This is a genomic window from Faecalimonas sp. (assembly GCA_029264305.1).
Taxonomy (GTDB): domain Bacteria; phylum Bacillota; class Clostridia; order Lachnospirales; family Lachnospiraceae; genus Faecalimonas.
Window position 1 is genome coordinate 1 of record JARICA010000004.1, and the last position, 41,232, is coordinate 41,232.

Sequence of the window (41,232 nt, forward strand, 5' to 3'; positions counted from 1 at the left end):
GAAAATTACTCTTTTCTTGTTGAGCAATTATAATCGAAACAGAAAGCTCATCCTAAATAGATATAACAATCTCAAAGACAACAATGGGGCAGGATTTTAAAATCCCACCCCAACTATTTACTTAGAGTCAAAAAACCCCTTACGCTTTGATTGCGTAAGGGGTTCTGTTATTGAAACTAATTAAGTTCCTACACTTTCTATATACAGTGTATTATTTATTATTGATAGCAGCCTGAGCAGCAGCTAATCTTGCGATTGGCACACGGAATGGTGAGCAAGATACATAGTCTAAGCCAATTTTGTGGCAGAATTCTACAGAACTTGGATCTCCACCATGTTCTCCACAGATACCTACGTGAAGGTTTGGATTAACAGGTTTTCCTAATTTAATAGCTGTTTCCATTAATTTACCTACACCGATTTGGTCTAATTTAGCAAATGGATCGTTTTCGAAGATTTTTGCATCGTAGTAAGCATCTAAGAACTTACCAGCATCATCACGAGAGAATCCATATGTCATCTGTGTTAAATCGTTTGTACCGAAGCAGAAGAAGTCTGCCTGTTTTGCAATCTCATCAGCTGTAAGAGCAGCTCTTGGGATTTCAATCATAGTACCAACTTCGTATGCAAGTTCAACACCTGCAGCAGCGATTTCAGCATCAGCTGTTTCTACTACCATATCTTTAACATATTTTAATTCTTTAGAATCACATGATAATGGAATCATGATTTCTGGTTTTACTGTCCAATCGCTATGTGCTTTCTGAACATTGATTGCTGCACGGATAACAGCTTTTGTCTGCATTTTAGCGATTTCTGGATAAGTTACAGCAAGACGAAGTCCTCTGTGACCCATCATTGGGTTGAATTCGTGAAGAGAATCAATGATTGCTTTAATCTGTTCAACTGTTTTTCCTTGAGTATCTGCAAGTTTTTTGATATCTTCTTCTGTTGTTGGTACAAACTCATGAAGTGGTGGATCTAAGAAACGGATAGTAACTGGGTTACCTTCTAATGCTTCAAATAATCCTTCAAAGTCATTTTGTTGTACTGGAAGAATTTTTTCAAGAGCAGCTTCTCTTTCTTCTACTGTATCAGAACAAATCATTTCACGGAATGCATCAATTCTGTCACCTTCAAAGAACATATGCTCTGTACGGCAAAGACCGATACCTTCTGCACCAAGTTCACGAGCTTTTTTAGCATCTGCTGGTGTATCTGCATTTGTTCTAACTTTTAATGTTCTATATTTATCAGCCCATCCCATGATTCTTCCGAATTCTCCAGCGATTGTAGCATCTACTGTTGGAATGATTCCATCATAGATGTTACCTGTTGAACCGTCAAGAGAGATAGAATCTCCTTCATGGTATTCTTTTCCAGCTAATGTAAATTTCTTATTTGCTTCATCCATTGTGATATCACCACAACCAGATACACAGCAAGTACCCATACCACGAGCAACTACAGCAGCATGAGATGTCATACCACCACGTACTGTTAAGATACCTTGAGCAGCTTTCATACCTTCAATATCTTCTGGTGATGTTTCAAGACGTACAAGAACAACTTTTTCTCCTCTTGCAGCCCATTCTTTAGCGTCATCAGCTGTAAATACAACTTTACCGCAAGCAGCCCCAGGAGATGCTCCAAGTGCTTTTGCCATTGGTGTAGCAGCTTTTAATGCTTCAGCGTCAAACTGTGGGTGAAGTAATGTATCTAAGTTACGAGGATCGATCATAGCAACAGCTTCTTCTTCTGTTCTCATTCCTTCATCAACTAAATCACAAGCAATTTTTAAAGCAGCCTGTGCTGTTCTCTTACCATTACGTGTCTGTAACATATAAAGTTTACCGTGTTCTACTGTAAATTCCATATCTTGCATATCTCTGTAATGTTTTTCAAGAGTCTGGCATACTTCTTTGAACTGTACAAATGCTTCAGGGAATTTTTGTTCCATTTCTGAAATGTGCATAGGTGTACGAACACCAGCAACAACGTCTTCACCTTGAGCGTTTGTAAGGAATTCTCCGAATAAACCGTTATTTCCTGTAGCTGGGTCACGAGTAAATGCAACACCTGTACCACAGTCATCTCCCATATTACCAAATGCCATCATCTGTACGTTAACAGCTGTTCCCCATGAATATGGGATATCGTTGTCACGACGGTAAACATTAGCACGTGGGTTGTCCCAAGAACGGAATACAGCTTTTACAGCTCCCATTAACTGTTCTTTTGGATCTGAAGGGAAATCTTCACCAATTTTTTCTTTATATTCAGCTTTGAACTGTTCTGCAAGTTCATGAAGATCTTCTGCTGTAAGGTCAACATCCTGTGTTACCCCTCTATCTTCTTTCATCTTGTCGATTAATTCTTCAAAGTATTTTTTACCTACTTCCATAACTACGTCAGAATACATTTGGATAAATCTTCTGTAGCAATCCCAAGCCCAACGAGCATTGTTAGAAGCTTTAGCTAAAGTTTCTACAACTTCTTCGTTTAAACCAAGATTTAAGATTGTATCCATCATACCTGGCATAGAAGCTCTTGCTCCCGAACGTACAGATACAAGAAGTGGATTTTCTTTATCTCCGAATTTCTTTCCTGTAATTTCTTCCATTTTAACGATTGCTTCCATGATTTGATCCATGATTTCATCGTTGATTTTTCTTCCGTCCTCATAATATTGAGTACAAGCATCTGTTGTAATTGTGAAACCTTGTGGTACTGGAAGACCTAATTTTGTCATTTCAGCAAGGTTAGCACCTTTACCGCCAAGAGTGTTTCTCATGGTTGCGTCACCTTCAGTGAACATATAAACCCATTTTGCCATGTCTTTACGACCTCCTACATAATATTTTTTAATAAAAAGGATCTCTTCTTATTATTAGCATACTGCAATACGATAATCTATCGCACATATATTTTATACGGTTTGTCAAGGTTCGTCAAGGTCTTTTCGACAGAAAACTATTTATTTCCCATTTCTATATTTATCTAACGAAACCACCTGACCACCATTTATTCTCGACTCTTCTGCTGCCAAAGCACAATAGTGACTCTCTACTGATTCTTCTAACGAAGTGGTCCGTTTTGTAGGTCCTGTTTCATTCAGCAGCATATCTAAAAATTCTTCAACCATTCGATTATCCCCACCACCATGCCCAGAGAAATCTGAAGCAATTTTAGATATATCAATAACTTCCGTATTTTTTTGCCCAAATACTGTGATTTTAATTGTATTTTCCGTCATATCTGAAATAATTTCACCTTTTGTTCCCATGAATTTCGCATATCGACTTCCCGTAGCAGTAAATCCACACATTGTATGACTAATTGTTGTTCCATCTGTCATTTTCATATTCACAACCTGATGGTCTACTACATTGTTATCACAATGATATACACACCTTCCATATGGACCTGTTTTGATTGCTTCTAAAATTGTTTCTACACTTGGATGTAACGTCAACACATCTAATGGCCACTCCTTATAACCCGTTTTTGCGCCAATTCGATGATGTTCTAAGTAAATTTTTTCAGCATCATATGGGCAGGTTTCTTTTACTTTACACCCATCCATGCAACGAAGTGTTGCTCCTTTTGGTGCACATTCTTCCTTAAACAAATATGTATCCCCAAATGATGAAATCGACTCACAAGTTTTCCCTGTAAGCCAAAGAAGTAAATCCATGTCATGACAACATTTTTGCAAAATCATCGGACTTGTCGTCTCTGAATTTCTCCAATTTCCACGTACAAAACTATGTGCTTGATGCCAATATCCTACATTTTCAATAGACATTACCGAAACAACTTCTCCGATCACTCCACTATCCAAAATATCTTTCAATTTGGAATAGATTGGCGTATATCGAAGAACATGACATACAATAACCTTTCTGTTACATTCTTTTGCCACCTCTAAAATTTCTCTACATTCCTCTAATCTTGGTGAAATCGGTTTCTCTAGCAATAAATGATAACCTTTTCTTAATGCAGGAATTGCTTGCATAACATGTTGCTTATCCTGCGTTGTAATAAACATAATATCTGCTAATTTTTCTTGCTCAATTAACTCTTCCGCACTAGAAAAACACATCTTTGTCGGTATACTGTATTCTTTTGCTACCTCATTCACCTTTTGATTATCGATATCCGCAATTGCTACAATCTCCATTTTATCCGGAAACAACTTTGCTGTCGGTGCATATGTATCTTTTCCTCTACTACCAAGCCCTGCTAAAGCTACTTTTAATTTTTTATTCATCTTTCTTCCCCCTGTCTATTTTATAAATTTTATTATATATACTCCTTCTCAGATCGGCTTGTTATTTTATTTTAAAAACTTGTCATTTTATCTTTATTTGTTTTCTTCACTCTGTTAAAATAATAAAAAATCAAAAACATAGGAGACTATACAATGACCTATATCAGCACAAAATTAAAAAAAGAATTTTTAGTTGAATCTATTATAACTGTCCACTATTTTGAATATATGAACGATTTTATTTTTTCTGGAGAGTCTCATAATTTTTGGGAATTTTTATATGTAGACAAAGGAACCGTTTCTGTACAAGCTAATGATAGACAATACACTCTATCTGCAGGTGATATTATTTTTCATAAACCAAATGAATTTCACGCCATTCAATCTATCAGTAAGAAAGCTCCTAATCTCATCGCCATTTCCTTTGATTGCCATTCTCCTTCCATAAGATTTTTCTATAATTTTCAATGTACACTTACTTTAGAAGAGCGAATTCTCATTTCTAAAATAATTACAGAGGCAAAAAATACATTTTCTTCTCCATTGCACATTCCTTCGATAGAGCAAGTACAATTATGCGAAAATGCACCTTTTGGAGCACAACAATTAATTTCACTTTATTTAGAATTGCTTTTAATCACACTAAAACGAAACCATCTTGAAAATCCTGTTATGTCATCTCGCATAAATTCTTCTATTAAAGATAATCTTCCAGAAGAAATTTCATCTTTTATGAAAAGACATATTTGTGATAACTTAACCATTTCTTCTATTTGTAAAACATTTTCTATAAGTCGCTCTGTCCTACACACAATATTTACTGCTAAGCACAGCTGCAGTCCTATGGCATATTTTCAAAAATTAAAAATAGATTATGCAAAAGAACTTCTTCGTAGCCAAAAAATGAACTGTACCGAAGTCGCACATCATCTTTCTTTCAGCTCCCTTCAATATTTTTCAAAGCAATTCAAAAAAGCTGTTGGAATGTCTCCTTCAGAATACATTTCTTCCGTAAAAGGCATTTCTCATCTATAATACACTGATTGGGGACGTAGCACTTTACTATTTCACTATGTCCCCAATCAGGTAATACCCTGTCCCTTTTTACAGAACTTCTTCTTTTATTCAATTATTCACTAATAATAGTTCTTTTCACAAACAAATATAATTCTTCACTTTTTGCATTGGAGATTCTCATTTTATTAATTAATCTTTCCTTATACTCTTCACGCAACTCTTTTTCCTCAATAATTTCCTCAATTTTGGATAAATTCTTTTCTATTTTCATTTGTTCTAAAATATTCATAGCAATTTTCTGTTTCTGTAAATTCAATTCTTCTATCACATCATCTACAACTACATATTGCTTTTTATTATGAAAATTTACAACATCCTCCCATTCTTCAAATTTTCTTTGAAATATATCCAAAGCATTTTTGTGAAGTAAATCTGTTTTTAATAATCTATATTCTCTAATGCTACTATGTTTATATTGTAAATAACTATTTTCATTATTACCTTTCATCGGATTCAAATGAATGTAGCGAACACAATTCCAAAAATATCGTTCTGTTTCTATACATTCACTTTTAAAGCGATTTTGAAAAACATGTCCATTTCGATTATGTTTGTAATTATAATATTCTGCATATTGTGCCAGACATTTGGCCATGAATACAGCTAAAGCTGCTAATTCTGATTTGATAATTAGATGTACATGATTAGACATAATGCAATACGCGTAAATTTCCACTTTTTCCTCTTGTAAATGGTTTTTCAAAATTTTTTTTAAATAATTTTTTTCACGCGTTTGATTAAAAATTTTTTCTCGATTTATTCCTTTTGCTATTACATGATAAAATCCCGTAGAACTTTTTCTTCTTCGTTGACGTGGCATATTTCACCTTCCCTTTTTTATTATTCATTCAAAGCAAGTGTTCTGTAAAAAGGGACAGGGCATTTTCTATTTGGGGACGTAGTATTTTATAATTTTACTACGTCCCCAAATAACTAAAATTCAAACTTTTTCTCAAAGTATGTTTTTAAATCTTCAATTTTTATTCTTTCTTGTTCCATTGTATCACGGTCACGAACTGTAACCGCTCCGTCTTCTTCAGATTCAAAATCATAAGTCACACAGAAAGGTGTTCCAATTTCATCCTGACGACGGTAACGTTTTCCAATGTTTCCTCTATCATCAAATTCGCAATTGTATGTTTTTGATAATTCAGCAAATACTTTTTCTGCACCTTCATTTAATTTTTTAGAAAGTGGTAATACACCAATTTTGATTGGTGCCAACGCTGGATGGAAATGCATTACTGTACGTACATCTCCCCCTTCCAATTCTTCTTCATCATAAGCACTACAAAGAAATGCTAACACCATACGATCTGCTCCTAGAGAAGGTTCAATAACATATGGGATATATTTTTCTTTCTTTTCATCATCAAAATATGTCATATCTTGTTTTGACACTTCTTGATGCTGAGATAAATCGTAATCTGTTCTATCAGCTATTCCCCATAATTCACCCCAACCAAATGGGAATAAGAATTCTACATCTGTTGTTGCTTTACTGTAGAAACAAAGTTCTTCTGGCGAATGGTCTCTTGCACGCACTTCTTCTTCTTTCAATCCAAGTGAATATAACCAATCTAAACAAAATTGTTTCCAATATGCAAACCATTCAAGATCTGTTCCTGGTTCACAGAAAAATTCTAATTCCATTTGTTCAAATTCTCTTGTTCTAAAAGTAAAGTTACCTGGTGTAATTTCATTACGGAATGATTTACCGATCTGTCCAATTCCAAATGGAATTTTCTTTCTTGATGTACGTTGCACATTTTTAAAGTTTACAAAAATTCCTTGCGCTGTTTCAGGACGTAAATATACTGTGTTTTTTGCATCTTCTGTAACCCCTTGGAATGTTTTGAACATTAAATTGAATTGACGAATTTCTGTAAAATTATGTTTTTTACAAGTTGGACATGGAACATTATGTTCTTTAATCCAATCTTCCATCTGTTCTTTTGACCAAGCATCTACACTTTCTGTCAATTCAATTCCATTTTCTGCTGCAAAATCTTCAATTAATTTATCTGCACGAAATCTTTCCTTACATTCTTTACAATCCATTAATGGATCACTAAAACCGCCCAAATGTCCTGATGCCACCCAAGTCTGTGGATTCATCAAAATAGCACAATCAACCCCTACATTATATGGGTTTTCTTGAATGAATTTCTTCCACCACGCTCTTTTTACATTGTTTTTCAATTCTACACCCAAGTTACCGTAATCCCATGTGTTCGCCAAACCTCCATAAATCTCTGAACCTGGATATACAAATCCTCTCGATTTTGCTACTGCTACAATTTTTTCCATTGTCTTTTCCATTCGCTTTCTCTCTCCTTTACATTTATTTTCAAACTTATATATATAAGTCTCACTATCAAGCTTTATATGTAATTGATGTACTCTATAAATTGTTAATTATTATACATTCTTTCTATATGATTGTAAAGTCAACTAGATATTCTTTATCTATTTTAAACATATTTCCAATATTTCCAATGATTTAAACGTTTTATCTACATAAAACAAAAGATATTCCGACACAATTTTTTTCAGTTTTTTTAGAACTTGTTCTGACACTGTAAATGTATATAATTTTTCAATAGATGAACTAGCAATATATTGCATGGCATACAGTGTAGATGTATCGACTTTCATTGTATTATTCCTTTGTTTTACACATTTTTCACAGAGAAGTCCCCCATCCTTTATACTAAATACAAACGGAATACTTTTATTTCCACATTTTACACACTGAAATACTTGTGGTCCTTCTCCATTAATATATATTACCTTCAGTTCATATATGCAACGTATCAATTCATTTGAAATATTTTTCTTAGTCAACGCTCGAAAAGTTTGATACAATAATTTAAGCATTTCTGTTTCATCATTTTGTTCTCTTGTATAATATTCTGCAAATTCCATAAAATAAAATCCATAATATGTAGCTTCCATATCATTTTTTAATTCTTGAAAATAATTGGAAATATGAACTTGCATAATATTATACGAATTTCTTCCTTCATATAACGTAAACTCTCCAAAGCAAAAAGGACTTACAGCACCTCCAAACTGGCTATTTGGTCTTCTTGCCCCTTTTGCAAATGCTGAAATCCTTCCTTTTTCTTTGGTTAGAATTACGACTCTTTTATCGTACTCCCCTATAGGGGTTACTGACAGCACAATACCTGTCACTATCACTGGCTGCTTCACAATTGTATTCCTCTGTCTTTTTCATTCTACTCTTGCAGTATTCTAAATAATCTTCTATTTTCCCTGTTTTAGAAAATCTATCCCACGCTGTAAGTTCCATCGAATCACCTCTTCTTCTGTTCCTCTCTTTTTAGGTTCTCCGATTACTTTTGTTCTATACTAGTAAAAAACTTCCACCGTTTTCAAAATATTATTCATCTTTTGTATATCCAAAGTTTTTAATAAGAAAATCACTATCTCTCCAGTCCTTTTTTACCTTTACCCACAATTTCAAATTCACTTGCATCTCTAACATTTTTTCCATTTCATAGCGAGCATTCGTTCCTATTTTCTTTAACATACTCCCTTGTTTTCCTATAATGATTCCTTTGTGCGAATCTCTTTCACAAATAATCGTTGCTTCAATTTCCACAATTTTTCTTTTGAACTGCATCTTTTCAATCGAAACAGCAATCCCATGTGGAATTTCTTCATTCAACGCATGTAATGCTTTTTCTCTTATAATTTCTGCAACAATTTGCCTTTGTGGTTGATCTGTCACTGTATCTTCATCGTAAAATTGCGGACCATATGGGAGATATTGAAATAAAACGTTCACTAATTCATCTGTATTTTCTCCGCTTTTTGCAGAAACTGGGACAATCTCCGAAAAGTCATATAGTTTCTGATAAGCATCAATAAATGTCAAAACTTCTTCTTTCTTAACCATATCTACTTTATTAATCACAAGAATTACTGGAGTTTTCACCTTTTTTAACTGTTCTGCAATGTGTTTTTCTCCAGCTCCTATAAACGTAGATGGTTCTACAAGCCAAAGCACAACATCCACCTCATTTAATGTACGTTCTGCCACATTTACCATATATTCTCCCAACTTATTCTTGGCTTTGTGGATTCCAGGTGTATCCACAAATACAACCTGTCCTTGTTCTGTTGTCAACACAGTCTGAATTCTATTTCGTGTTGTCTGTGGTTTATTTGATGTAATTGCAATTTTCTGTCCAATCAAATAATTCATCAACGTCGATTTGCCAACATTTGGTCTACCAATTAATGTTACAAAACCTGATTTATAATCTTTTCTCATGCTTACCTCACTTTTATATATTTAAAATAAATCTTTTATTTCATCAAACAATTCTTTGTGTTCCTCAATTTTGTCTTCTCCACCGATAACACATAATTGATTTGCTTTAAGTATTGCCTCAACTATATCAGCAAGTTTTCTAATATCCTCTTGTGTTGCATCTAATATTTGTTCTCTTTCTTTTTCTATCATTTCTTTCGAGACATGATTCATATAAAGATTTAAGGAACGGTCTCCTTTCGCCACCGGATTCATCGGTTGATCCATATTACTAATTGTTCCAATAATGTATTTTGTCATATCTCTATTAGATACATCAAAATTACGAAGATATTCTGTTATTCCTTCATAAATTTCATTTGTCTTTTCTAAGTTTGGATCACGATAAGATACAAAATATCCATCTCCTAGACGATTAAAACTACTCATACATCCGTATGCGCCACCCTTTACTCTGACATTTTGCCACAAATAGTCGTAACTTAAAATGACTTTCAATATTTGAAGGGCTCCTGTATACTCTTCTCCTTGATCAATAAAGTTCCCTGCTCTTGCCACATACTGCACTTTAGAAGAAGTCTTAAATCCTTCATTTTTCTTCTCACAATGCAATATACAAGGAACACTCTCTGCACTTTCTTTATACAAGTCTACTTTTAAATCTGCAATTAGTTGTTCCATATCTGCAAGTCCATCTTCTGCTGCCGTATAACTAATTATCATATTATCAGCTCTAAAAAGCATTCTGCATAATTTTTGCAAATTCTGAATCAATTCTCCTTTTCTCTCTTCAAAATGTTCACAAATATCATTTATTGTCTTATAAAATGCAATTCCATTTGTAACATCTTTAAATTTTGCTAATGGAGATGTATATGACATTGCACGAAGTGCAGAAGTTAAATGGCCTGCCGACTGAAAACGCATCTGCAATCTTGATTTTGTCATATCCAAAATTTCTTTTAATCTTTTTTCATCATCTAATTTAGAGTTTACTAATATTTCTTTCATCATAGCAAACGCAATCGGAAGTTTATTGTACAATGCTTTTGATTTCATTTCAAAAGTAGCTTTGAATTCTTTTTCCTTCGTTTTCGTCACGTTTGGATACATTTCCAGCGAAGTACCTATTCCACCAGTATGAACATTAATTTCATTAAATAGTTCTCCGTACGCATAGTTTTTCGTATCAATAATTCCTAAAACAGATTGCAAAATTCCTACATACGGCAACATTTCTACTGGAACAGAGGATAAATCAAACAATAAATCTACATAAGCAATTCCATTCGTTTCAATGTTATGATAAACCATCAGTGTATCTTCATAATATTTTTCTTCATTATAAATTGGTGCAATTTTTCTTGAAATATCTTTTCTTTCAAGAACAGGAATGGTTTTTAGTTCTTCCTCCGTAGACGGTTCTTCCTGATATGCAATCAATTGTGCTGTTCTTTCTACAAGTCTGTCCACTTCCTCTTTAGAAAGACTTTCTTTGTATGCTTGTAATTTTTCATCTAACTCTTTTTCTAGTCTGGCTGTACGCCCTTTTTCTGCCTTTACAACTACAACTGAAGCATGTGTATTCTCTAATAAATATTTCTGTATTAGCTTCTCAAAATAATCTGTGTTTACTTGTTGTTTCAAAAATTCAAATGTTTCAATAGCATCTAAATGAATAAATGGTTTCTCATCATCATATAACCAACTATCAAATATCTGCAATCCATACATTAGTCCTTTTGGGAAATTGCCGAAATCAGCCTCACGATAACGGAATTCATGATAATTGATTCCCGCTTCAATCGCTTTTTTATCCATCCCTTTTTCCACAATAGTTCTTAATGTTTCTTCAATAACAGAAATAAACTCTTCTTTTTGCTCAAGATTTGCATTTTTTGCAACAATAGAAAAGACTGGTTGAAAAATCCCATTATCATAGGACCCCATAATATCTCTTCCAATTCCAGCATCTACAAGTGCTTTCTTAAGTGGTGCACCAGGTGCGGAAAGAAGAGCATAATCTAAAATTTCAAATGCCAAATATAAATTAGGATCTAAGCTCGTTCCTATAACCTTATTATACGATAAATACGTATTATTTTCTTCCGATTCATTACTTGAAATAGAGTAAGCAATTTCTACTTCTTTTCTCTCTGTAAATGGTTCCTGTTTTTTGATTTCAGAATCAATCTCTATTGCATTAAATTGACTTAAGTATTCCTTATCAAGCCACTCTAATTTTTCTTCCATATTCATGTTTCCGTACAAATAAATATAACTATTAGATGGATGATAATATTTTCTATGAAAATCTAAAAATTGTTCATATGTCAATTGTGGAATTACTTCCGGATCCCCTCCAGATTCATTTTTATAAGAAGTATCTGGAAATAATGAATTCAACACAACTCTATCTAAAACTCCTTCTGGAGAAGAAAAAGCCCCTTTCATTTCATTATATACAACACCATTATACTCCAACTTTGCGTCAGCATTATCTAGCTTATAACTCCAGCCTTCCTGACGAAAAATTTCATCATGCTCATAGATATTTGGATAAAACACTGCGTCCATATATACATGCATTAAGTTCTGAAAATCTTTATCATTACAACTTGCAATCGGATACACCGTCTTATCAGGATATGTCATTGCATTAAGAAACGTATTTAAAGATCCTTTTACCAATTCAACAAACGGATCTTTTGATGGAAATTTTCTAGAACCACACAAAACGGAATGTTCCAAAATATGTGGCAACCCTGTACTATCTTTGGGTGGAGTGCGAAATCCGATAGAAAACACCTTATTTTCATCATTATTTGAAAGAAGAACAACTTTTGCTCCACTTTTTTTATGTTTCAATATATATCCATCAGATTTCAACTCTTTTAAGTAATGTTCTTGTAGCAATTCGTATTCTGCTAATTCATTTAACTTCATATATCTGTACTCTCCTATTTTATTTTCATTCTATTTATATTTTTGACAATTTAATTTATTATAACATCTTTTATACAAAAAAAGAAGTTTCTCACAATAGTTTTATCTCTTATGATTACGCAAAATCACATCCTATCTAACTTATAATTAGACCTTTCATAACTAAAATGCAAATAAAAAAGTGGAAATCCAACTAGAATTTCCACTTTTTCTTCTTTATTAAATTTCTCTTGTATATTTTTTCAACCACTCTGTTTCTTCTTCATTTAAGAATGGAGAAATTTTTTCAAATACTTGTTTATGATAATCATTTAGCATTTTCTTATCTTCTTCTGACATGATTTCTGGATTAATCGCATCTAAATCAATTGGTACAAATGTTATCGTCTCAAAATACATGAACTGACCATATTCATTTGCTTCTCCTTTACGGACAATCAATTCATTTTCTGTACGAATTCCATGAGAACCCGCAATATAAATTCCTGGTTCATCTGTAACAACCATTCCTTCTTCAAATGGTGTTGTTTCACTTGGTCTATATTGCCATCTAATTCCAGAAGGACCTTCATGAATATTTAATAAATATCCTACACCATGTCCTGTTCCATGGTTAAAATTCAAATTCATATCCCAGAAAGGTTTTCTTGCAAGAATATCTAAGTTTACTCCCATTGCTCCATACATAAATTTTGCATTTGCAAGATTTAACATACTTTTTGCAACTGTTGTAAAATGCACTTTTTCAATATCACTCACTTCACCTAACGCAAATGTTCTTGTAATATCAGTAGAACCTTCATAATAATTTCCGCCTGTATCTGTTAAGAATAAAGCTCCTTCTTTTAATTCCACATCTGTTTCTGGTGTAGAAGTGTAATGTACAATAGCAGCGTGTTCTCCATAACCACAGATTGGCTCAAAACTTGGCCATAAAAATCCTTCCTGTTCCGCACGGAATTGTTCCAATTTCTCAGATGCACTCATCTCAGTAATTGTCATTTTACCAACATTTTCCTTTACCCATTTCATAAATTTTGTCATTGCCACGCCATCTTTAATATGAGCATTTCTTATATTGGAAAGTTCCACGTCATTTTTCATTGCCTTCATTAATACGGTTGGATTCTGTTTTTCTACTGTATGAACATTTTCCCCAATATTGTAATAAAGAGCATAATTTAATCTATCTGGATCAATAAGCAATGTATCTTCAGAACCATATGCTTTCATTGCTTCATAAACATCATTATATGGATGAAGAACAACATTTACTTTATCAAAGTTTGCTCTAATTTCATCATTTAACTTTGTTTCGTCTACATATAAATCAACTTGATCCATTGTAATGATAAGGTAACTTAATAATAATGGAGAATAAGCAACATCATTTCCTCTAACATTCAATGTCCACGCAACATCATCTAAGGAAGTAATAACATGAACATTCGCTCCTACTTCTTCCATCACTTTTCTAATACGTGCTAATTTAGATTCAGTACTTTCTCCAACAAGTTTTTCGTCTAATGCAAATGCTTTTTCTGTAGACAATGCTGGACGATCTTCCCATACTTCATCAACTAAATCATAAACATAATTGATGCTTCCGCCTTTTGTTGATGCTGCTTTTGCGTATTCCTTTCCTTCATCAACCGCAACAAGACGCCCATCAAAACCTAATGTACCATTTTCTTCTAATTTATTTGCTATAAATTCAAGAACTGTAGGAACACCTGGATTCCCCATACGATAAAGTTCTACGCCCGAACCTTCTAACTGTTGTTCTGCCTGAAGAAAATATCTTCCATCTGTCCAAAGACCTGCTTCTGTTCTAGTAATTACTGCTGTACCTGCAGAACCTGTAAATCCAGTGATAAATTCTCTCGCCTTGAAATGTTCTCCAACATATTCACTCTGGTGATTATCCGCTGATGGAACAATATACATATCAATATTTTTTTCTTCCATCAACGAGCGTAATTTTGCGATTCTTTCTGTAACTTTCATGTCACACCCTCCTTATTTTAAGGACAGTTTTAACTATCCTTGCCATTTTGACTATAGATACATAATACCACATTTTTTTCCTTATCTGCAATATATTTTAGTTTATCAACACTACTCACTTTTGATGCTTTTTTTAATTACAAACAATACTGTTAACATTAGCACAATACCAAATGGTAAGGAAATCCATGCTGATTGCGTAAATCCAGCAACAATGTATGTTATAAAAGTAACTACAGCTGCAGTTATTGCATATGGCAACTGTGTAGAAACATGATTAACATGATTACTTTGTGAACCTGCTGATGCCATAATCGTAGTATCTGAAATAGGTGAACAATGATCTCCACAAACAGCACCGGCCATACATGCTGAAATAGCAATGATCATAAGCGTTGGTTTGTTTGCAAACGCTTCCACAACAATTGGAATCAAAATACCAAATGTTCCCCATGAAGTACCTGTGGCAAAAGCTAATAAGCAACCAATTAAGAAAATAATAGCAGGTAAGAAATTCATTAAACTTCCTGTTGAATTTTTCACCAAACCTTCTACATATGTAGCTGCACCTAAGCTATCTGTCATAGCTTTTAAAGTCCATGCAAATGTTAAAATCATAATTGCTGGAACCATTGCTTTGAAACCTTCTGGAATGCATGACATACAATCTGAAAAACTTAATACTCTTCGAATTGCATATAAAGCAATTGTAATAACCAAACCAAAGAAACTTCCTAGAACAAGACCTACCGAAGCATTACTATTTGAAAATGCTGTAACGAAATCTGTTCCTTCAAAAAATCCACCTGTATAAATCATACCAATTACACAGCACACAATAAGGGATAAAATAGGAATTACTAAATCAATTACTTTTCCATTGTGATTCACTACCTCTGTTGATGCATTTTCATATGGTCGGTCAGGAGTTGTATAAATATCCCCTTTTTTTGCGTTATCTTCATGAATCTTCATTGGACCATAATCTACTTTCATCGTCACAATCGCAATCATCATAACAATCGTAAGTAAAGCATAGAAGTTGTACGGAATTGCTTTAATGAAAATAGAAAAACCATCTTCTCCCTTTACAAAACCAGTAACAGCTGCAGCCCATGAAGAAATTGGTGCAATAATACAAATCGGCGCTGCTGTTGAATCAATTAAATACGCTAACTTTGCGCGAGATACATTATGTTTGTCTGTCACGGGACGCATAACACTACCTACTGTTAAGCAATTAAAATAGTCATCAATAAAAATCAATACCCCTAGAACAATTGTAGCTAATTGAACCCCAACTCTTGTTTTAATATGTTCTCCTGCCCAACGCCCAAACGCAGCCGAACCTCCGGCTCTATTCATTAGAGACACCATCGCTCCTAAAATCACAAGAAAAACTAGAATTCCAACGTTATTCTTATCCGAAAGTACACTAATCATTCCACCTTGAAAAATATGTGTAACTGTTCCCTCAAAAGAAAAACCTGAATAAAATAATGCACCTACTAAAATCCCAACAAAAAGCGAACTATACACCTCTTTTGTAATTAATGCTAAAGCTATCGCTACAACTGGTGGCACCAATGCCCAAAAGGTTGCATATAACTCTGGTTTCGGAGGCTCCTCCGCTGCAAATACTGTCATTGAACACACAAGTACACATAACAAAGTCATACTTATAATTGCTGGTACTCTTTTTCTTAATCTTTCTCTCATCATAAACCCTCTCTTCATTCTTTTTCTTTTGAATGACTGAAACAAACCGATCACTTCTTAGAATGAAAAAAACCATAGACTTCTTAAAGGAACGTCTATGGTTATGTATACAATGAGATTATACAACAATTATATATATTCTAATCTATGATAGCGCTCCACAATTCTGTGACAGTACGTTGTATCTTATACAACGTCCCAGAATAAATCCTTGGACAAAGAATTTATCCTTCGGCATCTTTCCCTTTCTTGTTTAGAAGTCTGTCCTACTATAACTAAACCGTACTCTTTAAAAATGCACCTCTATCTTTCAGTTATTCAATTGTTTTATATTCTAACATACTTTCTGTGAATTGTAAAATGTTTTTTATTTTTTCACAAATTTCATGAAAAGAAGCTGCCGCCTCACAATTTATTAAATCGTGAAACGACAGCCCCTTTTCATTAATTGTTTTTATTCTTCATTTCCATAAAGAGTAATTAATTTATTCAAGTAAGCATATCTTTCTTTTGCTGCTTTTTCTGATTGAGCAAATAATTCCTCTGCTCTTTCTGGATTCATTCTTGCTAAAGCATTATAACGAACTTCACCATCTAAGAATTCTCTATAGCTTTCAGTTGGTGCTTTACTATCAAGAGTAAATTTATTTCCTTCTGCTGCTGGGTTAAAGCGGAAGTTATGCCAATATCCTGATTTTACTGCTAATTCTTCTTCTGTTTGTGCCTTGTTCATACCTTTCTTAATACCATGGTTAATACAAGGTGCATACGCAATAATTAATGATGGTCCTGGATATGCTTCTGCTTCTGCAATTGCTTTTACTGTCTGATTAAAGTCAGCACCCATTGCAATCTGTGCTACATATACATAACCATAACTCATAGCAATACTTGCCATATCTTTCTTCTTCACTTCTTTACCTGCTGCAGCAAACTGAGCAATAGCACCTGTAGGTGTAGATTTAGAAGATTGTCCACCTGTATTAGAATAAACTTCTGTATCAAATACCATGATGTTAATATCTTGACCAGATGCTAATACATGGTCAACACCGCCAAATCCGATATCATAAGCCCAACCGTCTCCACCAAAGATCCATTGTGATTTTTTCGCTAAGAAATCTTTATTATTTAGGATATCTTTTCTTAACTCACATCCACAATCGCAGTTTTCTAAAGCAACAATTAAATTATCAGTTGCTGTTCCGTTTGTTGCACCACAATTAAATGTTTCTAACCATTCTTTACCAGCTGCAACAACTGCTTCATTATCTCCACTTTCAACTAATTTTTCTACTTTTGCTTTCAATCCATTTCTCAATGCTTTTTGTGCTAACAACATACCATAACCAAACTCAGCATTATCTTCAAATAAAGAGTTAGACCATGCAGGACCTTGTCCCTTTTCATTTACTGTATATGGTGTAGATGGTGAAGAGTTACCCCAAATTGAAGAACAACCTGTTGCATTTGCAATATACATTCTATCACCAAATAATTGTGTAACTAATTTTGCATATGGAGTTTCTCCACAACCAGCACATGCTCCTGAGAACTCAAGTAATGGTTGTTTGAATTGACTTCCTTTTACTGTCGTTTCTTTGAATTTAGCAACCACTTCTGGTTTTACAGGAATTTCTCTTCCATAATCAAAGAAGTCTTGTTTTCCTGCATTTTCTTCCATATTTTCCATTACAAGTGCTTTTGCACCCTTCTTACCTGGACATACATTTGCACATGAACCACAACCTGTACAGTCATATGCTGATACAGTCATTGTGAATTTTAACCCTGGCATACCAATCATATCGATTGTTTCAAGTCCTTCTGGTGCATTTGCTGCTTCTTCTTCTGTTAATGCTACTGGACGGATAACCGCATGAGGACATACATATGCACAACGATTACATTGGATACAGTTTTCTGATTTCCATACTGGAATATCTACTGCAATACCACGTTTTTCATAAGCTGCTGTACCTGATGGTGTAGATCCATCAACATATTCTGTAAATGCAGATACTGGAAGTGTATTTCCTTCTTGCGCATTTACTTTTGCCTGAATATTTTTAACAAAATCTACAACTTCTGCCTTTCCACCTTTTACTTCTGGTGTGAATAAACCTTCGTCTTCTGCATTTTTCCAAGATTCTGGAACTTTGATTTCTACTACCTGTTTTGCTCCTGCATCAATAGCGTCATAGTTCATCTGTACAATCTTGTCACCTTTTTTACCATAAGAAGCTTTTGCAGCTGCTTTCATTAATTCAATCGCATGGTCTTCTGGAATAATATTAGCAAGTTTAAAGAATGCTGACTGAAGAACTGTATTAATACGTCCACCAAGTCCGATTTCTTTTCCGATCTTAATACCATCAATTACATAAAGCTTAATATTATGATTTGCAATAAACGCTTTCACCTGTCCTGGTAAATGTTTTTCCAAACCTTCCATATCCCATGGACAGTTCAATAAGAATGTTCCACCGTCTACCAATTCCTGAACCATATTATATTTATTAACATAAGATGGGTTATGACAGGCAACAAAATTAGCTTGTTTAATCAAATATGTTGATTTGATTGGGCTCTTACCAAAACGAAGGTGTGACATTGTTACACCACCTGATTTTTTAGAATCATAATCAAAATATGCTTGCGCATACATATCTGTATTGTCACCAATAATCTTAATAGAGTTTTTATTGGCTCCAACTGTACCATCTGCACCAAGTCCCCAGAATTTACAGTTAATTGTTCCTTCAGGAGTTGTAACTAATGGTGCACCAACTTCTAATGATAAGTTTGTTACATCATCAACAATACCAATTGTAAATTTCTGTTTTTCATTATTGTTATATACCGCAACAATCTGAGCCGGAGTTGTGTCTTTAGATCCTAATCCATAACGTCCTGTGAATACTGGTACTGCATCAAATTTTGTTCCTTTTAATGCAGCTACAACATCTAGATATAATGGTTCTCCGAGTGCTCCAGGTTCTTTTGTTCTATCAAGAACTGTAATTTGTTTTACAGAATCTGGAATTGCTTTTACTAATGCTTCAGCACTAAATGGTCTGTAAAGGCGAACTTTAACAACACCGACTTTACGTCCTGCTGCCATTAAATAATCAATTGTTTCATCAATAGTATCGCATACAGAACCCATAGCTACAATAATATGTTCTGCATCTTCTGCACCATAGTAATTGAATAACTTATAATTTGTTCCAATCTTTTCATTCACTTTATCCATATATTCCTGTACGATTGCAGGCATTGCATCATAATATGGATTACAAGCTTCTCTAGCTTGGAAGAAAATATCTGGGTTCTGAGCTGAACCTCTTTGACATGGGTGATTTGGATTTAAAGCATGTTTTCTAAATGCATCAATCGCATCCATATCTGCCATATCTTTTAAATCTTCATAATCCCATGTTTCAATTTTTTGAATTTCATGAGAAGTTCTAAATCCATCAAAGAAATTGATAAATGGAATCTTTCCTTTGATTGCTGCTAAATGTGCAACTGGTGTTAAGTCCATAACTTCCTGCACACTTGATTCACAAAGCATTGCACAACCTGTCTGACGACAAGCATAAACATCTGAATGATCGCCAAAAATAGATAACGCATGACTTGCTAATGCACGAGCTGATACGTTAAATACACCTGGTAATTGTTCACCTGCAATTTTGTATAAATTAGGAATCATAAGCAATAATCCCTGAGATGCTGTGTATGTTGTTGTCAAAGCACCTGCTGCTAAAGAACCGTGTACAGTACCTGCAGCTCCTGCTTCTGATTGCATTTCTGTAACTTGAACTGTTTGTCCAAAAATATTTGTTCTACCTTGAGTAGCCCATTCATCTGTAGCTTCCGCCATAACGGATGAAGGTGTAATTGGGTAAATAGCAGCAACGTCAGTAAAAGCATACGAAGCGTGTGCTGCTGCATGATTACCATCCATGGTTTTCATTTTTCTTCCCATTGATTTGTCCTCCTTCAAATTTTTATATTGAATTTTTACATATATGCATATTATAATCCTATGAAAAATAAAAGTCTAGTGATTATTTGTTCCTTTTAGGAAACAATAACACAATCACTAGACTTTTTTTATTTCGAAAATCTTAATTTTGTTTTTTTCTTTTTCGCTTTCATTCGAGAAATCCCTCTCCCCTGTCCATCTCCCGATTTATAAGTAATAGCAAGAAGACCCATTGCAATTACAACAGATAAAACTGCTACAACTTGGGAAACAGGCAAATCAAAAACAAGTGTTTTTAATTTATCTACTCTTCCACTTTCTATAAAAAATCTTCCTGCACCATAACTAATAACATAAAGAAGAAAAATTTCTCCTTTATATACCTCAAATCTCTGATAAATTAGAAGTCCAATTAAAATAATCAAACAAAGTATAATTTCGTATAAAAATGATGGACTAACTCGAATCATATTCACTCCATCTATCTTTTCTACATTCTGACGCATTTTTTCAGTTACATCCATGGCTCTAACCGAATCAATCGGTAACTGCATAGAAAAAATTCCATCTGTATATTCTCCGAAGGCTTCTCGATTAAAAAAGTTCCCCAACTTTCCTAAAATTTGCCCAATAAGCAATGCTGGTACAATCGTATCCAAAACTTTCCAAACAATAAGCCCCTGTCTTTTGCAGTAAATAAAAATTGTTATCACTCCTGCAATTAACGCTCCATAAAACGCAAATCCCCCAGAACGAAAATCAAAAATCTTTATCCAATGTCCTTTAAATTGTTCTAAACCAAAAAGAACATAATATACTCTTGCTCCAATCACACCAAAAATGATAACGAATATAGAAAGTGTTAAATATTCTTCTGCTTCTTGTCCACTTCGATGGGCCAGCCACATTGTAAAGAAAATCCCAAATAAAATTGCAATTCCAAGTAAAATTCCAAAATATGTGACTTCGAACCCAAATAAATTTATCTTTTCCCCGATATTTTCCCAACAAATGTTTAAATTAGGGAAACTAATCATCTTATTCATACTCTTATCCCCACTTATTTTCTATACATTGAATCTAAATAATATAATATCTCCGTCTTTTACAACATATTCTTTTCCCTCTAGACGAACAAGTCCTTTTTCTTTTGCTGCCGTATACGTACCACATTCCATTAAGTCATCGTAACTTACAATTTCTGCACGAATAAATCCTCTTTCAAAGTCTGTATGAATTTTACCGGCAGCCTGTGGAGCCTTTGTTCCTTTTTTAATTGTCCACGCACGAACTTCAGGTTCTCCAGCTGTCAAATAGCTGATTAAACCTAGTAGACTATAACTTGCACGAATCAATTTTTCTAATCCAGATTCTTCTAATCCTAAATCTTCCAAGAACATTTTCTTTTCATCATCATCTAATTCCGCAATTTCTTGTTCTATCTGTGCACACACAACAAATACTTCACAATTTTCTTTCTTCGCATATTCTCGAACTGCGCAAACACCCTCATTATCTGCTGCATCATTTGCCAAATCATCTTCCGCTACATTTGCAGCAAAAATAACTGGTTTATATGTGAGAAGATTGTAACTTTCAAGCCATTCTAATTCCTCATCGTCTTCCACTTCGAAACTGCGAGCCATATTACCTTCTTCTAAATATGCTTTTAACCTTTCTAATAAAGCCAATTCTTTTGCAACTGTCTTGTCATTTCTTGCCACTTTTACTGCTTTTGCAATTCTTCTTTCCAAAATTTCAATATCTGAAAAGATTAATTCTAAATTAATCGTTTCAATATCACGAAGAGGTGCGATGCTACCATCTACATGGACAATATTGCTATCTTCAAAACAACGTACAACATGAACGATTGCATCTACTTCACGAATATTGGCCAAAAATTGATTCCCAAGTCCTTCACCTTTTGATGCGCCTTTTACAAGACCTGCAATATCAACAAATTCAATAGCAGCTGGAACAATTTTTTTTGTTTGGTACATTTCTCCCAAAACATCTAATCGTTTATCTGGTACAGTTACCACTCCAACATTTGGATCAATTGTACAAAATGGATAGTTTGCTGATTCTGCTCCTGCTTTTGTTAGAGAATTAAACAATGTACTTTTCCCTACGTTTGGTAATCCCACAATTCCTAATTTCATTTTACTTTATCCTCGCCTTCATTTTATTTTCTAGTTTTCTTCTTTTGCTTCTATTAAAATAACAATTCCCTCTGAAAGTGTTATCTGCACTTTTTCTTCTCGTGCTTGATTGCTAACGCACAAACTGTCATATGGACATAATCTATGATTGTGTAAAGGATATTTTGCTCCCACAATAGAGAATTTCTCTATACATCTATCTAGTGGAAATACTGAAAAATACTTTCCGTACATTTTTGATTTTTCTAATATAGCTTCTTTTTCTATAAGATAAATTCTATTATTTTCATCAATCATTTCTGCATGTATCCCCTCTTTATGAGGAATAGTCAACACTTGAATATTAGCCAGAACATGATCTATACGATTTCCAGTTGCACCTAGCAAAATAATTTCCTTACTATCTAATTCCATCGCCTGACGAACAGCAATTTCTGTATCTGAAAAATCTTTTTCCGGATTAAATTTCCTTATGAAAACATCTGTATTTTCTTGATAAAATCGTACAATATCTTCCGAAAGACTGTCAAAATCCCCTACAATATAATCTGGTTTTATATGGTTGCGATACAAAAATTCCACGCCTCTATCTACTCCAATAAGAACATCATATTCCAATTCTTTCAATTTTGTAGTTGCAAATTCTTCTTGAATCATTCCACCACTTACAATCATCGTTCGTTTATTCATATTTATTCAAAATCTCCATAAACTCTCTTGTATTTTCTTGTACGTTTCCTTTGAAAACAGCTGACCCAGCAACAATAATATTTGCGCCTGCTTTTAGTACATTTTCAATATTTGATGTATAAATTCCACCATCAACCTGAATATCTGTTTCCAAGCCATATCTGTTAAGCATTTCTCTTGTCATACGAATTTTTGTCAAAGATTCTTCGATGAATTTTTGCCCACCAAATCCAGGATGTACTGACATAATCAAAATCATATCAACTTCATTTACATATTCTTCCAATGCAGATACCGGTGTGTCTGGACAAATAGAAATTCCTACTTTCATTCCACACTCTCTAATCTTTTTAATCGTTTTATGCACATCTTCACAAGCTTCTAAATGAATAGTAATTAAATCTGCGCCAGCTTTTTGAAATGCTTCTACATAACGAATTGGCTCATTTATCATCAAATGTGCATCAATCACTTGATTCGTACAACTTTTGATTGATTGCAACACAGGCATTCCAAAGGAAATACTCGGTACAAATAATCCATCCATAACATCAAAATGGAGATATTCTGCCCCATTTTTTTCTGTTACTTGAATTTCTTCTCCCAACTTTTTAAAATCCGCCGCTAATATGGACGGTGCCAATATATATTTCATGATTAGTATCTCCTTTTCTCCTGTAATTCTTTATACATTTCCACATAATTTTCATATCTAACTTTATGGATTTTTCCTTCCTCTACAGCTTGTTTCACCATGCAGTTCGGCTCATGAATATGATCGCATCCATTAAACTTACACGTACCTTCATACTGTTCAAATTCTGGAAAGTAATATTTTAATTCTTCTTTTTCAAACGCATTTACATAAAGGGAGCTAAATCCAGGCGTATCCATAATATAAGACGTGTCATCAATTGGAATTAATTCTGAATGACGTGTAGTATGTTTTCCTCTTTCAATTTTTTCACTAATGCTTCCCGTCTCCATTTGAATTTCTGATTGAAGCAAATTAATAAGAGATGATTTTCCAACTCCTGAAGGACCAGCAACTGCAGTCATCTTCCCTTTTAGCACTTCTTTCACAAGTTTTATATTTTCTTCTTCTTTGGCACTTGTAAAAATAACTCTATAACCACAAGACTCATAAATTTTTTCTAATTCTTGAATTTCTTTTTGTTCAGCAATATCTTTTTTATTAAAACATAATACAATTGGAATCTTTTTACTTTCCATCATAACAAGAAATCTATCTAATAAATTAAAATGTGGTTTTGGTTTTGTAACAGCAAATACAACAAGCGCTTGATCAATATTTGCTACCGCTGGACGAATCAGTTCATTCTCTCTTGGCAATATTTTTACTATATTTCCAAGCTTTTCTTCTTCATTTAGTACATTTATCTCCACATTATCTCCTACAAGTGGTTTGATTTTCTCTCTACGAAATGTTCCTTTTGCTTTACATTCATAAACGCCAAATTCTACTACGTGAACGTAGTAGAATCCGGCAATTCCTTTTATAATTTTTCCCTGCATCATTTTTTCCTACTCTTAATCAGTTGACTCTGATCCTGTACCATTATCTGTCGCAGGTCCTCTACTAATGTAAACTGTGACAGTTGTCCCCTGTACAACATTTTTACCTGACCCCGGATCACAGGAAATAACTGTATCTTTTGGTAAGTCACTATTTTGATATACTTCTCTATATCCTAACTGCTGTGATTCTAGACTGTTTTTCGCATATGTCTTTGATTTTCCAATAATATCCGGAACTGTAACTTCTGTTTGTTTTTTCCCTTTACTTACACGAATTACAATTGTACTTCCTTTTGTCACCCGTGAACCAGCACGTTTACTCTGATAAAATACTTTTCCTTTTTCTGTATTATCACTGTAATCCTCTTCCACAGAAACTTCAACACCTTTTGCTTTCAATGCAGCGACCGCACTTGATTGTGTCATCCCGATAACATTTGGAATTTCTGGTTTATCTTCGCCCAAACTAACAATCAAATTAATTTCTTCATCCAATGCAACTTCCGAATTAGCTGAAGGTTCTGTTCTAATCACTTCATCTTGCTGATATTCAGCACTTGTTTCAAATTTTGAAGTATCTACTCTTACATTTGTAAATCCAGCTTCGTTCAATATTCTCAATGCTTCTCTTTGATCTTTCCCTGATACATCAGGAATAGCTTTTGTTTGTTCTTTTTTCCCAGAACTAATCACAACTTTAATTACTGATTTTTTCTTTACTTCTTTATTGGCTCCTGGCGTCTGTTTAATAATTTGGCCTTTTTCATATGTTGTCGATTCCTCTTCAGATTCCACCACTAATTTCATTTCGTATTTCTTATTTTTTAACACTTCAATTGCTTCGTCTTCTGTCATTCCTCTTAAATCTGGAACTTTTACTTTTGCATTTTTATCTGCATCATCTTCCAAATGAATAGATGGCCCAAATTTCAAAAGCCCTGTAGCTTTTCCTATAATAAACACAACAATAAATGCAATAATAACAACCGCCACAATTGTTAATATCTTCATCATTTTTGCCATTTTCGGATTTACATCATCATTCTTTTTACGACCTTTTTTGTCATAATCATCATCGTCTTCAAAGTCATCATAGTCATCAAAATCTTCATCCTCTGAAAATTCATCTTCATCATATGAAATGTCTCTTTTTGCTTTGCGAACATCATCAGCATTGAACATAACCGTCTCATCCATTACTCGCATAGGTCCAATAACAACAAAATCTCCATCTGGATCTACAAGAGAATGTTTTAAATCTTCTTTCAAAGAAGCGATATTCTGATATCTTCTATCCGCACTTTTTTGCGTACATTTTAAAATAATCTGTTCTAAACTAAATGGAATATCTTCCACATACTCTGAAGGTGGTGTGATTTCTTCCTGTAAATGTTTAATTGCGATAGAAACAGCCGTATCCCCATCAAAAGGTAGGTGACCTGTCACCATTTCGTACATAGTTATACCAAGAGAGTAAATATCGCTCTTAAAATCACTAAAACCACCTCTTGCTTGTTCTGGAGAAGTGTAATGTACAGATCCCAATGCATTTGTGCTAATTGTGTTTGATGATGTTGCCTTTGCAATACCAAAATCTGTCACTTTTACTTTTCCCTCTTTGGAAATCATGATATTTTGCGGTTTAATATCTCTATGCACAATATTATGTAAATGTGCTGCTTCAATTCCATTTGCAACCTGAATAGCAATACTGATTACTTCCTTTGGAGATAAAACACCTTTCTTTGTAATATAATCTTTTAGCGTAATACCTTCTACAAGTTCCATAACCATATAGTATAATCCGCTTTCTTCTCCAACATCATATACATTAACAATATTTGGATGCATAAGTCCTGCGGCTGCTTGTGCTTCTGATTGAAATTTTCTTACAAAAAGTTCATCCTCTCTGTATTCCTTTTTCAAAATTTTAATAGCTACAAATCGGTTTAATTTATGGTCTTTTCCTTTGTATACATCCGCCATTCCACCTGAGCCAACTTTGCTCAGCACTTCATAACGATCCCCTATAAAAATTCCATCTTTCATTATACATTCACCTCACATGCAAATGGTTCAACAAGCACAATTCCAATATTGTCCTTTCCGCCGTTCTCATTTGCTTTTTCTACTAATTTCATTGCAGTTTCAACAATGTCTCTTCCACTTTTAACAATCCTGAAAATCTCATCGTCATCCACCATATTAGTCAAACCATCTGTGCACATTAAAATGACATCGCCTTTCTGCAAATGATATTCAAAAAAGTCTGCTTCCACATCTTCCTTGGCCCCAATAGCTCTTGTGATAATATTCTTATCTGGGTGATGCTTTGCTTCTTCTTCATTTAATCCCCCTAAACGAACCATTTCTTCTACTAGAGAATGATCCTTTGACAATTGTTTAATTTCATCTCTGATTAAATACAATCTACTATCTCCGACATTGGCAAAATACAGTGTATGTTCAATAATTGTTGCAACTACTAAAGTTGTCCCCATTCCTTCCATTTCGGTATTTTCTCGAGCTTTTTCTACAATCTTATGATTAGCTTCTTGAACGGCCTCAGTGATAATTACCTCTGGACCCATCCCCGCATTGTTTCTGATATGTTCTTCTAAAACTTGCACTGCATATTTTGACGCAAAATCTCCAGCCTTATGCCCCCCCATACCATCTGCTACAACAAACAGATTTGGAATATGACCAATAGGCTTATCTGTTACATATACATAATCTTGATTTACCTCTCGTTTTCTGCCTATGTCCGTTAATGAAAATATCTTCATAAACTTCTCCTTATATTTTACTTTCCTCCGAGTAGCGTCTTCGAAGTTGTCCACAAGCCCCATCAATATCTGAGCCCATTTCTCTTCTTATAGTAACATTTATTCCACTTTTTTCAAGTTTATTTTTGAATTTTTCCGCATTCTGCCGTGTAGGTTTCTCAAAATTTCTCTCCTTAATTGGATTAACTGGAATTAGATTCAAATGACAATTTCGTGGTTTTAAAATAGAAATCAGTTCCTTTGCATCTTCTTCCCGATCATTAACCCCTTGCACAAGGCTATACTCAAATGTAATCCTTCTACCAGTTTTATCAAAATAATAATCGCACGCTTCAAGTACTTCTTTTAAATCATATTTATTTGCCACTGGCATTAATTCTCTTCTCTTTTCTTGTGTTGAACCATGAAGTGAAAGTGCTAGTGTGATTTGAAATTTTTCTTCAGCAAGTCGCTTCATATTTGGAACAATTCCACACGTAGACACGGTAATATTTCTTTGGCTAATATGTAATCCACATTCATTACTAACCAACTTAATAAATTGCACAAAATTTTCATAATTATCCAAAGGTTCACCTGTTCCCATAATAACAATATTAGAAACTCGTTCACCTGAAATTTTCTGTATTTGATAAATTTGTCCCAACATTTCCGACGGAGTTAAATTCCTAGCTAATCCGTCCAAGGTAGATGCACAAAATCTACATCCCATACGACATCCCACTTGTGACGATATACAGACAGAATTACCATGTTTATAACGCATCAACACACTTTCTACTACATGATTATCTCTCAAAGCAAAAAGAAATTTATTAGTTCCATCCATTTTAGAAATTTGTCTTTCCACCATCTTTACGGAATAAATTTCATAATCTCGCTCCAATTTTTCTCGCAATGCTTTCGATACATTTGTCATTTCATCAAAAGAATCTACCAATTTTTCATGCAACCAACTATAGATCTGTTTACTTCGAAAAGCTTTTTCACCTATACTTTCCATCTCTTTTTTTAACTCTTCTGGTGTGTAAGAGCGAATATCTTTCTTTTCCATACTAATCCTTTCTGAATTTCGCTATAAAAAATCCGTCACTGTTATGTATTCCTGGAAGAAATTGAATACACCCTTCTTTTACAGATGATTTTAATTGTTCACAAAGAGTATCTTTCACAGAAACCAAATTATATTGTTTGTATTGTTGCAAAAACCATCGTACATTTTCCATATTTTCTTCTTCATTAATCGTACAAGTACTATATATAAGAGTTCCTCCAGATTTCACATAATTTTGCACAACTGACAAAATCTCCCTCTGTAATTTTTGCAATTCATTTTGTGTTTCCTTAGTCATTTTGTATTTAATATCTGTCTTTTTCCCTAAGACTCCAAGTCCAGAACATGGTAAATCTGCTAAAACAATGTCTGCTTTTTCCTTTGACTTTTCATCATAAATCAGTGCATCTTGTTGCACAGCATAAATATTTTCCATCGCGGAACGTTTAATATTATCCTCTAATAATTCAACTTTTTTCTCAGTCAAATCTCTAGCCTCTACGCAACCTGTTCCACATAATTTATCAGCCATATGTAATGCTTTACCACCAGGAGCAGAACAAACATCAATAACATAATTATTTTCTTTTGGATCTGCAATCTCTGCAACAAGCATAGAACTAATATCTTGTACTTGAAAATACCCTTCTCTAAAACTTTCTAAATCTCCAAGATAATTATATCCTGAAATTTCTAACGCATATGGAAGATAAGGATGTTCTTTTACTTGCACATTTTCTTCAATAAGTTTTTTCATTAAATTTTCTTTGGAGATCTTATGTAAATTGCAACGAATAGTTGTCCCTTTCTCTAAAAGAAAACCTTGTAACATTTTTTCTATCGTCGGTAAATCATAAGATTTTTCCCATTCTTTTAATATCCAAATCGGCATCGAATATTTTATCGACATATATTCTATCATATTCTCTTTATCTGGATATTGAATATTACTTACATTTCTGTCAATATTACGTAACACTCCGTTCACAAATCCTTTTAATTGAAAAAATCCTTTCTTCTCAGCTAGCTTCACCGCTTCATTACAAACAGCAGAATTAGGAACATTATCCATATATTTTATCTGATAAACAGACTCCCTAATAATTGTGCGAATTACCGGCTTCATTTTATTTACTTTTACTTTTGAAAATTGATTAATGATATAATCTATTTCTATCAAATGTTCTAATGTCCCTTCGACAACTCTTGTAATAAATGCACGCTCTTTTTTATCTAAATATTGGTATTTTTCTAACGTATTTCTAAGAACAATATGGCTATATCCGCCTTCTTTTGTAATCTCAAGCAAAATTCCTAAAATGATTTCTCTTTCATTAATCTGTTTAGTCATCCCTTCTTCTTCCTCCTGCAATTAAAAGAATACGAACTAACTGCAAAATAGATGCTGCTGCACTAGCTACATAAGTCAACGCTGCCGCACGCAATACTTTTTTCGTATCAGACACTTCATTTTGATATAACATACCACTACTTCCTAAAATTCTTATGGCACGTCTAGATGCATTAAACTCTACTGGAAGCGTGACGAGTTGAAACAACACAGAAAGTGAAAAGGCTACAATTCCTAAATGAATAAACAAATCTGATGAACGGCCTGTAATAAAAAATCCTAATAAAATCAAGGGCCACGCAATTGTCGCTCCAAAATTTGCCACAGGTACCAATGCTCCTCTAAACTGCAGTGGTGCATATCCTGTTGCATGCTGAATAGCGTGTCCACACTCATGCGCCGCAACACCTACTGCTGCAACGGAGGCCGACTGATATGTGCTATCCGATAAACGAAGTACTTTATTTCTCGGATCATAATGATCTGTCAAGTGACCAGACACTCTTTCAATTCTCACATCGTATATATTTGCATTGTGCAAAATTCTCTCCGCTGCTTCTCTTCCTGTCATGCCAGAATGATTTGATATTGACTGGTATTTTGCAAATGTAGTTTTTACACGTGCCGATGCAATAAGAGTGATCACCATTCCTATGACAACCAACATGTATGTCGGATCAAAATACATTGGATAATACATGATTACTACCTCTACTTTCTAGACTATCCTAACTTTGTCTGTTCTTTTATAGCATATCCTCTTAAAAATGCCGCTGCATCCATTCTTTTCTTCCCTGGAATTTGCAACTGTGTTATTTTAAGAAGATTTTTTCCAGTTTGCACAAAAAATCCATCTTTTTCCACTTTCACGATGGTTCCTGCTTCACAGTTTTCTTCCCCTTCAAAAACTTCCGCTTCCCAAATTTTCATAATTTTGTCTTCCCAAACAGTATATGCACTTGGCCATGGATTTAATCCTCGAATTAATCTTTCAATTTTTTCTGCATCACTATTCCAATCAATATTTCCCAATTGTTTATCTAACATTCTAGCATATGCTGTAGTTGTTTCTCCTTGTTTTTCTCCTATAAGTGTTTTCTCTTCTAATGCTTTCAATGTTTCCACACAAAGTTTCGCTCCAGCTTCTGCTAATTTATCATGAAGACTCCCACCTGTTTCTTTTGATGAAATTGGAATTTCTGTTTTTAAAAGCATATCTCCTGTATCTAATCCCTCATCCATCTGCATTGTTGTTACTCCTGTAATATCTTCCCCATCAATAATAGACCATTGAATCGGCGCTGCTCCACGATACTTTGGAAGAAGTGATGCATGTACATTAATGCACCCATATGGTGTCATTTCTAAAATTTCTTTTGGTATAATCTGTCCAAAAGCAACAACAACCATAACATCTGCTTGATATTTTCTCAATTCTTCCACACTCTCAGAATCACGAATTTTCTTTGGCTGAAATACAGGTATTCCATGCTGTAATGCCACCTCCTTAACTGGGGTGAATTGCATTTCCTTTCCTCTTCCTTTTGGTTTATCTGGTTGTGTAACCACTAACACAACTTCATGTCCAGCACGAATAAGTTCTTCCAAAGTTCCAACAGAAAAATCTGGTGTTCCCATAAAAATTATTTTCATCTTATTCTTCCTCCCCATAGAAAACATCATGAAGTTCTCCTTCTACTTTGTCCACATATAACTGTCCTTCTAAATGATCTATTTCATGACAAAATGCTCGCGCTAAAAGTCCTTCTCCTTCAATTTCAAAAGGTTGCATTTCTTCATCATATGCTCTTACTTTCGCATAAAACGGTCTTGTTACCTCTCCGGCTTTCCCCGGTACACTTAGGCATCCTTCATCACCAGTCTGTTCTCCACTTGTTTCAATAATTTCCGGATTAATAAGTAAAATTGGGCCTTCACCCACATCAATTGTAACAATTCTCTTTAAAATTCCCACCTGTGGAGCTGCAAGTCCAACTCCCATTTCTTCGTACATTGTATCAAACATATCATCAATAAGTTCCAATGTTCTAGGTGTAATTGTTTTTACTTCTTTACATTTCTTTGTTAAAACTTCATCACCAATTTTTCTAATTTCTCTAATAGCCATTATTTGCTCCCTTCTAAAATACATTAACCGGATTGAAATCAAATTGAATTTTTATTTTTTGAAATCCGGAATTCATTTCTATATATTTTTCTAAAAAATCTTTCATATCTATTAGCATATCATATCTTTCTTGTTTTATATAAATTAATTTTCTGTAAACATCATTTATTTTTTCTATATAAGGGCTTACAGGACCGATAATCTGATATTCTTTTCTCTTATTCACTCTTTCTGCATACTCTTTTAAGAAAAATGCTCCTCTCTCCAATAACTGCTCATCTCTACTTGTCATGTATATGGCAAGCAATTGCTCTGCTGGTGGATATCCCATCAATTCTCGATAATTTATTTCTGCTTGGTAGAAGGCTGCATAGTTTTGTTGTGCTGCTGTCTGAATGCAATAATGTTCTGGACTATATGTTTGAATAACTACCTCACCTTTTTTCTCTGCACGTCCTGCACGTCCACCAGCTTGTGTCAACAATTGAAAGGTTCTTTCTCCTGCTCGATAATCATTTGCATAAAGTGACAAATCTGCCGCCAATATTCCTACTAAAGTTACATTCGGGAAATCATGCCCTTTTACAATCATTTGTGTTCCTATTAATATATCCGCCTCTTCATTTGCAAATGCAGATAAAATTTTTTCGTGTCCACCTTTTTCTTTTGTTGTATCCATATCCATACGCAAAACTTTTGCAGTAGGAAATTCTTTTTCTACAATTTCTTCAATTTGTTGTGTTCCTGCTTTAAACCCTCCAATATGTCGGGATTTACATTTCGGGCAACTTGTTTGCATTGTTTCTTCATATCCACAATAATGACAAACCAATTTACCATTTTTATGAGAAGATAATGCCACATCGCAGTGGGGACATTTTGCCACATACCCACAAGAACGGCAAGAAACAAAGCCTGCATAACCTCTCCGATTGATAAACAAAATAATCTGTTCCTTCTTCTCTAATCTTTCCTCTATGAGAGTTCTCAATCTATCACTAATAATCGAACGATTGCCCTTCTTTAATTCTTCTCTCAAATCTACTGTATACATCTGAGGAAGTTCTTGACCTGTTGCTCTGCGTTTTAATTCTAATAATGTATATTCTCCATGTAGAGCCCTATAATAAGAATCAACCGACGGAGTTGCCGATCCAAGAACCACACTTGCTCCCTCCATTTCGGCTCTTCTTCTTGCAGTTTCTCTTGCATGGTATCTTGGAATTTGTTCACTTTTATAAGTTACTTCATGTTCCTCATCTATTACAATCAATCCAAGATGTGCAAAAGGAGTAAACAGTGCTGAACGTGGGCCTATCATTACATCGATTTCTCCATTTTTTGCACGAATCATTTGATCATATTTTTCTCCTTCGGACAACCTTGAATTCATAATAGATACCCTATCTCCAAACCGCCTGTAAAACCGCATAACCGTCTGATATGTAAGTGCAATCTCCGGAATCAAAAAAATTGCTTGTTTTCCATCTTGCACAACTTCCTCGATCATTTCCATGTAAACTTCTGTTTTACCACTACCAGTAATTCCATGTATCAAATATGTTTTCCGTATTCCGCTACAGTAATCTTCTCTAAATTGTGTTATGGCTTTTTGTTGTTCTTGCGTATATGTAACCTCAACCTCTTGTCTTTTCGTCTGCCGGATTGGATTGCGATACACACGTTCAGACTCAACAGCTAAAATTTTTTGTTCTTCTAATGCTTTAATCACTGCTTTCGTAACATTTAATTTCTTTATAACGAGAGTTTCTGGTAACTCTTCATTATCCATCAGTTCCGCCAAAACTCTTGCCCTTGCTTTCATATTCTTATGTAAAAATTCTTCCAATTTTTTTCTCGCTTCATCTTCACTTAAAAGAAGTCGAATTGTTCTATTTATCTTTTCTCTCCTCTTTTGTTTAACTGGAAGAACTGTTTTTAATGCTTGTATCATTGTTCCACCATAGTTTTCCTTTATCCAACCTGCCAATGACACAAGCCTTCCTTCTATTTGTACCGCCTTATCTGAAATCTCATAAATCTCTTTCATTTTACTACAATCATAATTACATTTTTCAGAAAAGCCAATGATATACCCCTTTTTCCTTTTATTTCCCACACCAAAAGGAACAAGGACTTCCATACCCTCTTTAACTTTTTCTTCCAACTGCGATGGAACAATATATTGAAATACTCTATCTACATTTTCATGTATAAGATCAATAATAACGTCTGCATACATTTTTCTTATCCTCATCTATAATTTCACAAACCATTTCTCTATCTGTCATATGATATTTCATTCCTTCAATTTCCTGATATTCCTCATGTCCCTTTCCCGCAAGAACAATGATATCATTTTTTCTAGCACACTTTATCCCATAGCGAATTGCTTCCTTACGATTACAAATTTCTAAACACCTTCCATGTACAGATTCTATCCCCTCTCTTATCTCACTCATAATCTGCAATGGATCCTCATATCTTGGATTATCAGAAGTAATAATTGTAAAATCAGACAATATCCCAGATACTTTTCCCATTTCATATCTTCGACCTTCTTTTGTCCGATTTCCACCACATCCGAAAATGCATATTATCTGACGTGGACGATATGAGTGTACCATTTCTAAAATACTTTGTAAACTCATAGCATTATGAGCATAATCTATCAAAACAACTGTTCCTCGATCCGTACATAATTGTTCTACTCTTCCCTTTACTTGAACTTTTTCTAACGATTTTTTTATTTCTTCAAAAGAAACATCTAATTCTTTGCAGACTGCTATAGCACAAAGAGCATTATAAACATTAAATTTTCCTGCCATAACTAAACTGATTTTTCCACACATTTTTCCTGCAATCTGATACTGTATCCCCAATTTTCCATTCTTTTTTATTGCTTTTACATTTTTCGCATAATAATCCGCTTTTTTTGAAAATCCAAACGTAGTCATGGCACACTTAGAATCTTTAAGCATTTCCTCCCAATAAGGATTATCTATATTAACAATTGCCCTCTTACTTTGTGTAAATAATTTTGCCTTACAATTTTTATATTCTTCAAAATTTTTATGCTCAAATTTACTAATATGGTCTTTTCCTAAATTAGTAAACACGCCAATATCGAACTGAATTTCATCTGTCCTATGCAGTTTTAATCCTTGTGAAGACACTTCCATAATGGCCACATTACACTTTTCTAAAAGCATTTCTTTTAAAAAAAACTGTACATCAATAGATTCTGGAGATGTATTTTGAGTTGGAATACTTTTTTCCCCTATTCTAACCTCAATTGTTCCAATAAGACCAACCCTATATCCAGCTTCTTTTAAAATATGATAAATCATATAAGCTGTTGTTGTCTTTCCTTTTGTTCCTGTAATCCCTATCATAAACATTTCTTTAGATGGTTCTCCGTAAAAAACCGCTGCTATTTTCGCCAAAGTTTTCCTTGCATTTTCAACTAAAATAAGTGTGATTCCTTTTGGTACTTCTACCTCTCTATCTGATAAAATTGCCACTGCACCTTTTTCTACTGCCTCTCCAATATAAAAACTTCCATCTGTTCTTGCACCTTTTATACAAACAAACAATGTATTTGGACCTACTTTTTTTGAATTTTGCGTTATCTTTTCAATATCCAAGATTTCTTTTCCCTGTCGGATACTGTATTTTATCGGTTGCAGTAGATTTTTCAGTTCCATATTTTACTGCCCTTTCCTATTATTTTAGAAATGTTCCTCGCTTTACAGCGTCTTCTCCAAAACGGTTTCGTATCTCGTCCAATGCCTTATCTAATTTTCTGTGTTTTTCGTCTTTTGGTTTTTTCATTTGTATATCAAATATACTCAATTGTTCCGGTGCTGTTTCTTCTACTAACTTTGATGTACGAATCCCCAAAAGTCGGATTGGTTCACCGTTCCACAATTCTTCAAAAAGTTGACTTGCATTTTCATATAAAATCTTATCCTCATACACCGCCTTTCCCATCTGTTTTTGGTGGGAAACAGTTTGAAAATTATAATATTTTATTTCCACACTAATCATCTGTGCTTTCTGTCCAGCTTTTCTAAGTCTTTTACCTACACTTTCTGCAAGCCAAAGAAGAACTTCTTTCGCTTCTTCTTCAGTGCTAAGATCTTTTGCCAATGTTGTAGAATTTCCTATCCCTTTTGCTACAGTTTCTTCTGATTGTACCCTTGTTGTATCAATTCCGTTTGCAAATTGCCAAAGTGTTTTTCCATGACTTTTCAAATGTAATTCTAGTATATGTGGATTTGTTTTTGCTAGTTCACCTATTGTTTTTATCTCAAGTTTTCTTAATACTTCCACACTTGCTTTCCCTGCCATATAAAGTCTAGATACAGGAAGAGGCCACATTTTCACTTTGATCTCTTCTGGGAAAAGTGTATGAACTCGATTAGGTTTTTCAAAATCTGATGCCATTTTTGCTAAAAGTTTATTTGTTGAAATTCCAATATTTACCGAAAAACCAAAGGTATCCCATATTTTATTTTTTATTTCTATTGCCCCATCTATTGGCGAATTATATTTATATGCAATTCCTGTAAAATCCATATAACATTCATCCACACTCACCTGTTCAATATCCGATGTATATTGTCGTAAAAATTCCATTAACTTCTTACTATATATACTATACATTTTGTGGTCTGGTGGTTCCATAACTAAATTTGGGCACTTACGAAAGGCATTCACAACAGGTTCCCCCGTGTGAATGCCATATCGTTTGGCTGGAACAGACTTTGCCAAAACAACTCCATGCCTTGACTCCCTATTTCCTCCAATAATAGATGGAATTTCTCTTAAGTCTGCTCCTTCGCCCTGTTTTAACTTTTCTACTGCCGTCCAACTTAAATAAGCTGAATTTACATCAATATGAAAAATAATTGGTGTCATCTTATCCTCTTATACTTGCTGTTAATTCATCGTTTTCTACATCAATTAGAATGGTATCTCTACTTCTTACTTTATCTGCTAAAATAAGTTTTGCAGCAAGAGTTTCTACATGTTTTTGTAAATATCTTTTAAGTGGCCTTGCGCCGTACATAGCTTCGTATCCTCTTTCTGTAATCATTGTTTTTGCCGCTTGTGTTAATTGAATGGAAATTTCTTTTTCCTCTAATCGACGATTAATATCTTTTACTAATAAATCAATGATGTCACAAATATTGGATTTCGTCAACGGTTTAAACATAATTGTTTCATCTAAACGATTCAAAAACTCTGGTCTAAAATGATTACGCAAATCCCTCATGACTAATTCTTCGTTTTCTTTCTGGATATTTCCATCATCATCTATACCATCCAATAAATAAGCTGAACCTATATTTGATGTCATAATCAAAATAGTATTTTTAAAATCTACTGTTCTTCCTTGTGAATCTGTAATACGACCATCATCAAGTACCTGCAACAATACATTAAATACATCTGGATGAGCTTTTTCTATTTCATCAAACAGAACTACTGAATATGGTTTTCTTCTTACAGCCTCGGTCAACTGTCCACCTTCATCATATCCTACATATCCCGGAGGTGCTCCGATTAATCTAGATACCGAATATTTTTCCATATATTCACTCATATCAATTCTAACCATATTATTTTCATCATCAAATAGACTTTCCGCAAGTGCTTTTGCAAGTTCTGTTTTACCTACACCTGTAGGTCCTAAAAATAGAAATGAACCAATTGGCTTACTTGGATCTTTAATACCTGCTTTAGAGCGAATAATCGCCTCCGTCACTTTTGTAACACCTTCATCTTGACCTATAACACGTTTGTGAAGTTCTTCCTCTAAATGAAGTGTTTTATTCCTTTCACTTTCATTTAATTTAGCAACTGGTATACCTGTCCATCTCGAAATAATTTTAGCAATCTCTTCATCTGTCACACTTTCATGAACAAGTGTTAAATCTCTTGCCTTTACTTTTTCCTCTTCATCAGCAAGTTGTTTTTGCAATTGTGGAAGTTTTCCATATTGTAATTCAGCTGCTTTTTCCAAATCATAAGAACGTTGAGCTTTTTGAATTTCTTTATTCAAAATCTCCATTTCTTCACGAATTTTCTGCACTTTTTCTACGGATGCTTTTTCATTATCCCATTGTGCTTTTTTACCAGAAAACTCATCACGAAGTTCTCCTAATTCTTTTTGTAAATTAACAAGTCTATCTTGACTCAATCGATCATTTTCTTTTTTCAATGCAGCTTCTTCAATCTCTAACTGCATAATACGTCTTCTTAATTCATCTAATTCTGTTGGCATAGAATCCAACTCTGTCTTAATCAAAGCACACGCCTCATCTACTAAATCAATTGCTTTATCTGGAAGAAAACGATCTGAAATATATCTATTTGATAATACTGCTGCTGATACAAGTGCACCATCTGTAATCTTTACTCCATGGAATACTTCATATCTTTCTTTCAATCCACGCAAAATGGAAATAGCATCTTCCACAGTTGGCTCTTCTACCATAACTGGTTGAAATCTTCTTTCTAATGCAGCATCTTTTTCAATATACTGTCTATATTCATCCAATGTTGTTGCACCAATACAGTGTAATTCTCCTCTAGCAAGCATTGGTTTTAACATATTTCCTGCATCCATCGCACCGTCAGCTTTTCCTGCCCCTACGATTGTATGCAATTCATCAATGAAAAGAATAATCTTTCCATCACTGCTTTTTACTTCCTCCAATACTGCTTTCAGTCTTTCCTCAAACTCACCTCTATATTTTGCTCCTGCAACCAACGCACCCATATCAAGTGCAAAAATAGTTTTATCTTTCAGTCCTTCCGGAACATCACCTCTAACAATACGCTGTGCTAAACCTTCTACCGCTGCTGTTTTACCAACACCTGGTTCTCCTATTAATACCGGATTGTTTTTTGTTTTACGTGAAAGAATACGAATAACATTTCTTATCTCAACATCTCGTCCAATAACAGGATCTAATTTTTGTTCTCTTGCACGCTCTACTAAATCTGTCCCATATTTATTTAATGTATCGTAAGTCGCCTCTGGATTATCGCTTGTTACCCTTTGATTTCCTCTCACTGTAGAAAGGGCTTGTAAAAACAACTCTCTCGTAATTCCAAACTCCTTAAAAATCATTTTCACTTCTTTATTTGGATACTTTAATAAGGAAAGAAAAATATGTTCTACCGAAACGTATTCATCGCCCATTTGTGTTGCTTCTTCATCAGAATGAATCAAAACTTTATTCAAATCTTGACCAATATAAATCTGACCACCTTGTACCTTTACCCTTTTTCTAAGAGCTTCTTCTACACGATTGATAAATAATTCTTTCTGTATGTTCATCTTTTCTAGTAATTTTAAAATCAAACTATCTTCCTGCGTAAGAAGAGAGTACAATAAATGTTCCTGTTCCACTTCTTGATTACCATATTCATAGGCAACTTTTTCACATCCTTGCACTGCCTGCAATGATTTTTGCGTAAATTTGTTTATATTCATATGTCACTCCTCCTCTTTTTTGTTTGTTCTACATTATGTATAACACGTGTTGTTAGCATTGTCAAGAGGTGAGTGCTAATATTTTTGTTATTTTTTTGCATACCCTTTAAAATCATATTATCCAGCCTTGCAATCTCATTTTCAATCCTTGTCAGCTCTCCGATATGGTTATACGCTTCCATTGTTACATCTATATGAGCGTGTCCCATAATATATTGAAGAACCTTTACGCCATTCGGCATAAGCGGTCTGCCCGATTTTGCCGTAAAGACAACCCCCGAATATCCGTCCACCTCAATGCTCTTATTCTTTGCAAGCATGAAATTGATTTTCCTTTGTTCCTCAAAGGCTTTTGCAACTTCTTGTGTCATAGGTATAATCCGAATACTCGACTGCGTTTTTGGTGTTGAGATATGGAACTTGCAACCATCGCCTAAATTCTTATATATGAGCTGGTGGTCTACATTAACCGTTTTGCCTTGATGTTTATATCTTTCCATATAAGTCCAATCAGCTCCCCACACCTTACCCCCGTACCAATCATTATGGTAAACATGGGGTAATATGTGTTATAGACATTGCTTTGTTTTACAAACTCCATAAACTTTTCTTGTTGAGAAACAGTTAAGGCTTCTTTTTCCTCTGCTGGTTTTCCATAATCGCTAATGGAACTCTTTGCAGGGTTCTTTCGGATAATATCATCATCAACAGCCATTTCTAATGCAGGATAAAACAAGTTGTGAATATACTTGATTGTAGAATAAGCATATCCAGCTTTGAAAAGTTTCGCATAATACGCTTTAATATGTGAGGGTAAAAGCTGAACAACTTTAATTCTTCCATATCAACAGCAATCGGTTGTTCTGTTACTCTTATCTTTGTTTTAATTTCTGCTGGTAATCCTTAACAACATGACGGACAACTTTCTTTAAACAACTTTCAAAACGGCATTGAACTTTTTTCTGGAAGTCAGACGGTTTCATCAATCTCAACCCCTTTCCGCTATGACGTAAAAAGTGGTTCTCCCTCTTTCCGCACCATATAGGAAACGGCAGGTGTGATTTGTTAAGTTGAGAACTCGAAAAAGCTAAAATTTTCCAGAATGAAAAAAGTCCGCACAAAACAGGCTGTTTGCACGAGCGAATGAATTTATATATCTAATTAACGATTTTATTGATTGCTTTTTCTATTTATAACCGATAAATTTCTTTAAAACATTCTCCCTAATTTACACATCAAAAATATTTTCTTAAATCATAAAGTATATTTCTAAATAATTTCTAAATGTACCATAGACTTCTTTGTTTCATGTGGATAGCATAAAAACCTTATGATACAATGTCTAATTAAAGGAGATGAAATCACATGAATAAAATTGCTATTATTGAAGATGATATAGACATTTGCAATATGATTGCAAAATTCTTAGAAAATAATAAATATATCGTTCATTATGCCTTGAATGGTGCAGAGGGAATAGAATTATGTAAATCGATTGTTCCAGATTTAATAATACTTGATATTATGTTACCGAAGTTAAATGGAAATGATGTATTACAACGATTGCGTAAATTTACAAATGCTCCTGTCATTGTTGTTTCCGCAAAAACAATGGTACAGACAAAAATAGATTTATTAAAATTAGGTGCTGATGATTATATGACTAAGCCGTTTGACCTGCATGAGC

At 34.1% G+C, this 41,232-nt stretch carries 29 protein-coding genes, 1 pseudogene and 1 riboswitch; of the genes and pseudogenes, 2 read left to right on the top strand and 28 right to left on the bottom strand.

What is annotated here, in order from left to right:
- Positions 1-211: 211 nt before the first annotated feature.
- Positions 212-2,836: a pyruvate, phosphate dikinase gene (ppdK, locus tag ACY2U7_RS00455; protein WP_461812022.1), complete on the bottom strand. Its 2,625-nt coding sequence runs from the start codon at positions 2,834-2,836 to the stop codon at positions 212-214.
- Between the two features lie 141 nt (positions 2,837-2,977).
- Complete coding sequence (locus ACY2U7_RS00460; protein WP_461815643.1) at positions 2,978-4,273, bottom strand: Gfo/Idh/MocA family protein; 1,296 nt, start codon at positions 4,271-4,273, stop codon at positions 2,978-2,980.
- 153 nt (positions 4,274-4,426) lie between these two features.
- On the opposite strand from ACY2U7_RS00460, the gene ACY2U7_RS00465 reads away from it, so the two are divergent.
- Positions 4,427-5,308, top strand: coding sequence for an AraC family transcriptional regulator (locus ACY2U7_RS00465; protein ID WP_461812020.1), 882 nt, complete (start codon positions 4,427-4,429; stop codon positions 5,306-5,308).
- Positions 5,309-5,402: 94 nt separating this feature from the next.
- On the opposite strand, the gene ACY2U7_RS00470 is transcribed toward ACY2U7_RS00465, so the two are convergent.
- The 26 genes and pseudogenes from ACY2U7_RS00470 to ACY2U7_RS00595 all read right to left on the bottom strand — a co-directional run.
- Positions 5,403-6,170: a transposase gene (locus ACY2U7_RS00470; protein ID WP_461815644.1), complete on the bottom strand. Its 768-nt coding sequence runs from the start codon at positions 6,168-6,170 to the stop codon at positions 5,403-5,405.
- A gap of 113 nt (positions 6,171-6,283) precedes the next feature.
- On the bottom strand, positions 6,284-7,672 hold the full coding sequence (locus ACY2U7_RS00475) for a glycine--tRNA ligase (protein ID WP_461812018.1): 1,389 nt from the start codon (positions 7,670-7,672) through the stop codon (positions 6,284-6,286).
- Between the two features lie 147 nt (positions 7,673-7,819).
- On the bottom strand, positions 7,820-8,566 hold the full coding sequence (recO, locus tag ACY2U7_RS00480) for a DNA repair protein RecO (protein ID WP_461815645.1): 747 nt from the start codon (positions 8,564-8,566) through the stop codon (positions 7,820-7,822).
- Positions 8,502-8,666: a hypothetical protein gene (locus ACY2U7_RS00485; RefSeq protein ID WP_461815646.1), complete on the bottom strand. Its 165-nt coding sequence runs from the start codon at positions 8,664-8,666 to the stop codon at positions 8,502-8,504. The genes recO and ACY2U7_RS00485 overlap by 65 nt, the downstream gene beginning before the upstream one ends.
- 90 nt (positions 8,667-8,756) lie before the next feature.
- Entirely contained in the window at positions 8,757-9,653 is an 897-nt protein-coding gene (era, locus tag ACY2U7_RS00490; protein WP_461812015.1) for a GTPase Era, read from the bottom strand.
- 21 nt (positions 9,654-9,674) lie between these two features.
- Positions 9,675-12,599, bottom strand: coding sequence for an insulinase family protein (locus ACY2U7_RS00495; RefSeq protein WP_461815647.1), 2,925 nt, complete (start codon positions 12,597-12,599; stop codon positions 9,675-9,677).
- A gap of 219 nt (positions 12,600-12,818) precedes the next feature.
- Positions 12,819-14,606: an aminopeptidase P family protein gene (locus tag ACY2U7_RS00500; protein ID WP_461812013.1), complete on the bottom strand. Its 1,788-nt coding sequence runs from the start codon at positions 14,604-14,606 to the stop codon at positions 12,819-12,821.
- 111 nt (positions 14,607-14,717) lie between these two features.
- Complete coding sequence (locus tag ACY2U7_RS00505) at positions 14,718-16,283, bottom strand: Na+/H+ antiporter NhaC family protein (protein ID WP_461812025.1); 1,566 nt, start codon at positions 16,281-16,283, stop codon at positions 14,718-14,720.
- Between the two features lie 185 nt (positions 16,284-16,468).
- Positions 16,469-16,639: riboswitch (Lysine riboswitch) on the bottom strand.
- A 140-nt stretch (positions 16,640-16,779) separates the two neighbouring features.
- Complete coding sequence (gene nifJ / locus ACY2U7_RS00510) at positions 16,780-20,319, bottom strand: pyruvate:ferredoxin (flavodoxin) oxidoreductase (RefSeq protein ID WP_461812012.1); 3,540 nt, start codon at positions 20,317-20,319, stop codon at positions 16,780-16,782.
- A 128-nt stretch (positions 20,320-20,447) separates the two neighbouring features.
- The gene (gene lgt, locus ACY2U7_RS00515) at positions 20,448-21,365 is read right to left on the bottom strand and encodes a prolipoprotein diacylglyceryl transferase (protein WP_461812011.1); all 918 of its coding nucleotides are present in this window, start codon (positions 21,363-21,365) and stop codon (positions 20,448-20,450) included.
- A gap of 21 nt (positions 21,366-21,386) precedes the next feature.
- Positions 21,387-22,484 (bottom strand): redox-regulated ATPase YchF, encoded by a 1,098-nt coding sequence (gene ychF, locus ACY2U7_RS00520; protein ID WP_461812010.1) that lies wholly within the window; start codon positions 22,482-22,484, stop codon positions 21,387-21,389.
- Positions 22,485-22,514: 30 nt separating this feature from the next.
- Positions 22,515-23,174 (bottom strand): thiamine diphosphokinase, encoded by a 660-nt coding sequence (locus tag ACY2U7_RS00525; protein ID WP_461812009.1) that lies wholly within the window; start codon positions 23,172-23,174, stop codon positions 22,515-22,517.
- Complete coding sequence (gene rpe, locus ACY2U7_RS00530) at positions 23,167-23,829, bottom strand: ribulose-phosphate 3-epimerase (RefSeq protein ID WP_461812008.1); 663 nt, start codon at positions 23,827-23,829, stop codon at positions 23,167-23,169. Before rpe ends, ACY2U7_RS00525 begins: the two co-directional genes overlap by 8 nt.
- A gap of 2 nt (positions 23,830-23,831) precedes the next feature.
- A complete protein-coding gene (gene rsgA / locus ACY2U7_RS00535; protein ID WP_461815652.1) occupies positions 23,832-24,710 on the bottom strand; it encodes a ribosome small subunit-dependent GTPase A in 879 nt (292 codons plus the stop codon).
- Between the two features lie 15 nt (positions 24,711-24,725).
- The gene (pknB, locus tag ACY2U7_RS00540; protein ID WP_461812023.1) at positions 24,726-26,765 is read right to left on the bottom strand and encodes a Stk1 family PASTA domain-containing Ser/Thr kinase; all 2,040 of its coding nucleotides are present in this window, start codon (positions 26,763-26,765) and stop codon (positions 24,726-24,728) included.
- On the bottom strand, positions 26,762-27,502 hold the full coding sequence (locus ACY2U7_RS00545) for a Stp1/IreP family PP2C-type Ser/Thr phosphatase (RefSeq protein ID WP_461812007.1): 741 nt from the start codon (positions 27,500-27,502) through the stop codon (positions 26,762-26,764). The genes pknB and ACY2U7_RS00545 overlap by 4 nt, the downstream gene beginning before the upstream one ends.
- 10 nt (positions 27,503-27,512) lie before the next feature.
- Entirely contained in the window at positions 27,513-28,556 is a 1,044-nt protein-coding gene (gene rlmN / locus ACY2U7_RS00550; RefSeq protein WP_461812006.1) for a dual-specificity RNA methyltransferase RlmN, read from the bottom strand.
- 1 nt (position 28,557) lies between these two features.
- Entirely contained in the window at positions 28,558-29,907 is a 1,350-nt protein-coding gene (rsmB, locus tag ACY2U7_RS00555; RefSeq protein ID WP_461812005.1) for a 16S rRNA (cytosine(967)-C(5))-methyltransferase RsmB, read from the bottom strand.
- Positions 29,900-30,607, bottom strand: coding sequence for a zinc metallopeptidase (locus ACY2U7_RS00560; RefSeq protein ID WP_461812004.1), 708 nt, complete (start codon positions 30,605-30,607; stop codon positions 29,900-29,902). Before ACY2U7_RS00560 ends, rsmB begins: the two co-directional genes overlap by 8 nt.
- Before the next feature lie 23 nt (positions 30,608-30,630).
- Positions 30,631-31,560: a methionyl-tRNA formyltransferase gene (gene fmt / locus ACY2U7_RS00565; protein ID WP_461815648.1), complete on the bottom strand. Its 930-nt coding sequence runs from the start codon at positions 31,558-31,560 to the stop codon at positions 30,631-30,633.
- Between the two features lies 1 nt (position 31,561).
- Complete coding sequence (gene def / locus ACY2U7_RS00570; protein ID WP_461812002.1) at positions 31,562-32,035, bottom strand: peptide deformylase; 474 nt, start codon at positions 32,033-32,035, stop codon at positions 31,562-31,564.
- Positions 32,036-32,048: 13 nt separating this feature from the next.
- Positions 32,049-34,277, bottom strand: coding sequence for a replication restart helicase PriA (gene priA / locus ACY2U7_RS00575; RefSeq protein WP_461815649.1), 2,229 nt, complete (start codon positions 34,275-34,277; stop codon positions 32,049-32,051).
- Positions 34,255-35,742, bottom strand: coding sequence for a UDP-N-acetylmuramoyl-L-alanyl-D-glutamate--2,6-diaminopimelate ligase (locus tag ACY2U7_RS00580; protein ID WP_461815650.1), 1,488 nt, complete (start codon positions 35,740-35,742; stop codon positions 34,255-34,257). Before ACY2U7_RS00580 ends, priA begins: the two co-directional genes overlap by 23 nt.
- A gap of 19 nt (positions 35,743-35,761) precedes the next feature.
- Entirely contained in the window at positions 35,762-36,958 is a 1,197-nt protein-coding gene (locus ACY2U7_RS00585; RefSeq protein ID WP_461811999.1) for a Y-family DNA polymerase, read from the bottom strand.
- 1 nt (position 36,959) lies between these two features.
- Entirely contained in the window at positions 36,960-39,545 is a 2,586-nt protein-coding gene (gene clpB / locus ACY2U7_RS00590; RefSeq protein ID WP_461811998.1) for an ATP-dependent chaperone ClpB, read from the bottom strand.
- Positions 39,542-40,386, bottom strand: a pseudogene (locus tag ACY2U7_RS00595) (site-specific integrase); the annotation flags it as partial. The gene clpB and the pseudogene ACY2U7_RS00595, both read right to left, overlap by 4 nt.
- Before the next feature lie 524 nt (positions 40,387-40,910).
- On the opposite strand from ACY2U7_RS00595, the gene ACY2U7_RS00600 reads away from it, so the two are divergent.
- The coding region (locus ACY2U7_RS00600) for a response regulator transcription factor (RefSeq protein WP_461815651.1) at positions 40,911-41,232 on the top strand (322 nt) is incomplete at its 3' end.

Coding starts and splice junctions, on each gene's coding strand:
- ppdK (WP_461812022.1), bottom strand. CDS start 2,836: ATGGCAAAATGGGTTTATATGTTCACTGAAGGTGACGCAACCATGAGA.
- ACY2U7_RS00460 (WP_461815643.1), bottom strand. CDS start 4,273: ATGAATAAAAAATTAAAAGTAGCTTTAGCAGGGCTTGGTAGTAGAGGA.
- ACY2U7_RS00465 (WP_461812020.1), top strand. CDS start 4,427: ATGACCTATATCAGCACAAAATTAAAAAAAGAATTTTTAGTTGAATCT.
- ACY2U7_RS00470 (WP_461815644.1), bottom strand. CDS start 6,170: ATGCCACGTCAACGAAGAAGAAAAAGTTCTACGGGATTTTATCATGTA.
- ACY2U7_RS00475 (WP_461812018.1), bottom strand. CDS start 7,672: ATGGAAAAGACAATGGAAAAAATTGTAGCAGTAGCAAAATCGAGAGGA.
- ACY2U7_RS00485 (WP_461815646.1), bottom strand. CDS start 8,666: ATGGAACTTACAGCGTGGGATAGATTTTCTAAAACAGGGAAAATAGAA.
- era (WP_461812015.1), bottom strand. CDS start 9,653: ATGAGAAAAGATTATAAATCAGGTTTTGTAACATTAATTGGTAGACCA.
- ACY2U7_RS00495 (WP_461815647.1), bottom strand. CDS start 12,599: ATGAAGTTAAATGAATTAGCAGAATACGAATTGCTACAAGAACATTAC.
- ACY2U7_RS00500 (WP_461812013.1), bottom strand. CDS start 14,606: ATGAAAGTTACAGAAAGAATCGCAAAATTACGCTCGTTGATGGAAGAA.
- ACY2U7_RS00505 (WP_461812025.1), bottom strand. CDS start 16,283: ATGACTTTGTTATGTGTACTTGTGTGTTCAATGACAGTATTTGCAGCG.
- nifJ (WP_461812012.1), bottom strand. CDS start 20,319: ATGGGAAGAAAAATGAAAACCATGGATGGTAATCATGCAGCAGCACAC.
- lgt (WP_461812011.1), bottom strand. CDS start 21,365: ATGAATAAGATGATTAGTTTCCCTAATTTAAACATTTGTTGGGAAAAT.
- ychF (WP_461812010.1), bottom strand. CDS start 22,484: ATGAAATTAGGAATTGTGGGATTACCAAACGTAGGGAAAAGTACATTG.
- ACY2U7_RS00525 (WP_461812009.1), bottom strand. CDS start 23,174: ATGAATAAACGAACGATGATTGTAAGTGGTGGAATGATTCAAGAAGAA.
- rpe (WP_461812008.1), bottom strand. CDS start 23,829: ATGAAATATATATTGGCACCGTCCATATTAGCGGCGGATTTTAAAAAG.
- rsgA (WP_461815652.1), bottom strand. CDS start 24,710: ATGCAGGGAAAAATTATAAAAGGAATTGCCGGATTCTACTACGTTCAC.
- ACY2U7_RS00545 (WP_461812007.1), bottom strand. CDS start 27,502: ATGAAGATATTTTCATTAACGGACATAGGCAGAAAACGAGAGGTAAAT.
- rlmN (WP_461812006.1), bottom strand. CDS start 28,556: ATGGAAAAGAAAGATATTCGCTCTTACACACCAGAAGAGTTAAAAAAA.
- rsmB (WP_461812005.1), bottom strand. CDS start 29,907: ATGACTAAACAGATTAATGAAAGAGAAATCATTTTAGGAATTTTGCTT.
- ACY2U7_RS00560 (WP_461812004.1), bottom strand. CDS start 30,607: ATGTATTATCCAATGTATTTTGATCCGACATACATGTTGGTTGTCATA.
- fmt (WP_461815648.1), bottom strand. CDS start 31,560: ATGAAAATAATTTTTATGGGAACACCAGATTTTTCTGTTGGAACTTTG.
- def (WP_461812002.1), bottom strand. CDS start 32,035: ATGGCTATTAGAGAAATTAGAAAAATTGGTGATGAAGTTTTAACAAAG.
- priA (WP_461815649.1), bottom strand. CDS start 34,277: ATGTATGCAGACGTTATTATTGATCTTATACATGAAAATGTAGATAGA.
- ACY2U7_RS00580 (WP_461815650.1), bottom strand. CDS start 35,742: ATGGAACTGAAAAATCTACTGCAACCGATAAAATACAGTATCCGACAG.
- ACY2U7_RS00585 (WP_461811999.1), bottom strand. CDS start 36,958: ATGACACCAATTATTTTTCATATTGATGTAAATTCAGCTTATTTAAGT.
- clpB (WP_461811998.1), bottom strand. CDS start 39,545: ATGAATATAAACAAATTTACGCAAAAATCATTGCAGGCAGTGCAAGGA.